This window comes from Dinoroseobacter sp. S76 (genome assembly GCF_049801095.1).
Taxonomy (GTDB): domain Bacteria; phylum Pseudomonadota; class Alphaproteobacteria; order Rhodobacterales; family Rhodobacteraceae; genus Dinoroseobacter.
In genome coordinates, this window is the sequence record NZ_JBNAGH010000017.1 from 1 (window position 1) to 45,224 (window position 45,224).

Annotated in this window: 40 protein-coding genes and 1 tRNA gene; 18 read left to right on the plus strand and 23 right to left on the minus strand. The window is 58.5% G+C overall.

Annotated elements, in window-relative coordinates; all coding sequences use genetic code 11:
- Together ACP153_RS21920 and ACP153_RS21925 are read left to right on the plus strand one after the other, a co-directional pair.
- The coding region (locus tag ACP153_RS21920) for an IS3 family transposase (RefSeq protein ID WP_424973152.1) at positions 1 to 791 on the plus strand (791 nt) is incomplete at its 5' end.
- A gap of 556 nt (positions 792 to 1,347) precedes the next feature.
- Positions 1,348 to 1,821 (plus strand): hypothetical protein, encoded by a 474-nt coding sequence (locus ACP153_RS21925; RefSeq protein WP_424973153.1) that lies wholly within the window; start codon positions 1,348 to 1,350, stop codon positions 1,819 to 1,821.
- Positions 1,822 to 2,113: 292 nt separating this feature from the next.
- On the opposite strand, the gene ACP153_RS21930 is transcribed toward ACP153_RS21925, so the two are convergent.
- Complete coding sequence (locus tag ACP153_RS21930) at positions 2,114 to 3,016, minus strand: toll/interleukin-1 receptor domain-containing protein (RefSeq protein ID WP_424973154.1); 903 nt, start codon at positions 3,014 to 3,016, stop codon at positions 2,114 to 2,116.
- Between the two features lie 166 nt (positions 3,017 to 3,182).
- Here ACP153_RS21930 and ACP153_RS21935 point away from each other — a divergent pair, with 166 nt between their 5' ends.
- Positions 3,183 to 3,815, plus strand: coding sequence for a tyrosine-type recombinase/integrase (locus ACP153_RS21935; protein ID WP_424973155.1), 633 nt, complete (start codon positions 3,183 to 3,185; stop codon positions 3,813 to 3,815).
- Positions 3,816 to 4,462: 647 nt separating this feature from the next.
- Here ACP153_RS21935 and ACP153_RS21940 read toward each other — a convergent pair.
- Positions 4,463 to 4,948 (minus strand): SRPBCC family protein, encoded by a 486-nt coding sequence (locus ACP153_RS21940; protein WP_424973156.1) that lies wholly within the window; start codon positions 4,946 to 4,948, stop codon positions 4,463 to 4,465.
- A gap of 59 nt (positions 4,949 to 5,007) precedes the next feature.
- A complete protein-coding gene (locus ACP153_RS21945; protein ID WP_424973157.1) occupies positions 5,008 to 6,036 on the minus strand; it encodes a GlxA family transcriptional regulator in 1,029 nt (342 codons plus the stop codon).
- Between the two features lie 114 nt (positions 6,037 to 6,150).
- Between ACP153_RS21945 and ACP153_RS21950 the strand changes: the two genes are divergently transcribed.
- From ACP153_RS21950 to ACP153_RS21960, 3 genes are all read left to right on the plus strand, one after another.
- A complete protein-coding gene (locus ACP153_RS21950) occupies positions 6,151 to 7,233 on the plus strand; it encodes a class I SAM-dependent methyltransferase (protein WP_424973158.1) in 1,083 nt (360 codons plus the stop codon).
- A 186-nt stretch (positions 7,234 to 7,419) separates the two neighbouring features.
- Positions 7,420 to 8,601 carry a flavin-containing monooxygenase gene (locus ACP153_RS21955; RefSeq protein WP_424973159.1) on the plus strand — a complete coding sequence of 394 codons (1,182 nt, stop codon included), beginning with the start codon at positions 7,420 to 7,422 and terminating at the stop codon, positions 8,599 to 8,601.
- A 105-nt stretch (positions 8,602 to 8,706) separates the two neighbouring features.
- On the plus strand, positions 8,707 to 9,162 hold the full coding sequence (locus ACP153_RS21960) for a DUF6653 family protein (RefSeq protein ID WP_424973160.1): 456 nt from the start codon (positions 8,707 to 8,709) through the stop codon (positions 9,160 to 9,162).
- Here the strand turns inward: ACP153_RS21960 and ACP153_RS21965 are convergent.
- Together ACP153_RS21965 and ACP153_RS21970 are read right to left on the minus strand one after the other, a co-directional pair.
- On the minus strand, positions 9,159 to 9,659 hold the full coding sequence (locus tag ACP153_RS21965) for a GNAT family N-acetyltransferase (protein ID WP_424973161.1): 501 nt from the start codon (positions 9,657 to 9,659) through the stop codon (positions 9,159 to 9,161). The two genes, ACP153_RS21960 and ACP153_RS21965, sit on opposite strands and share 4 nt — an antisense overlap.
- A gap of 89 nt (positions 9,660 to 9,748) precedes the next feature.
- Positions 9,749 to 10,915 (minus strand): oxidoreductase, encoded by a 1,167-nt coding sequence (locus ACP153_RS21970; protein WP_424973162.1) that lies wholly within the window; start codon positions 10,913 to 10,915, stop codon positions 9,749 to 9,751.
- Between the two features lie 486 nt (positions 10,916 to 11,401).
- Here ACP153_RS21970 and ACP153_RS21975 point away from each other — a divergent pair, with 486 nt between their 5' ends.
- Entirely contained in the window at positions 11,402 to 13,345 is a 1,944-nt protein-coding gene (locus ACP153_RS21975) for an ATP-dependent nuclease (protein ID WP_424973163.1), read from the plus strand.
- A gap of 57 nt (positions 13,346 to 13,402) precedes the next feature.
- Here the strand turns inward: ACP153_RS21975 and ACP153_RS21980 are convergent, their stop codons facing one another.
- From ACP153_RS21980 to ACP153_RS21990, 3 genes are all read right to left on the minus strand, one after another.
- Positions 13,403 to 13,783, minus strand: a complete 381-nt coding sequence (locus ACP153_RS21980) for a hypothetical protein (RefSeq protein ID WP_424973164.1) — start codon at positions 13,781 to 13,783, stop codon at positions 13,403 to 13,405.
- A 100-nt stretch (positions 13,784 to 13,883) separates the two neighbouring features.
- A complete protein-coding gene (locus ACP153_RS21985; protein WP_424973165.1) occupies positions 13,884 to 14,138 on the minus strand; it encodes a WGR domain-containing protein in 255 nt (84 codons plus the stop codon).
- On the minus strand, positions 14,128 to 14,946 hold the full coding sequence (locus ACP153_RS21990) for a WYL domain-containing protein (protein ID WP_424973166.1): 819 nt from the start codon (positions 14,944 to 14,946) through the stop codon (positions 14,128 to 14,130). Before ACP153_RS21990 ends, ACP153_RS21985 begins: the two co-directional genes overlap by 11 nt.
- 71 nt (positions 14,947 to 15,017) lie before the next feature.
- On the opposite strand from ACP153_RS21990, the gene ACP153_RS21995 reads away from it, so the two are divergent.
- Positions 15,018 to 16,154, plus strand: coding sequence for an exonuclease SbcCD subunit D (locus tag ACP153_RS21995; RefSeq protein ID WP_424973167.1), 1,137 nt, complete (start codon positions 15,018 to 15,020; stop codon positions 16,152 to 16,154).
- The gene (locus ACP153_RS22000) at positions 16,151 to 19,231 is read left to right on the plus strand and encodes an AAA family ATPase (protein ID WP_424973168.1); all 3,081 of its coding nucleotides are present in this window, start codon (positions 16,151 to 16,153) and stop codon (positions 19,229 to 19,231) included. Before ACP153_RS21995 ends, ACP153_RS22000 begins: the two co-directional genes overlap by 4 nt.
- Before the next feature lie 430 nt (positions 19,232 to 19,661).
- On the opposite strand, the gene ACP153_RS22005 is transcribed toward ACP153_RS22000, so the two are convergent.
- Together ACP153_RS22005 and ACP153_RS22010 are read right to left on the minus strand one after the other, a co-directional pair.
- Positions 19,662 to 21,938, minus strand: coding sequence for a restriction endonuclease (locus tag ACP153_RS22005; protein WP_424973169.1), 2,277 nt, complete (start codon positions 21,936 to 21,938; stop codon positions 19,662 to 19,664).
- 1,335 nt (positions 21,939 to 23,273) lie between these two features.
- Positions 23,274 to 23,349: transfer RNA gene (locus tag ACP153_RS22010), tRNA-Thr, on the minus strand.
- 180 nt (positions 23,350 to 23,529) lie between these two features.
- On the opposite strand from ACP153_RS22010, the gene ACP153_RS22015 reads away from it, so the two are divergent.
- On the plus strand, positions 23,530 to 24,462 hold the full coding sequence (locus tag ACP153_RS22015; protein WP_424973170.1) for a hypothetical protein: 933 nt from the start codon (positions 23,530 to 23,532) through the stop codon (positions 24,460 to 24,462).
- Between the two features lie 29 nt (positions 24,463 to 24,491).
- On the opposite strand, the gene ACP153_RS22020 is transcribed toward ACP153_RS22015, so the two are convergent.
- Positions 24,492 to 24,770, minus strand: a complete 279-nt coding sequence (locus tag ACP153_RS22020; RefSeq protein WP_424973171.1) for a DUF2312 domain-containing protein — start codon at positions 24,768 to 24,770, stop codon at positions 24,492 to 24,494.
- 147 nt (positions 24,771 to 24,917) lie between these two features.
- Between ACP153_RS22020 and ACP153_RS22025 the strand changes: the two genes are divergently transcribed.
- Positions 24,918 to 25,133: a hypothetical protein gene (locus tag ACP153_RS22025; RefSeq protein ID WP_424973172.1), complete on the plus strand. Its 216-nt coding sequence runs from the start codon at positions 24,918 to 24,920 to the stop codon at positions 25,131 to 25,133.
- Positions 25,134 to 25,139: 6 nt separating this feature from the next.
- Here the strand turns inward: ACP153_RS22025 and ACP153_RS22030 are convergent, their stop codons facing one another.
- The 7 genes from ACP153_RS22030 to ACP153_RS22060 all read right to left on the minus strand — a co-directional run bounded on the left by ACP153_RS22030 (position 25,140) and on the right by ACP153_RS22060 (position 30,934).
- Positions 25,140 to 25,664 carry an ester cyclase gene (locus ACP153_RS22030; RefSeq protein WP_424973173.1) on the minus strand — a complete coding sequence of 175 codons (525 nt, stop codon included), beginning with the start codon at positions 25,662 to 25,664 and terminating at the stop codon, positions 25,140 to 25,142.
- On the minus strand, positions 25,661 to 26,704 hold the full coding sequence (locus tag ACP153_RS22035; protein WP_424973174.1) for an ABC transporter ATP-binding protein: 1,044 nt from the start codon (positions 26,702 to 26,704) through the stop codon (positions 25,661 to 25,663). Before ACP153_RS22035 ends, ACP153_RS22030 begins: the two co-directional genes overlap by 4 nt.
- Positions 26,705 to 26,818: 114 nt before the next feature.
- The gene (locus tag ACP153_RS22040; RefSeq protein ID WP_424973175.1) at positions 26,819 to 27,703 is read right to left on the minus strand and encodes a carbohydrate ABC transporter permease; all 885 of its coding nucleotides are present in this window, start codon (positions 27,701 to 27,703) and stop codon (positions 26,819 to 26,821) included.
- 3 nt (positions 27,704 to 27,706) lie between these two features.
- The gene (locus ACP153_RS22045; protein ID WP_424973176.1) at positions 27,707 to 28,738 is read right to left on the minus strand and encodes a carbohydrate ABC transporter permease; all 1,032 of its coding nucleotides are present in this window, start codon (positions 28,736 to 28,738) and stop codon (positions 27,707 to 27,709) included.
- A gap of 63 nt (positions 28,739 to 28,801) precedes the next feature.
- The gene (locus tag ACP153_RS22050; protein WP_424973177.1) at positions 28,802 to 30,037 is read right to left on the minus strand and encodes an ABC transporter substrate-binding protein; all 1,236 of its coding nucleotides are present in this window, start codon (positions 30,035 to 30,037) and stop codon (positions 28,802 to 28,804) included.
- 301 nt (positions 30,038 to 30,338) lie between these two features.
- Positions 30,339 to 30,566 (minus strand): hypothetical protein, encoded by a 228-nt coding sequence (locus ACP153_RS22055; RefSeq protein WP_424973178.1) that lies wholly within the window; start codon positions 30,564 to 30,566, stop codon positions 30,339 to 30,341.
- 53 nt (positions 30,567 to 30,619) lie between these two features.
- Positions 30,620 to 30,934 (minus strand): TraR/DksA C4-type zinc finger protein, encoded by a 315-nt coding sequence (locus tag ACP153_RS22060; RefSeq protein ID WP_424973179.1) that lies wholly within the window; start codon positions 30,932 to 30,934, stop codon positions 30,620 to 30,622.
- A gap of 146 nt (positions 30,935 to 31,080) precedes the next feature.
- Here ACP153_RS22060 and ACP153_RS22065 point away from each other — a divergent pair, with 146 nt between their 5' ends.
- Entirely contained in the window at positions 31,081 to 31,509 is a 429-nt protein-coding gene (locus ACP153_RS22065; protein WP_424973180.1) for a TIGR01244 family sulfur transferase, read from the plus strand.
- An 82-nt stretch (positions 31,510 to 31,591) separates the two neighbouring features.
- Here ACP153_RS22065 and ACP153_RS22070 read toward each other — a convergent pair whose 3' ends face one another.
- The 5 genes from ACP153_RS22070 to ACP153_RS22090 form a co-directional block, all read right to left on the minus strand.
- Entirely contained in the window at positions 31,592 to 32,596 is a 1,005-nt protein-coding gene (locus ACP153_RS22070; RefSeq protein WP_424973181.1) for a FliM/FliN family flagellar motor switch protein, read from the minus strand.
- Between the two features lie 92 nt (positions 32,597 to 32,688).
- Positions 32,689 to 35,382 (minus strand): ATP-binding protein, encoded by a 2,694-nt coding sequence (locus tag ACP153_RS22075; protein ID WP_424973182.1) that lies wholly within the window; start codon positions 35,380 to 35,382, stop codon positions 32,689 to 32,691.
- Positions 35,382 to 35,771 (minus strand): hypothetical protein, encoded by a 390-nt coding sequence (locus ACP153_RS22080; RefSeq protein ID WP_424973183.1) that lies wholly within the window; start codon positions 35,769 to 35,771, stop codon positions 35,382 to 35,384. Before ACP153_RS22080 ends, ACP153_RS22075 begins: the two co-directional genes overlap by 1 nt.
- 1 nt (position 35,772) lies before the next feature.
- Positions 35,773 to 36,138: a response regulator transcription factor gene (locus tag ACP153_RS22085; protein ID WP_424973184.1), complete on the minus strand. Its 366-nt coding sequence runs from the start codon at positions 36,136 to 36,138 to the stop codon at positions 35,773 to 35,775.
- Between the two features lie 126 nt (positions 36,139 to 36,264).
- The gene (locus tag ACP153_RS22090) at positions 36,265 to 37,560 is read right to left on the minus strand and encodes a short-chain fatty acyl-CoA regulator family protein (protein ID WP_424973185.1); all 1,296 of its coding nucleotides are present in this window, start codon (positions 37,558 to 37,560) and stop codon (positions 36,265 to 36,267) included.
- A gap of 227 nt (positions 37,561 to 37,787) precedes the next feature.
- Between ACP153_RS22090 and ACP153_RS22095 the strand changes: the two genes are divergently transcribed.
- The 6 genes from ACP153_RS22095 to acs all read left to right on the plus strand — a co-directional run.
- Entirely contained in the window at positions 37,788 to 39,152 is a 1,365-nt protein-coding gene (locus ACP153_RS22095; protein ID WP_424973186.1) for an ABC transporter substrate-binding protein, read from the plus strand.
- 100 nt (positions 39,153 to 39,252) lie between these two features.
- Positions 39,253 to 40,284, plus strand: a complete 1,032-nt coding sequence (locus ACP153_RS22100) for a branched-chain amino acid ABC transporter permease (RefSeq protein ID WP_424973187.1) — start codon at positions 39,253 to 39,255, stop codon at positions 40,282 to 40,284.
- A 3-nt stretch (positions 40,285 to 40,287) separates the two neighbouring features.
- The gene (locus ACP153_RS22105; RefSeq protein WP_424973188.1) at positions 40,288 to 41,496 is read left to right on the plus strand and encodes a branched-chain amino acid ABC transporter permease; all 1,209 of its coding nucleotides are present in this window, start codon (positions 40,288 to 40,290) and stop codon (positions 41,494 to 41,496) included.
- Between the two features lie 12 nt (positions 41,497 to 41,508).
- Positions 41,509 to 42,264: an ABC transporter ATP-binding protein gene (locus ACP153_RS22110; protein WP_424973189.1), complete on the plus strand. Its 756-nt coding sequence runs from the start codon at positions 41,509 to 41,511 to the stop codon at positions 42,262 to 42,264.
- A gap of 12 nt (positions 42,265 to 42,276) precedes the next feature.
- Complete coding sequence (locus tag ACP153_RS22115) at positions 42,277 to 43,032, plus strand: ABC transporter ATP-binding protein (protein ID WP_424973190.1); 756 nt, start codon at positions 42,277 to 42,279, stop codon at positions 43,030 to 43,032.
- 239 nt (positions 43,033 to 43,271) lie between these two features.
- On the plus strand, positions 43,272 to 45,224 hold a 1,953-nt coding region (acs, locus tag ACP153_RS22120; RefSeq protein ID WP_424973191.1), incomplete at its 3' end, for an acetate--CoA ligase.

The window sequence follows — 45,224 nt, forward strand, 5'->3', positions numbered from 1 at the left end:
GGGTGCCCTCTGACGTGAAGCGCAAGGTTGTGGATCTTGCGCTGAAGGAAACGGAGCTATCGCCACGTGAACTGGCGGTGAAGTTTACCGATCAGGAACGCTATTTTGTCTCGGAATCTACTGTATATCGGACACTCAAAGCCCATGACCTGATCACCAGCCCGGCCTTCATCGTCCTGAAAGCCGCCGATGAATTCCAACACAAAACGACGGCAATCAACCAGCTTTGGCAGACCGACTTTACCTATCTCAAGGTGATCGGCTGGGGCTGGTTCTACCTTAGCACCGTCCTCGATGATTACAGCCGCTACATCATCTCCTGGAAGCTCTGCACCAACATGCGGGCCGAGGACGTGACAGACACACTCGACCTCGCATTGCAGGCATCCGGCTGCGATCAGGTACATGTCGTTCACAAGCCGCGTCTGCTCAGCGACAACGGCTCCAGTTACGTCTCTGGGAATCTGGCCGAGTGGTTGCAGGATAAGGGCATGAAGCACTCCCGCGGTGCGCCATACCATCCGCAGACCCAAGGCAAGATCGAACGTTGGCATCAGACCCTCAAGAACCGCATCCTGCTCGAAAACTACTTCCTGCCATGCGATCTCGAGGCGCAGATCACGGCCTTTGTCGATCACTACAATCACCAGCGCTTACACGAGAGCATCAACAACGTCACACCCGCCGACGTCTACTTCGGCCGGGACAAAGCTATTCTCAAACAACGCGAAAGGATCAAACAGAAAACACTCGAAGCGCGACGCTTGCATCACCGCAAACACGCCGCATAATCAAACCAACAAGATGAGCCAAACTCTCACTTAGTTCAGGCCGCCATTGGTTCCAAAAACCATGACGACGGACACTTGAGTGTGGCCTTGGGCACGCCGTCAGAGTCTCTGGCAGACGCTGCCTGTGCCAGCGCGGCAAAATAGCCACTGCAGAAGGGATACCTAAACAATACATGCGTCATCGCAGTACCACGGCCTGTCGCGGTTGCGGTGATCACTTCACCAAGGAAGTGACAGCCCAGAGTTGCCGTTCCCCTAACTCGTTCGCTTCTGCAGTGCAGACCGCCTAAGCGGAAATCATTGTGCAAGAGCAGGGAAGGACGGGTTTGAGCCCACAGTACTTGATGCTGCAGCTGGGGCTAACGGCAGCCATCGTGTAGAACACAAGATCTGTTGCCAGGTGCGCGAAGGTGCTTACCTATAGCAAGGAATTGGCTCAAACGCCGATCGCCTATCAGCCTAGAACCACAACTTCGGGGAACTTCATTTGTGGATTTACAATCAGTAGACATGATCCGAATTTCAGTTTCCGCAGTCCAGCTTGTAGTTGCTGCAATTGTCGGATTTGCAGCAATTAGCTTTTACCGATGGCAAAAGGAATCGAAAGAGCGAGACGGATACAAAAAACGCAATTCACAATCATCACAACATAAACCTGATTGTGATCGGCAATCAAGAGCTTCAGGATATCGAAAGCGAAAATCATTTTGTTGCGGAGGGGCTTAGTAGGAAAGAGGTTCGAAAGATGTTCTACTATTTTGAGCAACTAAACAGTATCGGAGGGACCCTAGAATATGGCGCGGATAAAGTACTGATCTCCAAGTTTGATGGCGATCTGTACTATGTTTCTTCAGTTAAGAACATTGCTAGATGTATTTTTTGGGATAGAGAGTTCATTCGAAAGCACTGTTTGCCGCGAGGGTACACAGAAGATTTTATCGATTTTATGGAGGAGCAGTGGAAAGAGGCTGAAGTAGACCTCACTAGAATGGGTTATATCGACAACGGTTCGAGACCGAAAATCCAGTAACGAGATGTTCGGGTTACCCCACGCTTCGCTGTAATTCCCTTAGAGCGGTCATTGGATTGAGTAACTACAACGGCAGCAAAGTCCGCACCTCGGCCATCCGTCACGCTAGTCAAGCTCGTTGCTCACGGCCCAAAGGAGACATCCAGCCGCCACTGGTGATGCTGCGATGCGGCCCGTCAGACCCGCCATTCGCTGCAACGCCAAAACCTCGATTGGTTCGAATTCACAGTCTGCGGGACGAAGCGGACCTTCATGAAACAGAAACGAATGGCCGTAATTCACGATACCAAAATTAGCGCGTCAGCTTGAACGCTGCCAATAAAGAGTCCGCAGTTATTCCCTCAGAGTATATCGATTGGGTTTCTCGAACATCGCCGCGTGACTTGCTCGTCCTTATGCCAATGTCGTCAAAGACTCTTCCACTTTTCTTGTCTTTTAGCAACCAAAAAGTTCCGTACTCGTAAGCCGGGATTCGATTGATCTTGCAAATTCCAAAGTACAGTCGGTCCAAAAAGTCAGATACATTCTCCGATTCATCGTATGGAATGTCGAAGTTCAGACCTTCTTCTCCGAATAGCTCCGACACATCAATTCTAAGGTAACTAGTTGCACGTGACCTGCGCATCTCTGCTCTCGTCAGTTTGGCCCCATTCCTGACTAAATCCAACACTTCTTCGAGAAGCTCTCGATCAGAGCGTTCACTACTTTCGTCCATCGATACGACGTCAACTCGCGAGATTTGTTGTTCTAAATCAGGCCACCACTTTTCGAAAAGCTTCTCAAGTCGTTCAGACGACATGCCAACGCCGCCAGCGAGGTTAAGGCTTTGCAGCAACTTCAAAGTGCCTTCTTTGTTCGCAGCAACCGACTGAAATTGAGCAAGCGGAAACCGAACATCGGTAGCAGATAAGCCGTGAAGAAACGGAATTACACGAGCAATCTTGTTGGTCTTGGCGAGACAACCTGCCTCAAAAAGTATCCAAGGTGAATTTTGGTTATCAGGGGTTAAACAAATTATACCTATGTTTGATTTCTCAAGAACATCCGAGATTTGCTCGGACCACTTAGAGCCTGCTGCGATGTCATGTTCTGACATCCAAACATCCATGCTTTGAATAACGTCAGGCAACCAATTGGTTAGAGCTTTAGCAATGGCTTTGCTCGGTTCTCCGGACCAGCTTACAAAAACTTGCATGAGTTAACCTTCTCGCGTCTCCAAAGCTGACATTGGCCGCGATGCGGAAAAAAGGCAATGAGGGCTCATACCTGACCTCGGAGGCAGAGCAGCATCCTGTGATACAATGCTTTGGTCAACGTCGGGTTGTCGTTTTGGGAGGGCATGGCGGATCGGAGGATCAGTCATGGAAACACCAAACTTACCCGCCATTCGTGCGCTTCGTCCTGCGTGGAACAAGGGGCGCATTGTCGGTCAGAAACGACCACTGAAACCAAAGCATGTCTGGGCAATCCGTGTTCGCCTTGAGCTAGCAGAAAACCATCGCGACCTCGCGCTGTTCAACATGGCTATCGACAGCAAGCTTCGAGGCTGCGACCTGGTGAAGATGAAAGTGGTCGACGTCATGGCATCTGGCCAGATCAAGGAACGGGCATCGGTCTTACAGAGCAAAACACAGAAACCGGTCCGCTTTGAGATTTCTGAAGGTACTCGAGCCTCAGTCGAGAAGTGGATGGAAGACGAGCTCATGGTCGGCTCCGAGTACCTTTGGCCTGGCCGGTTCCACGAGCGCCCGCATATCTCGACCCGGCAGTACGCAAGGATTGTCCGCGACTGGGTAACGTCGGTCGGTCTCGAGGCGAGTGCTTACGGTACCCACTCGATGCGCCGAACCAAGGTCACCCAAATCTACAAGAAGACCGGCAACCTTCGAGCTGTTCAGCTTCTTCTCGGTCACACTAAGATGGACAGCACGGTCCGGTACCTGGGCGTCGAACTCGAGGATGCGCTGGCCATCGCCGAAGCTATTGAAATCTAGGGTATTTGGGTCGCCTTGACTGGCGGCCCTATCCCGCCGTTCCGCACAGATCCAAGATGCTGCGGCTGCAGCCCGCTTTGCGGACCTTCGCGATCTAAAGCTATGCGCCCAGTGACACTTGACTCGATCCCAGCGTTTCCAATGCTTGAAATTGTACTGATTTGCCCCCATTTCGGTAACAGGTGAAAATGTCCGTTAGAAAGGAGGTCCCTCGTGACCAAACTTTTGAAATCCCGGAAACCCCGGTGCTGAGAGGGGAAACCACGTTCCTGCCGGAAATATTTCGCGACTTAAATGGAACTAGGGCGGTGTGAACCGTCTGATGAGTGGAAAGGCAAAAGGAAGGGCAAAAAAACTGCGGCGCGTACCACGGAGACACTGTGGGTCGTTGAACCCAAAACCTCATTCGCTCCGTTGCTCCCCCCTGCAATACGATCGCAACAAATGGTGCAGGGGGCCGCAGGGCTGCTGCAGTCTAAATGGTGCTTCGCAGAACGGCCCATAGCCGACCTCCGACAGCCTGCCTCAATGCTGCGGCCGCAGTCCGCAGTCCGCAGTCCGCAGTCCGCAGTCCGCAGTCCGCAGTCCGCAGTCCGCAGTCCGCAAAGCTGACATTTAAAACTACATCAGCACAAGTAGCATTTAAACTAGCTCGAACGCTCACAAACGACCTTGAGCGCTCTGTTTTCTCGGTTCAACGCCGCTTTGAACGCCAGTGTTAACAAGGATTGGATTGGCCACCAGGTTGGAACAAATCGGAGTTGCAAGGTGCTCTCGATTGATGTGCGGTTGTCTACCAAGACGTGCCTCGCCACAAAGCGCTCCTTCTCATCGATGGTGCGCCATGCCTCTACTTTGTTTGGAACCAGTTCGGTGACTTGCCAGCGCCGTTTCGGTTGTAGCGGTTGCTTAACCGAGAACTCCGTCCCTATTGACAGCTGATCGGCATCTTGAACACTCGCCGCTTGTATCGTTGGGCACCATTCAGGCCATCGATTGACGTCAATTGTGTATTGCCAGACAGTTTCCAACGGGGCCGTAATGAGGATGGAACTTTCAACAACAGACGTTGAAGGCATCCCGGCTTCCGCACTTAGTGCATGCATATCTCTTCTCCTTTGCAGGAGTGTCATGCATCAACAGGTTCCTTCCCGCTATTCGCCCATCGGACACGAAGGGTTTGGATAAGACGCTAGGTTGCGTCTCCAAGCGCATGGCTCAACTTCGCCTGCCACTTGCGTCGGTATTCGCTGGCACTCAATCCGACCCGCTTCTTGAACGCGGTGCGAAACGCAGAAGGCTCTGCATATCCAACTTCTGCAGCAATGTCGTCGATTGGGGTATCGGATGTTTCGAGTGCCTGTTTTGCCTCTTCGACCCGGACCGTTTGAACATAGTCGCTTGGAGTCTGCCCTGTGGCAGCTCGGAACCGGCGCAACAACGTACGCTCTGTCATCCCCACCATGCGCGCCATTTCCTGAACAGGGTTCGAATGCTCGTAGTTGACGGCTATCCAGCTCTGTAGGTCGCCGATGACTGCGTCTGAATGCTGGCGTCCAGCGGACAAAGACGCAAAGCCCATTTGGCCTTGGGAGTGCGGTTCGATTAGGTAGAGTTTGGCAATGCGACGCGCTTCTTCGCAACCTACCAAATGGGCAATCAGGTAAAGAACAAGATCAGCCCAAGCTGACGCGCCACCGGCGGTTACGATGCGATGTCCGTCGCCCGCAGGGATCAAGACACGTTCGCGGCGTACGCGTATTCCTTCAAATTCTTCAGCTAACCGTTCTGAGTAAGCCCAATGGGTCGTTGCATCCACTCCGTTCAGGACGCCACTCATGCCCAAGAGCAGCGCTCCTGAACAGACGGATGTCACCATCCCACCGGACTCGTGCACCTGAGCGGCCCACTCCGCGATTGGATTCATTTCCAAAGGGAGCGGCTTCCATGGGTCAAGATGCATGTCTGGTACAATCACGAGATCGGTTTGCGACGGTTCAGGTAACACGGCTTCCGGGGTGATCAGGCGGCCATTCAAATCGCGATAGGCTACACCGTCCGGCGTGCACAGACGCGCCCGGAAGGGTGATGGGAGCATCTGTTCGCCATGAAGCATCGCCCAGTCTCGCCCCACAGAAGCCAGAACATCCAGGATCGCAAAGACTGTCGATGTCCCAGCCCAAGGAAGTCCTACAACAACTGTTTCTAGTGATTTTGACATTTCAGATGTCCGATTTTAGCCGTTCTTGTCGATCCAAAAGCTAACGCGACTCGGCTTGTCAATGCAAACGATCTCCATCCGAGCGCCACGGCGCTTTCAACAATGGAGACCCAAATGAACGATCTTTCCTCACCAACTAACTTCGATGCCGAACGCGCCGAAGCCTTCGCTGGTCAGCTTGTCGGCACGATCACGAACGCCGCAACCTCGATTATGATCTCACTTGGCCACCGTGTCGGACTGTTCGACGCAATGGCCGCTCTGCCACCGAGCAGTAGTGAAGCACTCGCTTCTTCAGCAGGTCTTGCTGAGCGCTATGTACGCGAATGGCTTGCTGTCATGGTGACGTCTCGCATTGTTGAGTACCAACCGGAGAACCAGACTTACTCACTGCCTGCTGAGCATGCCGCTTTTCTGACTCGGACTGCCGCGCCAAACAACATCGCTGTAACCAGTCAATTTGTTGGGGTTGCCGCCTCAGTCGAAGAGCAAATGATTGAGCGGTTTCAAAGCGGCGATGGTCTGCACTATGACCACTTTCTCCGCTTCCATGAGGTGATGGCGGAGGACAGCTATCAGACGACGGTCATGGCGCTCATCGAAAGCATCTTGCCCATCGTGCCAGGATTGGTCGAGCGCCTGAAAGACGGCATTGATGTTGTTGACGTTGCCTGTGGTGGAGGTCGCGCGCTCCTCAAGATGGCCGAGGCTTACCCTAACAGTTCTTTCACGGGACTTGATCTATGCGAAGACGCCTTTGCTGAAGCACGTGTTCAAGCGCTCAAGGATGGCCTCGACAACCTCACGTTTAGAACGCTTGATCTAAGCACGGTCACAACGCTTGGTGCCTACGATCTCGTGACAGGTTTCGACGCCGTACATGATCAGAAAGACCCGCTTGGTCTGGTCAAGACAATCTACAATTCACTGAACGAAGGTGGCGTCTTCTTGATGCAGGACATCGGTGGATCGCGAGACCTTGTCACCAATATGGACAACCCTCTTTCACCGCTCTTGTTCACCATTTCGCTGATGCACTGCACCCCGATTTCGATCGGCCAAGGCGGTCCTGGCTTAGGAACGATGTGGGGTGTGGAAACCGCACAGGACTTTTTGGCCGAGGCTGGGTTTGACGATGTGGAAACCCATCGCCTGCCGCATGACCAAGTCAACGCCTACTTCGTCGCGCGCCGCTAAGAGCGCGTGATCTCAACCTAGGATAACACCATGTCTCTACGCATTCTTCAGCGTCTTTCTGACGCCCGTCAGCGGCGTAAAACACGCCGCATCATTACAAACCTTCCCAAGAGCGTCCAACGGGACATCGGCTTGATCGATGGTCTATCGGATGGGGTGCTCCGTCGATCACGTTAGGACCCGGCCATGCAACACCCTGACAAACACACACTTATCATTGGGGCCGGTTTGACCGGCCTCGCCACCGCACACATCCTGCGCGACCAGGGTATCCCTGTCACCGTGCTGGATGCATCTGGCCGCGTGGCTTGGAACTGGCGGCAGCGCCATCCCGCGTTGCGGTTAAACATTCATCGTAAGTTTGCAGCACTACCGGGCAAACCGGCACCACGTTCAGACGGCGCCTATCTAAAGCGCGATACCCTTATTCAGCACCTCGAAGACTACGCCAATTATCTTCGCGACTGCATCGAAGCTGGGGTCATCGTCTCCGGCATAGAACGAACCCCAAGTGGTTGGCGCGTCGTTGCCGGAAGCCGTTCGTTCGAGGCACCGAATGTCGTTGTGGCAACAGGGCGCGACCGAACCCCGAATATCCCGGCCTGGCGAGGTCTTGAGCGTTTTGAAGGGGACGTGATCCATGCAGCAAACGTCGGCGACCTATCTCAGTACGACGGCAAGAACGTTCTTGTAGTCGGCGCGGGCAACTCCGGCGGTGACGTGCTGAACCACCTCGCGCGGAACAATCCAAAGGATGTAAGGATTTCCGTACGCTACGGACCTGCAATCGTTCCGCAACGCGTGTTCGGTTTCCCGTTACACCGTGCAGCAAATCTGTTCGCAGCTATGCCGCTTTGGATGGTCGATCCGGCGTTCGCGCTAACGCAGCGCTTGTTCTTTGGCGATCTCAAAAAGTACGGTTTGACCTCCCATTCATTGGGCGGTGGAACAAGGCTCGCCACCGACGGGACGGCATTTGCCATAGACGACGGGTTTGTCGCTGCAATCAAGAGCGGGCGCTTCAAGGTCGTTGGTGAGATCACTGAGTTTTGGACCGACCGCGTCTCTTTCGATTGCTTCCGCACGTTCGAGCCGGATGTGGTGATCTGTGCGACGGGATACAAAACTGCATTGGAGCCTTTGCTCGGGGGGTTTGATGTCCTCAACCATGCGGGCATCCCAAAGCACCCGATGGGAGAGCCGACGCCAGGTCTGCCTGGTCTATGGTTCAATGGGTTTCGGCCTGAATTCCAAGGCTACTTCCACTCGGCGGCCAAGGGCGCGCATCGAATTGCGTCTGGCATCCTTAAAGACTCCAAAATGGGCAAACCGGCGCATGCTTCGCCTCATCGCAGGCTTGCTGCATAATCTAAGACGAGGTGCTTTGACGATAGCTGATTCATCATCAGAGCACTTCGCTCAGCCGAGGTAATCAACATGACCAAGAGTTCATTCTCCGAAAGCCTAATGTCCATGTCCGACGAGGTTTGGGAACGCCATGCCAATCCATGGAGCGGATGGAGCCGCATTTCGATCCCTCCCCTCTTTGTCGCGGCCATCTGGAGCCGTGAATGGATCGGGTGGTGGCCCCTCGCCCTCGTTGCGCTGGTCTGCATCTGGACTTGGTGGAACCCACGCGCATTTCGAAAACCAGACGACCTCGATAACTGGATGTCCAAGGGCGTCTTTGGTGAGCGTGTATGGATCGCCCGAAAGACGACCCCGATCCCGGCTCATCACGGTAAAATGCCCCATATTCTCGCCATTGTGAGCGGTTTAGGGCTGCTGCCATTGGCATGGGGCTTGTGGGTATTGGACCCATGGCCAGTGATCTCCGGATTGATCCTCGTGATGGGCGGCAAGCTTTGGTTCCTAGACCGCATGGTCTGGCTCATTGAGGACACGGGCGGCTTCGAGTCGAAGCGTTAGCCTTTTTGCCAATGGACGTACACAAGCGTTGGATCGTCATCGGGAGCCACGGCGTTTACATCGAGCACGCAGCCGATCCGCTCGGCCAGTCGAATTGATATGGTGTTCTCAGGGTCAATGTAGCTGACAGCGCGAGGCCAATTGAGATCACCAAGAACATGGTCGCGCAATGAAACAACAGCTTCACTGGCAAAACCCTGACCTTCGGCTTCTGGAGACCAGATCGACCACGTCAATTCCTTCTCTGGCCATCCGCTTGGATACCAGGGCCCGGCAGTTCCAATGGCGTCGCCTGTATCTTTGCGACAAACAACGAACGGTCCTGTTTGGTGCAGCGACCAATGTCCGAGGAAGATCGCAAAGACACGCCACGCAAGATCCGTTTTACCATCGCCGCCGCCTACAAACCGTGCGCGCTCAGAAGTGAAGAACGAGGTCCAACCCGCTAGGTCAGCAGGCTCAGGTCTACGAAGAGTTAGGCGGTCGGTCTCAAGCATGACGGTCCTCATCGGTTGACGGGAGTACTCTTTGCCAGCAATCGTTCAAACCAAGAAGGTTGGAACCGGACGTGACCGATGCAGATCGGTTAGTCTCTGAAATGAGCGTTCCAGATTGCAACACGCGACGTGTCTCTTGCTTCATATTCACGGATCGCATCCGAAAGGCATTCCGGGCCGGATAAGTCCCGGCCTTCAGCAATTTCCGTCATTCGCATCGTATACCAAGCCGTGACGCCACCCTCTGGTGGATTTTCGAACCGGGGAAATGATGGTGCTCTGGTATCACCAGCAAGCCAAGCATTTGGAAGCGATAGGTCAAGAACGAGCGCCCTGGCTAGCCCAACCACATCAACGCCTGCCGACAGAGCGTCGACGGCTTGCACGTATGTCTTGAAGCCGCCGGTCAGCATCAGTGGTTTCGATGTCAGTCTGCGAGCACGGCGCGCGAAGTCCAGAAAGTAAGGGCCTTCTCCACCTGTATCAGAGGCAGGCTTTGCGCCTGGAAAGTACGTGCCGCCGCTGATGTCGATGAGATCAATGCTGGTTTTTTCCAACGCGGAGATGACCTTGAGCGAATCCTCTTCGGTCAATCCGCCTTCCAACTGATCAGTGGCATTCAGTTTGATGCCGATAGGGAATTGGGGACCGACCTGATCTCTGACCTCGGCGATCACTTCCATTGTCAGCCGCATGCGGTTCTCAATCGAGCCACCGTATTGATCATCGCGCCTATTGAAGAGAGGTGACAAGAACTGACTAAGCAAAAACCCGCGTGCTGCATGTATTTGCACCCCACCAAATCCCATTTCTTTAGCCAAGCAGGCCGTGCGCGCAAATTCAGTAGGTATCTGCGTAATCTCCACCAAAGAGAGTGCACGACAGGCGATAGATCCCACCTCCAAAGCGCTTGGCCCCAGAGGAACGCTGATCGGTGGATGTGCCATGGCACCAGCATGGCCAAGCTGCAGCCACAACTGAGCGCTATTCTTGCTCCCAGCTTCAGCGTCATCACGCAATACGAGGTTTCCTGGCTTCTCTGCGGCAAACGGATCGCCCTGAACTTCACCAATGATCGACAAACCGAGTCCGCCTTCGGCCCAGATACCGTACAGATCGATCTGCTGTTGGCTGGGATTGCCTATTCCATCCCCGAGAGAGTCTGACATCGCTGGCTTTGCGATCCGGTTTTTAAGAACCGCTCCGCATGGTAGCTCAAGCGCTTGGGACAGCTCTGTACGTTCTGATGTCGTCATGGGGCCGATCAAACTGCTCATGTATTGGACATTCCCGGAAACCATAGCGATTTCCTTTTGTTCGCAAGGCTTCGATCGGAAAGTTTAGGTTTGTATCGGACAAGACTGCGCATGCGGAGCTTGTCGCAGGCGGCCCAGAGCCGACATTGGACACGGTCTTCGAATGCTGCGGGTGCAGCCCATATTCCAGTCATTCGCTGCGAGTGCAAAACCAAGGGTCATCCAAAACCACAATCGAGACACTATGCGGATGTTCATGGCATGATCGTCTCCAGGTCACCGTTACACAAGATACGCGCTAGAAAGCGAAGCCAGCTTTGCCGCGGTGCAGGCAGTGCACAGCTAGACAATTTGCGTGTGCGCTAAGCTTCTCAATTCGCGTCAAAAAAATTGAGTTTCAGCGCAGCTATACACTAGGTTGCGATTTAGGATTGAATTGGAAATCAGCATTTAACCAACGGTTGAGAATTCCTTAATGGCTACAGGATGATGAAGATGGTCGAAAAAAGATCAAAGCTAGTTCGCATGATCGTTCGAAACATCGGTTGCATTGGGCCTGACGGCATCAGTGTTGCGCTGGATGATGTTGTTTGCGTTGTAGGGCGCAATAACTCCGGGAAATCAACCCTTCTCCGGGCCTATGAGCTCGCTCAGGGTAGCGAAAAATTCGATTGGATTCGCGATCGTTGTGCGCAAGCTCCGGAAGACCAACCATCCGAAGTGATCCTCGAAGTCCATATTCCCGAGGGTATCGGCAATATTAGCGAAGAATGGAAGGAAGAACGAGAAGATCTGCGCATCCTCACCAGCCGCTGGCAATGGTGGCCAGAACAAGTTGAGGACGGCAAGGTCTCGCCGCTCCGGCAGACCCGCCTGCCCAGCCAAGCCGAAGAGGAAAACGGGGGCTATGCCTTAGATGGCAAAGCTGGTGGTGCCGACAACGTGTTCAATTCTCGCTTGCCGCAGCCAGTTCGAATTGGCTCGCGCGGAGACCCTGCCGAGGCCGAGAAGGCACTTATGAAACTGGTTCTCGAGCCAGTCGGCACAGCCCTTTCAAATGCCGCTGCAGATGCTGATTCCGCCCTCTCTCTCGCAATGTCGCAGCTCCAAAAAGGCGTCACAGGTATTGTCCAGGAACAGAAATCTCAGTTTTCAGAGGCGGTTTCGCAAGTAGAACAAGGCTTTACCGGTGTGTTCCCTGGCTTATCAGTCACCTTGGACGTGAAGGCTGCCCCACCAAGATTTGACGCAGCCAAGCTCATCGCTGACGGTTCGGGCCTACGCGTCACGGACAATGGGGCAGAAGTTCAATTGTCTCAACAGGGGGCGGGCGCACAGCGAGCACTTTTCTGGACCATGCTACAGGTTCGTAATCGCCTCGTTAGCGACAAAAAACTTCGCGAAGATGCAGTTAAGGCGCTGAAGAAAGAACTGACGAAAGCAAAGAAAGATCCAATTAGAACACAAGAGATCCAAGCTCAAATCGAAGCGATCCAAGCAGGCGGCGCTTTGCCGGACGATGCCAGCGATCCCGCATTGCCCGGATACATCTTGCTAATTGATGAGCCGGAAAACGCCCTTCACCCGCTCGCGGCTCGCGCGGCCCAGCGGCAGCTGTACGAACTTGCTGGTCAGCCTGAGTGGCAGGTGATGATGACCACTCATTCTCCGCTTTTCGTCAATCCGGCTATGGACCATACCACGATTCTTCGGCTCGAACGCGAAGGTGCTGACGACTTAGTTGGTCCCAAGACCTTTCGCACTGACGAGGCTGGTTTCACTGGCGATGAGAAGGAAACACTAAAGGCAATCCAGGAGATGGATCCAACGTTCTGCGAGGTCTTCTTCGGCACGTATCCCATCGTCGTAGAGGGCGACACCGAACATGCAGCCTTCATTGCAGCGGTGGTCGAAGCGGGGCACGAGCTCATCGATCAGGTTACAATTATAAAAGCCCGAGGAAAGCCGCAGATACGCGCTGTCATGAAAATGCTGATCCACTTCCGTAAAGACTTCGGGGTGCTGCATGATTGCGATTGGCCCCACGGCACGGCCAAAAACAAGCAAGGGACGCTCAAGAAGTCTCCCTCTTGGGCGCACAACAAAGAAATTCGCAAACTTGTTCACGAAGCTAGATCAGCCGGTATCGGCGTAGCTCATGAAGTAAGTATACCAGATTTTGAACGGCATATTGGCTTGCCGCGTGGAGCTAGCAGCAAGCCGTTCGAAGCTTATCTTGCCATCAAGCAGAGTGAAGGGCTCAAAAAGTACGTACAGGGACTATTGCAGAAACTAAAGAACCCGGAGCGATATGAGATAGGACAAGTCAAGGCAAGCGACGCCGATGCTTTTGTCACTGGCATCTTGGAGCAGCTCCGTAAAAGGTCAGCTACGCAAAATTGGGAGGACTCCTTCCGTCTTGGAGATTGAACCAGGGCTTCGAAGAGTGCTGTGTAGTACTTGGTTGTCTCGCTAACCACCAACAATTCAATGGTTTTTTAGCCAGATCATGCCGTCAAAGGCGCCAAGCTTCGCCTTGTCTTGGGTGTCGTAGAGGCGACGGGCTTGAGTTGCGACCCCAGTGCTAAGTCGGGTGATCTGTCCGCTCCATCCGCTGTTCTTCGGAAAGACCACAATGTGGAAGCCGTCGGTTTTCAAGTAGTCATTTCCGCTCTGCGAGACCTTCCATTTTCGTGTCAGCCAACGTGCGCGACGCTGGGCCAGGTTCTTGCTGTCAGATTCCCGTTTTGAAGCGGCCGCGTAGTCCTCCTCCATCTTGCCGGCGCAAACACAACCGCACTCTAGAATGTGCGGATAGTCAGGATGCTGCATCTGGTGGACATACCGGATGTCCTTGTTTTCGCACATCTCACATTGGGTGGAGGGTTCACCAAGATCCTCAAATCCGATGCAGATCCAACCTTTCTTGGGAACACCTTGTTGCGACCATTTTCCAAAAGATGGCATTTCAGAGCCCCTGGCCTTCTGACGCAGGCAGTTTGATCAGGTAGCCGCGCGCCAGCTTTTGTTTGACTAAGTCAGAAAGGGCAGTCTCAGCCTCGGTTTGTGTCCGGTACCAATCGTGGCAATGCCGGCCCCAAGTACCAAAGCGGCCCCACTGCCGGTGGACGCCGTGTTGGCCAAACAGGTCTTTGGTCAGCCCCACGGAATAGAACCGGTTCATGTTGAGGGAGGGGTCTATGCGGCGCATATCAATTTGCATCAATCTCCTCCTCGGTCATTGGAATATAGTCGATAGAGACCCGTTCTAGACGAGGCTCATTTTGCTCAAGACCCCATCGGCGTTTCGTGTAGAACTCAAGTGCTTTCCGGGTTCTTGACTCAAGCACGTCTGAAGTGAACCCAAATTCAATGCGGACCACGCGTTGCTGCGCCTCAGTCAATCTTGAATGCGGTTTGAGTTTCAGGATGGCCCAGGTGAACCAATCGTCATCTCGGGGTACCGCACCAGCCGGCTTGGTTTTTGCGAACGACTGATCAGGGTCAATGCGAACAGGATGGAAGTCACGAAAACCATTACGTTCAAAACACCAGGCTCGTACGTGAAGCCTAACGCCATCAGAAGCGAATCGAACAGGTGCAATCCAGCGAGTCATCGGTTCTGGATCTCGCATCGATTGATAAACGATCCTTGTTGCCTCTTTCGCCCTGAAGGCTCGGTAGAGCGGCCGTAAGACGCGCAGGTCCTGAGTGCGTTGCAAATCTGGCAATCTATCGAATGCTGGAGATGGAGTGCCGACTAAGAGTTGCTCCAGCTCCATCGAAGACGACTTACCAGTGAGCCGTTCAAAGCTGTGATCGGCAAGGTATTGGCGCGAAGAGGCATCATAGTGCAGTGCGTCTTTCGGCGCTTCGGAGAGGTAAGTCCGAAAATCGAGAGCGGCCTGCGCATTAGAAATACCAAAACGCTTGATCAAGGAAGCACGAGTTGCTGCACCGTCCCAGAAAAACAGTCTGTCGAGGTATTCTAGGCGCGCACGCTGGGCATGTTTGAGGTCTTCAAAGGGCATGCGACAAGGATACCTTGACTCTTCACCACTGTCCATATAGTTTTTACATGTGTAATAATTGACGGTGCGACATGAGAATACTTCATACTGCAGATCTGCACCTGGGGCGTCAGTTCATGGGGCTGAGCCTTGAGGAGGATCATGAAGTCGTCCTAGGCCAGATTCTCGAGACGCTCTTGGTCGAACGGGTCGATGTTCTTGTGATCGCTGGGGACGTTTTTGATCGTGGCTCACCGCCCAACTCATCCATCCGGCAGTTCAACCACTTCCTCAAGCGCGTGGCAGACGAGACCGAAGCCGCCGTAGTGATGATTTCGGGAAACCACGATTCCGGTGACCGGATCGAGGCAATGTCTGTCTTCTCCACCGCGTCGAGAGTGCTGGTGCGCGGAATCGCCGACGCGTTGGAGACTCCGCTTGTGCTGAGTGACGAGCATGGCGAGATCGCCTTTTCCGCGCTGCCCTTTTCCTATGAATATGCCGCGCGGGAAGTGTTCGGGGATGAGGGTATCAGCACGCCAGCAGATGTCATCGCAGCCCAAATCTCCGCAGCGAGGGCTCAGGTGCCTGAAGGAGCGCGTTGGGTCGTAGTGGCTCATGCCTTCGTTGCAGGCGGCGCGGTCGGTGAGACCGAGCGCGCCCTGACACGGGTCGGCGGGATCGAAACTGTGCCCTCTGATGTCTTCGACGGGGCGGATTATGTGGCACTGGGGCATTTGCACAAGCCGCAGGAAGTAAGCGCGAGCCATATTCGGTATTCCGGCGCACCGCTCGCCTTCGGTTTCGATGAGGCGGGAAGTGAAAAATCCATGACTGTCGTCGATCTCAAAGCTGAAGGAGTCGAGATTCGTACCGTAGCTTTCCGTCCAATCCGGCAAGTGCGTTCGCTGACCGGGGCATTCTCGGATCTTCTGGCAGGAACGCCGTCTGAAGACTTCATCCAGGCGATTCTTACAGACGAGAACCCTCTGATAGATCCGATGAAGCGGTTGCGTGCGACCTACCCCAATGCCTGTCATCTGGCCTACGACCGACAGGGTCGCGCCCCAGAGACCAAAATGCTTAGCGGTGAGCGGTTCGCCGTCACGCCGATCGAGATGGTCGGCGACTTCATGAAGATTGTACGCGGCCGGGAACCAAGTGCTGCCGAAGTCGAGATTGTCGCGAACAAGCTCCACGCCTCCGCCTCCGGGGAGGAACAGACATGAGACCCATTCGCCTATCGCTTCAGGCCTTTGGGCCGTTCGCGACAACCGAGGTGGTAGATTTCCGTTCCGCGCTGGAGACAGGGCTGTTCGGAATCTACGGCCAGACAGGGGCTGGGAAGTCGACGTTGTTCTCGGCGATGTCTTTCGCGCTTTTCGGGGCGCCAACCAAGACCGATCAGGAGCCACGTTCGCTGCGTTCGGATCACTCTGCGCCCGATCTACCCACTGAAGTCGAATTTGTTTTTGAATTGGGTGCCAAGACCTACCTGATCCGTCGTCGTCCGGCGCAAGAGCGCCCGAAAGCGCGAGGCGAAGGGACAACAGATGACGCAGCGGAAGCCTCCCTATTCGACGTAACCGGGATCCCAGTGGATACGATTGGCCCGAGCCAATCCGGTCGCGTAATTGAAGAAAAGAAGGTCTCGGTAGTTGGGAGAGAGGTCGAGGCTCTGCTTGGCTACGGAGCGGATCAGTTTCGGCAGATCGTACTCCTACCTCAAGGAAAGTTCGAAACGTTCCTTACCGCAAAAACCGATGCGCGGGTCGACATATTACGAGATCTCTTCGACGTGAAGATCTATCGTAATCTCGCCGCTCGGCTGAAGGAAGAAGCCTCGGAGGCAGAGCGAGCGTTACGCGACCAACGTGCACTCTATGTAGCGCGGCTTGAGGAGCGCGGCTTCGAGAGCGCTGAGGCACTGGAGCTAGGAATTTCTGCAGCGGAAGCCAAGGTCGAGGAAAAACAGCGAGATCAGCAGATCACAGAGGCAACGAACGAAGCCGCGCGCAAGACACTGGCCGAAGGCGAACAGATCGAGAAGGCTTTTGCTGCCGTCGACATTGCGCAGCAGGCGCTTGACGGCCTTGAAGCGAATAATGATGAGGTTGATGCTCTGGCTAGGCGGGTAGAGGCTGTCAGCAATGCCTTGAAAGCCCGTGATCTTGAGACGGCTTGGCACAATGCGGAGCAAGACGCACGAATTGCGGTGGATGCCGTTTCCAACGCTGAAGCGGAGCTCAATACCGCCAATGGGGCGAAGGAAGATGCCGCGCAAAAAATGGTCGAGGCGCAGTCTGACGGGGAGCGACGGAAGCAGGTTCAGGCCGACCTGACGAAGTTGGAGGCCATTGAGAAACAGGTCGAGCAGGCTTCAGAGTTACAGAATACATTTGATAAGGCTGTGACGGACGAAGCCTCAGCAAAGAAGGCGCTGACTGAGGCCATAGAGGCCCGCGAAAGGCTCCAGTCTCAGCGTGATGCGACCGATATGGTGCTTGAACAGGCGCGAAAAACCGGAGCGTTGCGAGGCAAGCTGAACGGTGAGATCGCCGAGGTCAACCGGGAACGGGTGAAGTCAGCGGCGTATGCAAAGGCGCAGGGAGCTGTCGCCGATGCCGCACGAAAGGTCGAAGCGGCAACGAGCGAACTGACCACTAGAGCCCATGCGGCACAGGCCGCCGAGGAGACCTTGAGCGATGCCGAGGTGCGGCTTTCGCGCACGCAGGCGATCATTCTGGCCGAAAAGTTGACTGAAGGAGCGCCCTGCCCTGTCTGCGGTTCCCACGATCATCCTGCGCCGGCTCATGGCACGCCCGAGCAATCTGGTTTGACCGAAGCGTTTCGCAAAGCACAGTCTGAAGCGAGAACTGCAGCCGAAGCCCGGGTGCGGGCGGAAACCGAACTTGGCAATTGCCGAACGTGGCTGGATGAAAAGAAGCAGACGCTGGACGAACAGGAACGACCCGAGCGCACGATGGCGGAACTCGAAGCTGAAATCGTACGGCTTGAAGGCGATGTCGCCGCGCTTGGAGAAGCAGTCGATCTAGACGCGATGGCGGAGCAGTTGGCCGAACTGAAGCGGAAAGTGACCGAGGCAGAAACTGCTGAGGCTACAGCGCGCACCGCTGCGGGCCAGGCCGGGACCGCTCTTGCCGGCGCGCGCGCGAAGCTGGATGCAGTGATCGAGGCCCTGCCGGAAGGTCTGCGCTCGCCCGGGGCGGTTGTCGCTCGACGGGAGGCATTGCAGAGAGAGCAAAAGCAACTGTCCGAGGCGCTGGAAATGGCGACGCAGCAGGACCGAGCCGCCAGTGAAGCGCTAACCCGTGCGCAAGAGCAACTTGACGCAGCGAAGCGGGCGCACGGCGCGCAGAAGCAGCGCGAAAAAAAGGCGAAAGGTGATTTTGCCGCTCGGCTTGCCGAGGTCGGGCTGGACAAAGCAGGATATGAGGCTTGCAAGGCACATTTCCTGACTCTCGACGCCGACCGCGAGAAGGTAACCGATCACCGCGATGGCTTGATCGCTGCTCGCACGACATTGCAGAACGCCACAGCCGCTTGCACAGATCGTGAACGCCCGGACCTTCGCCCGCTTCAGCTGGCGTTGGCAGAAGCCACTCAGAACTTGAACGCGGCCAACGCTGCACTCGCCACGGCTAGAACGGATGTATCGTCACTGACCGAATTCAAGAAATCGCTTGCCGCGGCCATGGCCGAAACCGAGCGGCTTGAAACTGAGACCGGTCCGCTCCGGGGGCTGGCTGATCTGGCCAACGGCAAGAACGATTTCAACATGACACTCGAGACCTTCGCGATCGGTGCAATGTTCGACCAGGTTCTCGAGGCGGCAAATATGAGGCTCGGCCCTATGACGCGTGGTCGCTACCGGCTGACGCGTGGGCTCGAGGCATCTGGCGGTCGCGGCAAGCGTGGGCTCGAAATCGAAGTCTTCGACATCAACACCGGCAAGGCGCGCGCGACAGCCACGCTGTCAGGTGGCGAGACCTTTATCGCGGCACTGGCCCTTGCGCTTGGACTAGCCGATGTGGTCGAGAGCCTTTCGGGCAAGGTCCGGATGGACACAATCTTTATCGACGAAGGCTTCGGTAGCCTCGACACCGAGAATGGGGCGGGCACGCTGGATCAAGTGATCCAAGTACTTGCTGCGCTGACAGAGGGCAGCCGGGCTGTGGGCCTGATCTCACACGTCGGGCTGGTGCAGGAGGCTATTCCGCAAGGCTTCTACGTGCGTTCGACCCCAAGCGGCAGCCGGGTCGAGGAAAGAAGGGGACTAGGGTGACGGAAAGGTGGTACTTTCGAAAAGCTCATATTCGGCGACTGTCGACGGGGCGTACGATCTCTGTCCGTGGCGGTTGGGTGCTCCGGGGCAGCCAAAGACGCAGCAAGGGCGCATCATTTAAGCGGGCTTGTCCAATCTGCGGTGCCCCGATCCTAAGCGTTGGCATGCCAAGAGGTGGGTGGGTCCACTTCGAGGGACGTAATGGGCTCACACGCGTTAAACATCCATGTCTACATCTTGGCGAAGGCTTGAGCGCGCGGCGTGATGAGAACACGCCAGATCTTTTTGGCCCGTCCTGAAAGAGCCACCAGGCTTATAGTATGTTGACGTGGTGCTCGAAATGTCAGCGCTTGGAACTCAGGTCTGTTACAACGCCAACGAGCTCGTGACCCGTCCCCTTTTGAAACTACCAGACTTTTCTAAAAAGAAACTATTTTGAAAGTGTCGAGAACAAGCTCACGAGGTCATTGTCAGAAAACTCTGAATCGGCGTGACTACTTCGTCCTCGAGAGCTTGGCCGGTAGTCATCATAGTCAGGAACCTCTATTTCGCTGATCTTCTCAAGCACCACGTTTCTCGCAGCTTCGGCGCTGCGCCCGGTGTGCTTTGCAATGAAATCCAGAAGCTCTAAGTGCTCGTTCAGCTCGCGTTCGGATGAAAGATCAGAGATTGCCTGTGAAACCTCATCAAACTCATAGTCAATCGCAGAGTTGATCGCCTGTTCGATGGGCTCGAGATCAATAGCTTCGTTTAGGTACTCATCTATGGCGTCTTTCACGGCGACCAACTCATCCATTGGAACGCCAGCTTCGATTGACCTTACGAGGGCAGTTTCAACGGACACTTGCAGGTCTTCTTTCCCGTCAACATCATCATCGACAAAGCTGGAGATTCTCCAATGGAGTTCTGGTAACTCTCTGGAATCTCGTGACGCATCCACCCAAAGGATATCGCTCTTCAATACTGAAATTGCTGCATCTAGAAAGCCACGGTCGCCAGAGTGCTCAAACAGGTCAAGTAGAAGCGAACTGCGCTCAGCGATAGAAAGATCATCGAGTTCGCTGTACCAATAATGGTATTGCTCCGACTTCACCTTTGCGAAGTTGGGGATTTGGTCCAGATTGTTCGCGAACTCGCAGAATTTTTGCGCCAGCTCTTTCAGTTTTTCGGGATCGGTCTGGAACGTTTGTTTAAGGTGACTCCACAGGCTCTGAGCCCATTCCGCTCGAACACAAAGAGGCGGGAGCAGGCCCAGAAAGTCTCCATCAGATAGATGCTCTTTTAGAAAGTCGCGGACTGATGGGTTCACAAACCGTACCTGGTTCCCGGAGATAGCAACAAAACCAGACTCCAGTGATTTTAGAGCCTCTTCGAAGTCGTCTGGCTTTGACGGCTGTGAATAGTGTTCGCAGATCTTATTGTGTATCGCGTTGAAGCTTTCCCGCAGAACCTTGATGGATTGGCGATACTGATTGCCAAAGTAGAGAGCCACAAGCAAATTCTGGCAGCGCATACTGAGACTGCGGTATGCCTTGGCCCAGATCAGCGCAGGATTTTCTAGGGTCCTAAAGGCAAATTTTGGATAGGCGGATGGTTCCAAGTCCTCAGGAAATTCCGCTGCAACATGCGCAATCAAGCGCGGATTGTAGTTTGGGTGGTCGACGATCTTCTTGAGCCAATCATCCTGAAGCAGGGCTTCTATATGTTCACGATTCAAATCTGACGCGGCAAGGTGGTTGAACAAGATACGCGCTTTGATTGAGCGAGTGTATTGGCCGACATCCAGTAAGAACTTTGAAAGCTGGAAGCGGCCCTCATCCATATGATCCGAAAGCCGTCGTGCTTCCTCAAAAATGTGTGCGCGCGTGGTAAGAATGAAACGAGAGTTTTGGGAAGCTCTAACGCGTTTCACAAATCTCGCAAGTTGCCCATCCCGTTGAACAAGCGCTTGCCGATCGAGCTCAATCTGACCGAGAAAATCGTCAAAAAAGAAGATGGTTCGTTTTTCCTCATCCAGTCTGGCAAAGCCATCGTCGAGAGATCTTATCGCGCAAAATTGCCAATCGTCATCGAGATAGTGATAGGTGAGCATTTTGGCCAACGTGGTCTTCCCCACCCCTGGCGGGCCAGACACAACGAGGACGCGATGTCGTTCGAGCTTTTCAAACGCGGCCTCAAAACTTGGGTTACGAACATAAACTCGCAACTCGTCCAAGATTTCGGCTTTGGTCGCTGCGGTGTGGGCCTCGAGGCCTGACTGCAGCACCTTCTCCAAAACTGCCGTACTGGTCATCCAGAGTTTCAGATTTGCCTTTTCGACGTCGGGGTGACGCTTCAGCGCGGCCTCAATATCTTCCGCACCCCAAATGTCTTCCGGATGTTTGAGGCGATCACCTAACACATCTGCCAGTTCGTCGCTGCGTGCACGTGTCAACGATTGAGACGTCAAGAAAATGTAACGACTTGGTTTCAGAAGATCGATCTTCGGCACTTCCTTTTTCAAAGCCGATTTCAACTGAGAAAACGTTGAATTCAGATAATGCTTGCACTGAATAATGGTCGACTTAGGACCCTTGGAATGCCTGCCATCAACACCGCCATCAGCTCCCGCGCCAAACGCAGAAAACCGCTGACCGGTTTCAGCTTGCAGGATATCACGGCACAAGTCCTCAAAGTCCGGAGGTGACAGATTGCCAAGCCTCTTCATTTAACTCTCCTGCCTACAAACTCACCAAAGATTTCACATTATCAGTCGAGCATTTGTAAGAAAAGTTGGCCGTAGTCCATTGGGCTGGTGAGCATTTCCGAACATCATTTCAACTTCTCGCGAACGTCTGCTCTAGCAAAGAATAGACCGGGATTCTGCCATCGCAGCGAATGACGGCTTTCCGCCCTGACTGAACAGCTTGTTTCTACTAACGGAACGCCAGAATACCTTCGCCATGGCGGTTACCGGAGTTGCAAGTGATTGCGCTGCTGGTCCTATCGAGCCTGACGACGCCCTGCTCCGCCTAGATGGGTCGCTTGTCAATCACAAGCGCCCCTTTTGGTGGAATTGCTTTGGAGTTCACCTACCGGGTAATTGGTCGCCCCGGTCTAGCGTCGGCAGGGCTTTCGCTTGCCGCAAAGCAAGCAAGGCGTTGCAGGAGATTGCTGCCCCCTCTCTGGAGGTTTCTTCAGAATGCACTGCCAGACAGTTTAGCTAATCTATGTAAGGCTCCGAACTGAACAGCCAAATCAAGTTCGTGTTTCTGACGATGCGGGGTAACGAAAGCGGGCCGGCGAATGCTCCATATTCTTAAGATGATTGACGAGTTCACTCGGGAATGCCTAGTAGTCGGGGGCGCACGTTGGTGAATTGCTAGCGCGTATGGGCCGTCTTGGCGGTGCTCAAGAGCAGGCGGGGCGTTCCGAAGTACACTAGATCTGATCGTAGTCCTGAATTCACAATCAGCAAAGTCCTAGAGTGGACCGCGAGGACCAGCGTCAATGCCCTGTTCGTCGAACCAGAATCACCTTGGTAGAATGGCGAAAACGACAGCATCAAAGGCCGATTCCTCATCTCTCGGAGGCATCCCTTGGATATGCCTGTTGGGCAGTGACGAGCCGCTAAACTTGGAGCTCCTAAGCGACCTTAGAAAGGCCAAAGTCCTTGTTGAGTGATGGCGGACACCGGACAAAACGGTTCCCCAGGATACGATTGTAAGCAACCAGCCACTAGCTTGAGAAACGTTTGTCCCGGCTGTTCTCGCTTCCGTTGTGCGGAAACTCTGGCCAGATCATCAGTCTTCTACCAGAGGCAAGTCGACGCCTACATAGCTCGTTTCTGCTCCATCCAAGCTTTCCTAGCTCCGCCGGCTATGCATTCCCTCTTTTTGCTCCAGCTTCGTCGACTTGGTCATCGCATTAGGCTCAAACGAACAAAACGAGTTATCTCGAAACCAGAATGCAGGTTTTCACTCATCCGCAAAGTGCCGTGCTCGCTATGTGGTCGCTGACAACCGCCCAGTCGACGGGCCTTTCACGTAACTACTTGAAAAGGTGGTGCCCCCACACGGACTCGAACCGCGGACCTACTGATTACAAATCAGTTGCTCTACCAGCTGAGCTATAGGGGCATCCGAGCGGCTGAGTATCGCCGTGGGCGCGTGATGACAAGCCCTCTCGAACCCATGAATTCGATTTTCAGCATCGAAGGGCGCGCACTGCGAACAAAGTGCATCCGCCGCCAGAACCGGTTAACACTTGGGAAACCAGAACCGGCGACACTCGGCGCAGGATCCAGTGGACGAAGACATATGCATATCGCTTACCATATCGGCGCCCATAGCACCGACGACGACCTGCTTCTGACCAGCCTTCGGGCGAATACGCCCATGCTGGAGCGCAATGGCGTGATTGTGCCAGCAGGCGAGGTCTACCGCCCGATCCTGCGCGAGACTGTGCGTCGTCTCCAGGGCGCCCATTCGGACCGGGACGCCGAGGAGGCGGTGCTGGAAGCCATTCTCGACGGCAAGGACGGGCACCGGCTGGTCATGGCGAGCGAGAACTTCATCTGCACCCAGCAGAAGATCTTCGAGGATGCCAGCTTCTATGGGAAAATGGGACAGAAGGCAGTCTGGCTCCGCAACGTCTTTCCCCATCATCCGGTCTCCTTCCATATCGGGCTGCGCAGCCCGGCGAGCTTTCTGCCTGCGATCTTTGCGCGGCGTCAGAACATCAGCTTCGACGCCTTCCTCGCGGAAATCGATTTCGACAGTTTGAGCTGGCACGATGTGATCGAGCGTCTGCGCTTTGCAGTGCCGGATGCGGAGATCACCGTCTGGTGCAACGAGGACACGCCCCTGATCTGGCCTGAGGTGATGACATCGCTCGCCGGAGTGGCCGAGAACGCGTCGCTGCACAAGCGCCATGCCCGCCTGCGGGAAGTGCTGACGCCAGACGGGTTCGAACAGTTCACCGCCTATCTCGAGAGCCACCCAACGATCACGGTCGCGCAGCGCCGCTGGGCCGCAGTGAACTTCCTCGATCGCTTCGGACAGGAGGATGAAATGGCCGAAAGCTACGACCTGCCGGACTGGACGCAGGAGCGGATCGATGGGCTGGACGCGGCCTATGAGAAGGATCTCGAAAGGATTGCGACCCTCCCGGATGTGCAGGTCCTGACCGCTGGCGGGACAATCCAGACCAATGGACCCGCGGAAGACACGGCGTCCGTCGGATTTGCCTGAGCCGAGCGCCGCGCAGGCGCCCGAGGCGCTCAGGACATCCCGAGCGCTTCCTTGTAGAGTTCCAGCACTGCTTCTTCTTCGGAAATGTCATCGGGATCGCGTTTGCGCAGAGCGATGAGCTTGCGCATGACTTTCGTGTCGTAGCCCCGGGACTTTGCCTCGGCCATCACCTCTTTCTGCTGCTCGGCGATGTCCTTCTTTTCCTGGTCCAAGCGCTCGATCCGCTCGACAAACTGCCGCAACTCGCCCGCCGTCACCCGATAGCTGTCCGGCGCTCCCGCGTTGTTTTCCGTCACCGCGTCATCCATCTCGCGCGTTCTCCCTGACTGTCATTGAGGCCCTGCGGTAGCCCGACTCCGACCGGGCATCAAGACCGTTTCGCCCATCGCCCACTTGTGCCTCTGCTGCAGGCACGCTACCCCGCCGCAACAGATCGCACCAATCGGAGACAGAGGATGGACATGCTGGTGCCCGCCGGGGCCGTGATCACCGTTCTGGGCCTGCTGGGTCTCATCTATTGCATCGTCGAAGTGGCCCGGGCCAAACGCGCCGAACTGGGCGAGGACGCCCTGCGCGCCCGCCTGCAAAAAGCGGTGGCGCTCAATCTCGGGGCGCTCGGGGTCTCGGCGCTGGGGTTGATGATCGTCGTTGTGGGCGTGTTCCTGGCCTGAGCCTGGTCACGGCGCGGGCGGGGTCTTCTCGCCGCGATCAAACGCTTCCCACCCCTCGCCGGCAAAGACGTCATGGCCGAGCTGGGCGAGGACATGGGGGAAATCGACCATGACCCAGTTGTCGACGATCTTGCCGTCAACGACCTTCCAGAAATCCATGTAGCGGATCTCGACCCGCTTGCCGGTGGCCGCGATCCCCATGAAGGGGCCGGAATGCACAGCCTCCTGCCGGCCAAAAGCCGCCGCCCATTCGCCCATATAGAGCCGCGCCTCATCGACACAGACCTTGTCGGAAAACGCCGCCTGAAAGGGCTTTTGCCAGTTTTCCTGAAACTCCCGCAGGCCGGTCTTGGTCCCACAGCCCCGATTTCCATACCAGCCGAACCCTTCGGAGAAGAACTCGCCGATATCGGCAATCCGGTGGTCATTCAGTCCATCGACCATACCCTCGATGACCGCGCGCGTCGCGTCGGTTTTGGACATGTCCGTATCACGAGTCAGGATAGCCTGTTCAGGACGGGCTCCACTCACAGATGCGCTCCGATCTCGGCATCAAAGAGATGGCAGATCTCGGCCGGTACGCTGAACTGCACCGGCGCCCCGATATCGGAGCGGTAGTCCTTGGCCGCCTTCACCGCGACCAGCGTGCCCCCGGCCTTTACGGTCACCATGGTGGCATCCCCGAGCAGCTCCATGGAGTAGACGGGGGCCGCGATATGCCCCCCCTCGCCCGTCACCGCCGCATCTTCAGCCCGGAACCCCAGCGTCACCTTGCCGGACACACCGCTGAACCCGGCGATCTCGACATTCTCCGACCGGAAAACGCCGTCAACCACCTTCCCTTCCATCAGGTTCATGGCCGGCGATCCAATGAAGCTCGCCACAAAGGTATTTGCCGGGCGGTCATAGATATCCGTCGGCGTGCCCACCTGCTGCACCACACCGGCTGACATCACCACCACGCGATCCGCGAGGGTCATCGCCTCGATCTGGTCATGGGTCACATAGATCGTCGTGACCTGCAGCTCATGGCTCAGGTTCTTGATCTGCGCCCGTGTGCTGACCCGTAGCTTGGCATCGAGGTTCGAGAGTGGCTCATCCATCAGGAAGACGTTGGGTTCCCTCACGATCGCCCGCGCCAGGGCCACTCGCTGCCGCTGCCCGCCGGACAGGGCCGCAGGCTTGCGATACAGAAAATCGTCGAGCTCCACCATCGCCGAGGCCCGCATCACCCGCGCCTCGTGCTCCGCCTCGGGCACCTTCCGGACCTTCAGGGGAAAGCGGATATTCTCATAGACATTCATGTTCGGATAAAGACCGTAGCTCTGGAACACCATCGCGACGTCCCGATCCTTGGGATCAAGCGTGTTGACCATCCGGTCCCCGATCCAAATCTCCCCATCGCTCGGATCTTCTAGCCCCGCGATCATCCGCATGGTCGTCGTCTTGCCGCAACCGGACGGCCCCAGCAGCACGAGGAATTCCTTGTCCGCAATGGTCAGGTGGAAATCATCCACCCCGATGAAGGAGCCCCAGCGCTTCTTCACATGGTTCAGCCGGATCTCAGCCATTCTGGCCTCCCCCTTCATTGTTCTGAAAATACTCACCCGCGGGCCGCAGGCCCGCGCCGGGCCCAACGCGCAAAGACCACAGGTCGTGCGGGGCGGGAGCGCGCCCTGCCCCCGTCATCCTTTCACCGCCCCTGCGGTCAGCCCGCTCACGATCTGGCGCTGGAAGAAGAGCACGAGCACGAAGAGCGGCGCCGTCGCCGACACAACCGCCGAGACCGCGAACATCACGTTGCCCTCCTGCTGCGTGGTGCCGAGGAAGCTCGCGATCTTCGGAATCATGGTCTGATTGTCCTGGCTCAGAAGCGTCGCCGTCACCGCAAAGTCGTTATACGCCAAGAGAAATGAGAAGAGCCCCGTCGTGATCACCCCCGGCCACATGACCGGAATGATCACCCGGCGGAAGGCCTGAAACCGGGTGCAGCCATCGACCATTGCGCTCTCATCCAGATCCTTCGGAATGTTCATGAAGAACGATCGCAGCATCCAGAGCGTGAAAGGCTGGTTGATCGCCACGAGCACGATGATCGTCGTCGGCAAGATCCCCCAGATATTCAGCTCAAAGAACGGCAGGAGATAGCCCGAGACCAACGTGATATGGGGCATGGCGCGAAAGATCAGCGCCGCCATCAGGATCCAGAACGTGTACTTGAAGCTCGACCGGCTGAGCGCGTAGCCCCCCAGCGTCCCGAAAGTCAGCGAGATCGCCACCACGCAGAGCGTCACGATCATCGTGTTCACCCCGGCGCGCCAGAATTCCTCCTGTACCCAGGCGCCCTCATAACCCGCTCCGGTGAAATACCCGCCCGTCTCGGCGATGGTCCGCACACCGGAGAGTGCATTGCGCCAATCCTCGCGGCTAAAGAAGTCACCCTGCACCTTGAAGGAGCCCCAGAGGGTCCAGAGGAAAGGGAACGCCGCCAGCACCAGCCAAACCAAAACGAACCCCCAGAGGAACAGGCGCAGGGGCAAGGACCGTTGTGTCGCAATATTTGTGGCCATGTCCTAGTGCCCCGTCTTCGAGAAGTCACGCCAGGTGCGGATCAGCACCGGTGTCAGCAGGATCGCCACACCCAGGATCGTCAGCATCGAGGTCGCAGCGGCAGAGCCGAACAGAGACACCTCGCTCCCCCTGAGGTCATTATAGATGATCCAACTGAGTGAGGTCGCATTCGCTTCGGCATTGAAGCCCACGATCGGCTCGAACACTCTGAAATTATCCATCAGCTGGATGAGCGCGATGAAGGTCACCAGCGGCATGAGATAAGGCAGCACCACGTAGCGGATCCGCTCCCATCGCGTGGCCCCGTCGATCATCGCGGACTCCAGCGTATCCTGCGGGACCGTCTGGAGGCCCGCATAGAACACAACAAAGGCAAAGGGTGCCGAGGACCAGACCCCATAGACCATCAGCGTGATCCAGGTCAGCGTTGGCGAGGCCTTGAGGCTGAGATCCGGGTCCTCAAAGATGAATTGCAGGGTTTTCCCGATCACCCCGCGGCTGTCGATCATCCAGAACAGGATCAGAGAGCCGACGAGCGGCGTGATGATCATCGGCAAGAGCGAGGTGAAAATTACCGGTCCCTTGAGGATCTTGGGCAGCGCGTTCACCGCCACCGCGATCAGAAATCCGAGCGCGATGATCAGGGGCGTCACGATGAAGGTATAGGCCAGCGTGAAGGTCAGCGCCTTGTAGAAGGGCAGCCCATAGACCTGCTGGATGAACGCCCCCACGCTGTCGGTGCTGCGCCAGAACTCTCCGATCTCGGCAAAGGCCAGATGGTTCCGGTTCGTGTAGGTCGCAAGCCCGTTGAACTGCCCCAAGGGCTGGGCCTCGTTCAGGGCCGCGGTGGCCTCCTCATCGACCATGACCTGGGTGGTGCTCCCGAAAGGCCCGCTCGTGGTCACCTCCGCCAGCACCTTTTCATTTTCAACAAAGAGGGATTGGACAAATACCGACGCGATGGGCAGCGCGATGAACAGAAGCATCGCAAAGGCCGACGGCAGCATGAACCAGAAGAACGTCTTGTGCTTCATCTCGGTCTCCGGGGCACGGGGTCAGCCGGGGCGCGAGACGCCCCGGTCTTGCTCAGAGGGGCCTCAGTTCAGGAAACCGGCCTCTTTGGCCGCCGCGCTATAGGAGGCCTCCACATCTGCAAGCGCCTGTGCAGCGCTTTCGCCGCCCTGCAGGAACTCGACGATCTCCGTGCCCAGAGCCGTGTGCAGCAGGCTCATGTAGGGCAGCATCGGGTAAGGCGCGGTGCCGCCCTGTGCCGTGGCCAGCACACCGGCCGCTGCTTCGCCCGGGCTGTAGCCGTCGATCAGCCAGACCGCGGCGTCCGAGTTGGCATTGGCCACATCCACCGATGCGCCATTCAGCATGGCGATGAAGCTCGCCGAGGCGTCTTCGTCGCTGATATTCGATGCAATGGTGAACCCGTCCCACCAGAGGGTCGAGGCCGGGCGATCCCCACCGCCAAGCGTCGGGGCGGCGGCGAACTTGATCGCCGCTGCAATCTCGGGCGCGGCCCCCTCATCATCGGTCACACCGCCTGCACGGGAACCCCAGAAATTGGCCAACGCCACGTTGCCGGCTTCAAACTCGGCCTGCAACGCGTTGGAATCATAGGTAAGATAGTCAGGGTTCATGTATTCGGTGAGCGCCTTCATCATTTCCAGCGCCGCTTCGCCATTGGCATTGGCAATGGCCGGAGCCGCCGAGCCGGGCTCGAAGAAGGACCCGCCCGTGCCGAGATACATGTTCACGAATTCCTGGGCCACGTTCCAGCCGGCCTTGTAGGTGCCGCCGATGGGGAACTCCATGAGGCCCGCCTCCTTGATCGCCTTGGCGGCGGCCAGAACGTCCTCATAGCTCTCAGGCACCGCGAGGCCGAGTTCCTCAAGGATATCGGCGCGGTAGTAAAGGTGCTGCGCATTGGCCTGGAAGGCGATCGCCTTGGTCTCGCCATTGATAACGATGCGCTGGTTCGGGGACACCGCGTCCCCATGGGCCGCGATGAGATCATCGAGCGAGCGCACCAGCCCATCGGTCAAAAGCGGCACGAGCGAGCTGTTGGAAACGACCGCAACCGTGTATTCCGCCGGGTTGGCGGTCAGCGCGGGCACCTGAATATTCCGGTGCTCCGTGGTCATGTTGGCCGTGACCGTGACCCCATCCGTGGCGCACTCGGCCGCTGCGCTATTGACCGCCTGCAGCGCGGGGAAATCATTGGACAAAATGCGGATAGATCCAGCCGATACGTCGCAGGCCCAAGCGCTGCCGCTGCCAAGCACCACAAGCGCGGATGTGATCAGCGCCGATTTCATGAAAGTCATCTCTGTCTCCCTGTCATGACCTGGGGTCGTGACGCCCCGTTTTGGAGGCACGCTGACAGCAGTTGAATAGGTTTGCAATAGGGTTAACGGGCTCGGATTGACCCAACAGGTGCAACAACGGCACTGCGCAGGAAACAAGCGTTCCTCTTGGCGACACCCGGGAAATTGATGCAGGTCTGGGCGGTTATTGGCTGCTGGACCGCCCTGCCCCGGCCCATGAAAAAAGACGACCCCGGCGGGTCGCCTTCATTGCTGATACGTGCACTCATGCGTGCCCCAGCACATTGCCGGGAGATGCGGATCAGACCGGCATGTTGTCGAACGCGTCTTCCTGAGCTTCATAGGCGCGCTTCTCCGCCCGCAACCGAGCGCAGAGATCTACCAATGCGCTCGGCACTTCGACATTCTTGGCCTCGAGTTCCGTGACGGCGCGCGCCAGTTCGGCTTCGCATACAAATCCACGGGCCGGATCCGCCTGCACCCGGTCGAGAAGGGTGAAGACTTTGGTCAGGGCTTGGTCAGTTGTCATCGCGTTGCTCCCTAGCGATCGTTTAAACCAAAGGGCCAATTCACAGGTTGGGCTTAGCCCTCGCCTTTGCAAGAGGCACAGAGTGTCGTGGACGGGTCCTCATCGAGCCGCTGTGCCGAGATCCGCCCACCGCATTGCATGCAGATCCCGTAGCTTCCGTCGGCGACGCGGCCGAGCGCGGCCTGCAGGCGGCGCAATTGGCGCGCTGCCCTACGCGAGGCCTGATCGTCGAGCCTGGCCTGGTCCGCCGTTGCGCAACCGCCCATCTGGCGTCGTGTCTGAGCTGCGATCTGATCCTCCCGCAGCTGATTGAGCAAGGCGCGTCGCCGCGCGCGCAGCGCCACGCGGCGCTCCATCAAATCAACCATTGTCACCCCCCGTGACGTCCTTGTCAGAACTTTAGACAGTTCCGACCGTCACGGCATTGATACAGGTCAACGGTGAAAGATTTGCGACGCGCCCCTGCGGGTTTTGTGGACTCGACGCCGGTGGGAGGCGCTCTTACATAGAGCTCATGGATATGCGCGCCCTCTCCCCCAGCTTTGCCGTCGCCCCGCAGATACTGCCCGAGGATGTTCCCGCCCTCGCGGAGGCTGGTGTCGCCGCGGTGATTTGTAACCGCCCGGACATGGAAAACCCGGTTGAGCTGCGCGCTGATGTGCTGCGCGCCGCGGTCGAGGCGGCCGGTCTGGCCTTCTATGACAACCCGGTGGTTGGAGGTGGCCTCTCGCTCGAGGATGTTCAGGCACAGGCGCAGGTCATGGCCGAGACGGATGGACCGGTTCTGGCCTATTGCGCCTCCGGGACACGCTCTGCCATTCTCTGGGCCTTTGCCATGGCCGGAGAGATGTCGACTGACGACATCCTCAAAGCGCTCTCTGGCGCGGGATATGCGCTGGAGGGGATGCGGCCGCAACTGGATGCGCTGGCAGCACAACGCTGAGACGTTGTTTCGGCGGGATCACCCCACCGCCCTAGTTTGAGCCCGGCATTCAAGGTGCTTGAGACGCCCTGCGCCGCGATCTTTAGGTCGCCGGATCAGAGGGCGCGGCCAGCCCCGGACGGTCCTCAAACCCCTGGGGGTTATGGGCCAAGGCCTCTGGCGGTGTTTCCTTGCGCGCGGTCGCTTGGGGCGCACGCTGGGAACTGATCTCGTTGAGACGCAAGGCGCGCACACCACGGGCCTGTCCCAACCGCGCAGTGGCCACGCAAGGACCGTTGCGGCGGCCGATGGTCACCGTGGAGAGCGCAGAGCTGGGGATCGGGACATGATCGCCCGGCGCCCAACGGCGCACTTCATCCAAGGTCAGCTCCAGTTTGCAAAGAACGGCCTCGAGCTCAGCCGGACTTTCGAGAACCGCAGCCCGCCAATCCTTGGCCCAGTCCTCCACAGCGCGCCCTGTATCCTGCGGCTCCGCCGCGCCTGCGGCCTGAGGCCGGGTTTGCGGAAGGGCGGCCCAGAAGGTCACGTCGCGCCCCCCGTCGAACTTCGCTTGGATCGTGTGAATGCGGTAGGGCACATCCACCACGGACATGCCCAGAACCTCCGGAGCGATCATCCGGTCCGCCGGCGCATAGCCTTCAAGCCAGCCCTCATGGGAGCTGTCTTCCATCAGCTCGCGCCAGGCCTCCAGAAACCTTTCCAGAAATCCGTGGCAGAGCAGCCGGTCAATGGTGCTGGCCGCGCGTGGCTCGCCCTCTCCTTCGGAGATCTTTCCTGTGGTCGTCTTTTCCACCAAAGCGGTCAAACCGCCGCCAGACAATGCAAGATAGCCCTCAGACTCATCCGGGGCCGGACAGGGGATCACCAGGCCCGCCTCACCCATGATATCGCCAAGCTCCAGACCGCCGGAGACCTCGGTGACGGTCACGACCTGATCGGAGACCTTCACCCCCGCCGCGATAAACCCGGCGCGCGCCATGGCCTTGACGCACCCCGTCTCGAGAGACACAGCCATGGACCCTGCCGCGGGTGCGGGCGTGGTTTCCATCTTGCGCCGCAAGAGGCTGGTCTGGTCAGGATTGGACATGGGGCGACTCGCATTCTGCAATTCGGGACGCTCCCTTGTCGCCCAGAACCCGTTAATGCCCGGTAACTGCTGGCGCCCGAAACCGCTGAAATTCAGGCCACAGCGCGAGAAATTTCAACCGGGAAGGTCACGCGGAAGGCCGCACCTTTCTGGCCGCGCAGATAGCTGATCGAGCCGCCCAGCTTGACCATCACCTCGCGACAGATCGCAAGGCCAAGCCCCGCGCCGCCGGCCTTGGATTGGTCGTCGAGACGGGCAAACTTCTCGAAAATCACGCTTTGACTGCGTGCCGGGATGCCCGAGCCATTGTCAATGAAATCAAGGGCCAGCGCCGCGCCATTGCTGTTCACGCGAATGGTCAGCTCCGGCTCGTCGGCGTCGCAATACTTGATCGTGTTCGCGATGATGTTGATGAAGACCTGCACCAGCCGGTCCGTATCCGTATGGATCAGGTGATCCTCTTGCGCGGGATCTCGCAGCACCGTGAGCGGACGGTTGCGGCCCGCCGCCGTGGCCGACAGCGCGCGATCAAGCAGGTCGCCCAGCATCTCTTCCTGCGGGTTGAGCACGACCTGGCCATTCTCCAACACACTCAAATCCAGCAGATCGTCGAGAAGGCGCGTCAGACGCAGGCTCTCATCATGGATGATGGTAGAGTAGCGGGTCTGTGCGGCACTCTCGAGCGTGCCCTCCATCAGGATTTCGGAGAAGGACCGGATCGAGGTCATGGGCGTGCGCAGCTCATGACTGATCTGGCTGAGGAAGGCGTCCTTCTGGATCGAAAGCTCGGTGAGTTTCTCATTCGCCTCGCGCAGCTTCGACGCGGTCGCCTCCAGCTCGCGGGACTTCGCCTCAAGCTGGCTCGAATACTCCATCATTTGCGCGGTCTCATCGGCCACGGCCATCAGTTCCCGTACGGAGACCGCGGCCCCGCCATTGATCTGGGCGATCATCGCATGGGCGGTGGCAGCACCGACGGAACCTGCCAACTCACGCTCAAGATCCACGAGAAATTCTGGCGTCGTATCGGGCAGATACCCGGTCTTGCCCTGCTCCGCGGCGGCCCGGACAAAGACGCTCTGGGCGTGTTGCGGGCCAAGGATCCGTTGCGCCATGATCAGCAGGTCCTCAGCCTCGGCACGGCCACCGGCCCAGCTGCGCGGGGTACTGGAATGCTCAAACACATTGACGAACTGCGCGCCCTGCAGCCGCTCCATCGGGGACGGAAAGGACAGGAGCGAGACACCGAGAAAGAGCCCCGCATTCACCACCATGGACCACAAGAGCGTGTGGACCAACGGGTCGAGCCCGGTCAGCCCAAAGAGCGCATGGGGCTTGAGAAACCCGATCCCCAGGGGACCATGCTCGACAATATCCGCAAAGAGTGATTGCGGCACGGCAAGGCTCGGGAAGTAAAGCGTGTAGGCCCAGAGCGCAAAGCCCGCCACGAGCCCCGCAACGGCGCCGCGCCGCGTGGCCCCACGCCAGAAAATGCCACCGAGCAGCGCGGGCAGCACTTGCGCCGCCCCGACGAAGGAGATCAAGCCGATCGCCGCGAGCGCCTCGCCCCCGTCAGACACCGCGTAATAGGCATAGCCAAGCCCCAGCACCGCCGCGATGGAGACCCGGCGCGACAGCAGCATCGCCCGGCGCACATCGCCGGACACGCTCGCCTTGCCACCATCCTGAAAGCTCAACCAGACCGGCATGATCAGATGGTTCGACACCATGGTCGAGAGCGCGATGGCCGCCACGATCACCATGGAGGTCGCCGACGAAAATCCGCCCAGAAAGGCCAGCGCCGCCAGGGTGTTCTGGTCCTGCGACAGCGGCAGCGTCAGCACGAAGAGGTCCGGGTTTGCCCCCTCAGGCATGATGTCGAGCCCGACCACCGCGATCGGGATCACGAAAAGGCTCATCAGCATGAGATAGGCCGGAAAGGCCCAGCTCGCGGTGCTCAGATGCGCCTCATCGGCATTCTCGACCACCATGACCTGGAACATACGCGGCAAACAGATCACCGCGGCAGCAGAGACGAAAATCAAACCGACCCAGCGGCCGCCCTCGACCTCCCATGTCGAAACTGGCGAGGCATCGATCCGCGCCACCATGTCGGCCACGCCGCCCCCGATCCCCCAGACCACGAAGACCCCCACGGCGAGCAGAGCCACAAGTTTGACCACCGCTTCGACCGCAATGGCCATGACCACACCATGGTGGCGCTCATTCACGTCGAGGTTTCGGGTCCCGAAGAGCACGGTGAAGATCGCAAGGCCAATCGCCACCCAAAGCCCGTCGGTCACACCATCCACCGGGTTCGCGAGATCGGCCATATCCTCGGCACCGAAAACCGCCAGTGAGAGAGACACCGATTGCAGCTGGAGCGCGATATAGGGCGCAGAGGCGATCACCGCGACCACAGTGACGATCACTGCCAAGCCGTTCGACTTGCCGTAGCGCGATGAGATCAGATCCGCGATGGAGGTGATGCGTTGGGCACGCCCGATCCGCACGAGCTTGCGCAAGAGCCACCACCACCCCACGAAGACCAGTGTGGGCCCCAGATAGATCGTCACGAATTCCAGCCCGGAGCGCGCGGCATAGCCGACCGCGCCGTAAAACGTCCAGGCGGTACAATAGACCGAGAGGCTGAGCGTGTAGATCATCGGCGCGCGGAGCCAGCCGATCTTGCCTTGGGACGCCCGCCGCTCGGCCACGAAGGCCACCGCAAACAGAAAGACCACATAGGCCAGCGAGATCACCACCAGCAGGTTCAGCGTCAGCATTACCCGTCTCCGTTCCGATCTGGGCTGTCGGGTGTGGCCTCGCCGCTCAGGGCGCGGCCAAGGGCGCTATTGGGCGGCGGCGCGAGCAGGTCCACATCCCCGCCCCCCGGCTGGGGCGGTGGCGCGAAGCCCGGGGCGCGGGTGGTCGCCTGCTCGGCGCGCTTGATATAGCGGGTCAGAAGCGCGCCAAAGACGATCAGCAGAATCCAGAGCAGAAAGACATAGATCATCGCCTCGGCGGTGGAGCCGGCCTGCCCCTTTGGCAAAAGCAGCATCGGCACCACAAAGAGGAACGTTCCGAAGACCGGCAAAAGCCGCGCCGCATCGATCAGCCGCCGACGTCGGTACGGCTCGGGCTGCAGGAACAGAGGTGGCCGCCCCCGGGCCATCTCAGGCGCTCAGATCCCGCACGCGATCCAGAATTTCGCGGTTCGAGAAGGGTTTGGTCATGAAATGGGACACGCCATAGCTCTCGGCGAGCTCGCGATCCTTCTTCTGGCCTTTCGCGGTGAGCATCAGGACCGGCATCTCCGCCGTCTCCGGATTGTCCCGCAGATCGCGCAGGATATCGAACCCGCTCCGGTTCGGCAGCATCACGTCGAGCATGACGAGATGCGGCGCCTCGCGCGCGATGGCGTCCAGGGCCGTGGCCCCGTCAGAATGTGTGCGCACGTGCCAACCCTCGCGCGACAGTATGAAACTGATCGCCTCGATGATATTCGGCTCGTCCTCGATAACCAGAACGGTTTTCGCCATGATCGGTCCCTCCTCCGCTCTGGCGATTCTTAGGCGCATCACAATCGCCCGCTTGACGGTCCATGTCAAAGCACTAGCGGGGGCAAATGATGTATTTTCGGGCAACACGGAAAAAGCGCCCCCGCCTCAACCCGCGAGGATCGAGGGTTCGCGCCGTGCGCTACAGGCATCGCGCGGACAGATCCGGCAGGTTGTGCCGATGGCCCGGGGCTCAGCGGCATCGCGGGCGGGCCGGTCCACCTCCATCACCAGCATCCAGGCCCGGGGGATCTGCGGCACATCAAAGGCGACGGGGGTGCTGACCTCGCTGATCGCGTAGGTGACGAAGCGGCGGCCCGGCGGGGTCGCGACATCCACCTTCAAGGGCTGGGTCGGATGGCTCAGGGATTGGTAGACCGGCCAGAGCGAACAGGCCGCCCCGAAGCGCGGGATCGGGAAACCGTCGATCCCCTTGCGGTGGAGCAGACTGCCGGAGCTGTCGGCGACGACCAGCCCCACATCCACCCCGCCAGCGCTTTGCGGCAGGCAGGCGAGCCGGTGCATGACCTGCGGCAGCGGCACCTGAAACTGCTGGGCGAGTTTTGCCGGATCCCGCTCCTTCTCAAACGCGGCTTGCAGGGGTTTCAGCGGCAGACGGTCCGCGTCGCGGATATAGGTCCGGAAATAGCTGAGCGCGAGGGCGCGGGCCTGGGGCGTGGCGAGCTGCGGCGCATGGTCGATCAGGTCCTCGGCAGCCGCGATCCCGCCGGTCTCCAGCGACGCAAGATGGTGCTCATGCTCGGCGAGCACAGACTCCAACGCTTCCTGCGCCGTGGCGAAGGTCACCTCCGAGGCCACTTGCGTGTCAAAATAGGACACCAGCGCCTGACTACCCTGAGCCAGCCGGTCGCTTTCTTCCAGCATGTTGCGATGGAAGCGGTCGCGCCATGCGGCCTCGATCTCGGGTGTCTGGGCGAGGATCGCCGCGGTGGAGCGGATCGCCGTCACGTTTGAGACCAGATCATGCATTGCCTCGGCCAGAAACGGGTCATGGGTCAGGCGGTCATTCAGCGCCTCGATCGTGCGCTCCTGATTGACCATCCGCCGCCGCTGAGCGGCGATCAGCTGGGCCCAGCCGGGGAAGCGCGCAACGAATTCCTCGATCCGGTCGAGCTCCGCAGCACTGCGCCGGGCGGAGGCCGCTGCCTCCCGCAGCCCCTCCAGCAAAGTCTCCTCCGCGCCCTGGGTCAGGGCGTTCACATCGACCCGCAGGGCCGTGGCGATATCAAGGAGGACTTTTCCGCCGATTCTGCGGCGGTTGTGTTCAATCAAGTTGAGGTAGGAGGCCGAGATCCCCACATCGCGCGCCAGATCCGCTTGCTTCATGCGCAAAGACTGACGCCTTTCGCGGATGCGGCTGCCGGTCAGTGAGCTCTTGGGCATGGATAAACCTGAGTGTTATCACGGGTTTTCTGCAACCGCGCGAGAATAACTTTACACATACTGCATGTGCATTGTCCAATCGTTTACAAATAAATCTAACAAATCGAAGCACTTGTTGCGCCGCACTGCAAATCTGTAATTTCTTTGGGCTGGGTTTGCACGCAGTGCGCCCATCGCGGGGCGGGAGTGAGGATCAGCCCCCGGACAAAAACATTGGGAGGACTTCAATGTCTAAATCTGAGATCAGTCGCCGTCGCGTACTGAAAACAGGCGCGGCCACAGGCGCGGGCCTTGCCCTGCCCACGATCTTTACCGGCGCGGTATGGTCGGATGGTCATACCGGTTTCACCAACGCCCCTCAGGGCAGCACCGTCACCCTGGGCTTCAACGTGCCCCAGTCCGGCCCCTATGCCGACGAGGGTGCCGACGAACTGCGCGCTTATGAATTGGCGGTCGAGCACCTGAATGGTGGCGGCGATGGCGGCATGATGAGCACCTTCAGCTCCAAGGCCCTGCAGGGCAACGGCATCCTGGGCAAGAAGGTCGAGTATGTCACCGGCGACACCCAGACCAAATCCGACGCCGCGCGCGCGTCCGCCCGCTCGATGATCGAGAAGGACGGCGCGGTAATGGTCACCGGCGGCTCCTCCTCCGGTGTGGCCGTGGCCGTGCAGGCGCTCTGCCAGGAGGCCGGCATCATCTTCATGGCGGGTCTGACCCACTCGAACGACACGACCGGCAAGGACCGCAAGGCCAACGGTTTCCGTCACTTCTTCAACAGCTACATGTCCGGCGCGGCCCTCGCCCCGATCCTGGCGAAGAACTATGGCACCGACCGGAAGGCCTATCACCTGACGGCGGATTACAACTGGGGCTACACCACGGAAGAAGCCGTGAAGTCCTCGACCGAGGCCATGGGCTGGGAGACGGTGAACACCGTGCTCACGCCGCTGACACAGACCGACTTCTCCGCCTATATCACGCCGGTTCTGCAGTCTGACGCTGACGTTCTGGTGCTGAACCACTATGGCGGCAACATGGTGAACTCGCTGACCAACGCGGTGCAGTTCGGCCTGCGCGATCGTCTCGTCAACGGCAAGAACTTCGAGATCGTCGTGCCGCTCTACTCCCGCCTGATGGCGAAGGGTGCGGGCGCCAACGTGAAGGGCATCTTCGGCTCGACGAACTGGCACTGGTCCCTGCAGGATGCAGGCTCGCAAGCCTTCGTCCGCTCCTTCGGCACCAAGTACGGCTTCCCGCCGTCCCAGGCCGCGCATACCTGCTACGTCCAGGCGATGCTCTATGCGGATGCGGTCGAGCGCGCAGGTTCGTTCAACCCTTGTGCCGTGGCAGAAGCCCTCGAAGGCTTCGAGTTCGACGGGATGGGCAATGGCAAGACGCTCTATCGCGCCGAAGACCACCAGTGCTTCAAGGACGTGCTCGTGGTGAAGGGGAAAGAGAACCCGACCTCCGAGTTCGACCTTCTGGAGATCGTGGAAGTCACCCCGGTCGAGCAGGTGACCTACGCCCCCGACCACCCGCAGTTCGGCGGTGCAGACGCAACGCTCGGGACCTGCAACCCGGGCGCCTGATCCGCAACGATCTGAGCCTTAGACCGGGACGGGCGTTTTCGCGCCCGTCCCTCCTCTGCGCCCCGGAACGGCGCAGTCCGCATCAGCCGAGGTGGGAGCCATGGACGCAATCATCCTTCAAATTCTCAACGGTCTGGACAAGGGATCAGCCTATGCGCTGATCGCCCTGGGTCTGACCTTGATTTTCGGCACCCTGGGTGTCGTCAATTTCGCCCATGGGGCGCTGTTCATGATGGGCGCCTTCTGCGCCGTGACCCTGAGCCGGATCCTGACCTTGAGCCATCAGGTGGTGGATGAGACCCGGACCGACTTTCTCGGCAACCCGCTGAAGGTCGATGTCCCTTACGTCTACGACATTTTCGGGCAGACCGCGGGGGATGCGATCATCGACTGGGCGGTGCCACTGGGCATCCTCTTTGCCCTGCCGATCATGGCCGCCATCGGCATCGCCATGGAGCGTGGGCTGATCAAGCACTTCTACAAGCGCCCCCATGCGGACCAGATCCTCGTGACCTTCGGTCTCGCCATCGTGCTGCAGGAAGTGATCAAGTATTTCTACGGTGCGAACCCGATCCCGACGCCCGCCCCCGAAGCCTTTATCGGCTCCTTCGACTTCGGTGCGATGCTGGGCTTTGATCCGGGCTCGATCATCTATCCCTATTGGCGCCTCGTGTACTTCGTCTTCGCGATGATCATCATCGCCGCCGTCTTTGCCTTCCTGCAATTCACCACCTTCGGGATGGTCGTGCGGGCCGGGATGGCTGACCGCGAGACCGTGGGTCTCTTGGGCATCAATATCGACAAGCGCTTCACCATCATGTTCGCCATTGCCGCCTGTGTGGCCGGTCTTGCGGGGGTGATGTACGCGCCGATCAACTCGCCAAACTACCATATGGGCATGGACTTCTTGGTCCTGAGCTTCGTGGTGGTGGTTGTCGGCGGCATGGGCTCCCTGCCCGGCGCTGTGGCGGCAGGCTTCCTTTTGGGGATCCTCGAAAGCTTTGCATCGATGTCCTGGGCCATCAACCTGGTGCCCGGCATCAACCAGATCATCATCTACCTTGTCGCAATCATCATCTTGCTGACCCGGCCCCGTGGCCTGATGGGACGCAAGGGCGTGATGGAGGACTGATCCATGTTCGGACTTGAGAAAAAAGACACCGTCCTTCTGATTATCGTGGCCTGCCTGACCATGCTGGCGCCCTTCCTCCTCAACCCCTTCCCCGAGGGCTCCGGTCTGGCGCAGTTCAACGCGGGCTACCCGGACCTGATGCAGCGCTTCGTGATCTTCGGGATCTTCGCCATCGGCTTTAACATCCTCTTCGGGCTGACGGGCTACCTCTCCTTCGGCCATGCGGCCTTCCTTGGAGTGGGCTCCTACGCGGCGATCTGGATGATGAAGCTGCTGACCATGAATGTGATCCCGGCGATCATCGGGGCGGTCATTCTGGCCGGGGCGTTCTCGCTGCTGGTGGGGTGGATCTCGCTGCGGCGCTCGGGGATCTACTTCTCGATCCTGACGCTGGCCTTCGCCCAGATGTCCTATGCGCTGGCCTATTCGGTGCTCACGCCGATCACCGGTGGGGAAACCGGTCTGCAGCCCAAGGTCAATGACCCGCGCCTGCTGGACCCGGCCCTGGCGGATGGCGCGACGCCTTCGGCGAACCTCTTTGGCCTGACTATGAAGTCGAGCTACGAGATGAATGTGGGCGGCTGGCTCTTTACCTTCAACGCGGGATACTACCTCGCGGCCGTGATCATGCTGATCAGCTTCTATGTGGCGATCCGTATCTTCCGCTCGCCCTTCGGGATGATGCTGCGCGCGGTGAAATCCAACCAGCAGCGGATGAACTATACCGGCCTGAACTCCAAGCCCTATACCCTCGCGGCCTTCGTGATCTCCGGCATGTATGCCGGTCTGGCAGGCGGGCTGATGGTGGCCATGGACACCCAGGTGGGCCCTGAGCGGATGTTCTGGACGGCCTCCGGTGAGGTTGTTCTGATGACCATCCTCGGCGGTGCGGGCACCCTGATCGGTCCGGTTCTCGGCGCAGGTATGATCAAGTACATGGAGAACATCATCTCCAAGATCAACGAAACCATCCTGCACCAGTGGTTCGCCTTCCTGCCCGACGGGATGGAGGACGCGCTCGTCGCCATGGTCTATCCCTTCATCGGCAAGGGCTGGCACCTGACGCTTGGCATCATCTTCATGCTCGTCGTGATCTTCCTGCCCGGCGGCCTCGTCGAGGGCGGCCAGCGCATCGCGCGCCTCTTTGGCCGCGGCAAGAAAGCCGACAGCGATGACGGCAAGAAATCTGCCGAAACCACCCCTGCGGAATAAGGAGAGAGACCCATGGGAATTCTCGAAGTCAAAGGGGTGGGCAAACGCTTCGGCGGCCTCCAGGCGCTCGGTGACGTGAACCTCTCCGTCAAGGAGCAGACGGTTCACGCCATCATCGGCCCCAACGGGGCGGGCAAGTCCACCCTGCTCAACTGCCTCGTGGGCAAGCTGATCCCGGATACCGGATCGGTGATGTTCGACGGCCAATCGGTGCTGGGACGCTCCCCGCACGAGATCTGCCAGATGGGGATCAGCCGGGTGTTCCAGACACCCGAGATCTTCAGCGATCTGACAGTGATGGAGAATGTGCTCATCGCGTGTTTCGCCAAGCGCGACGGGTCCTTCGAGCTCAACGCCATTGTCTCGGTCCGCAGCCAGTCGGACATGCGCGACATGGCCGAAAGCATCCTCAAGGATGTGAACATGCTCGACAAACGCAACATGCATGCGGCCTCGCTCAGCCGTGGCGACAAGCGGCGGCTCGAGATGGCCATGTGCCTCGTGCAGCAACCGCGCATGCTCTTGCTGGACGAACCCACGGCGGGCATGGCGCGGGCCGACACGAACAACACGATCGACCTGCTCAAGGAGATCAAGGACACCCGCGACATCACCATCGCGATCATCGAGCATGACATGCATGTGGTGTTCTCGCTCGCCGACCGGATCACGGTTCTGGCCCAGGGCACGCCCCTGGTCGAGGACAGCCCGGAAAACATCAAGGGCCATCCCAAGGTGCGCGAAGCGTATCTCGGCGAAGCGCACTAGGAGGGGATAGAGATGAATGTGAAGCCTGACTTCTCCAAAGGCGTGAACCACGCCGAAACCGCCCCCGCGTATCTGAGCGTTTGGGACATGCACGCCTATTATGGCGAGAGCTACATCGTGCAGGGTATCAGCTTTAACGTCCATGAGGGCGAGATCCTGGCGCTGCTCGGCCGCAACGGTGCGGGCAAGACCACGACCTTGCGGGCCATTGCGCGCCTTGCGGAGCCTCAGGTGAGTCATGGCGAGATCTGGCTCGACCACCAGCGCCTGCATGAAATGGAAAGCTATGAGGCCTCCATCGCCGGGCTGGGGCTTGTGCCCGAAGATCGCCGGATCATCCCCGGCCTGACGGTGGAGGAAAACCTCCAGCTCGCCCAGATCGTCGAGCCCAAGGGCTGGTCCATCGACCGTCTCTATGACCTCTTCCCGCGCCTCGGCGAGCGCCGCAAGCAGGAGGGCGTGACCCTGTCGGGCGGCGAGCAGCAGATGCTCTCGATTGCCCGCGCCCTGGCCCGGGACATCAAGGTGCTGCTCCTGGACGAGCCCTATGAGGGTCTCGCCCCGGTTATCGTGGATGAGATCGAAAAGACCCTGCGCATCATCAAGGAGCAAGGCATCACCACTGTGATCGTCGAGCAGAACGCCGTGCGCGCCCTGCAACTGGCGGACCGCGCCGTGATCCTCGACACCGGCTCCATTGTCTTCGACGGCACTGCCGCCGAAGTGCTCGAAAACGCAGAATTGCGGGCCGAGTACCTGGCGATCTGATCGCCATCCCCCCCGCTCGGGACGCATCCTAAGGGCGTCCCGAGCTCCCGCGCCCGAGAGGTGCGGCGCTGCCCCGTGATCCTCAGGCTCTTGATTTGACGCAAGACGCGCGGCACGCTGCGGGCGCATCTACGACCAAAGCACAAGGCGACAGGGACGAATGCGGCAACCAGCGCGCTTGAACACGCGATCCCTCGCTTGCACAGTTTTTGCAACCAATTCGAATTCGGGGGACCCCAATGCTTGACGAAAAAGACGGTGTTTACACACCCAGCGCCGACTTTGTGAAGAACGCCCATATCACGTCGGAAACCTATGACGCGATGTATGCGTTGTCGGTTTCTGATCCTGAGGGTTTTTGGGGGGAGCATGGTCGGTCTTTGGACTGGATCAAGCCCTACACCAAGGTGAAGGACACGTCCTTTGCCCATGACGATGTGCATGTGAAGTGGTTCGAGGACGGCACGCTGAACGTGGCGGCCAATTGCATCGACCGGCATCTGGCCACGCGCGGCGATCAGACGGCGATCATTTTCGAGCCCGATGATCCCGAGGAGCCGGCCCAGCACATCACCTACAAGGCGCTGCATGCCTCGGTCTGCAAGATGGCCAATGTTCTCGAGGAGATGGGCGTGCGCAAGGGCGACCGGGTCATCCTCTATCTCCCGATGATCCCCGAGGCGGCCTATGCGATGCTCGCCTGCGCGCGGATCGGCGCGATCCATTCGATCGTCTTTGCGGGCTTCTCCCCCGACGCCCTGGCCGCCCGTGTGAACGGCGCCGATGCCAAGGTCGTGGTCACCGCCGATTACGCACCGCGCGGCGGCCGTCAGACCCCGCTCAAATCCAACGCCGATGCGGCTCTGCTGCACACCAAGGACAGCGTCAAGATGCTGGTCGTGAAGCGCACCGGCGGTCAGACCACCTGGGTCGATGGGCGCGATTTCGACTATAACGAGATGGCCATGGAGGCCTCCGACCACCACATGCCCGTCGAGGTCGAGGCCGAGCATCCGCTGTTCATCCTCTACACCTCCGGCTCCACCGGGCAGCCCAAGGGCGTGGTGCACAGCTCGGGTGGCTACCTGCTCTATGCGGCGATGACCCAGAAATACGTCTTCGACGTGCATGAGGGCGATATCTACTGGTGCACCGCCGATGTGGGCTGGGTCACGGGCCACAGCTACATCGTCTATGGCCCGCTCGCCAATGGCGGCACCACGGTGATGTTCGAGGGCGTGCCGACCTATCCGGATGCGTCCCGCTTCTGGGAGGTCTGCGACAAGCACAAGGTCACCCAGTTCTACACCGCCCCCACCGCGATCCGCGCGCTGATGGCGAAGGGGCCGGAATTCGTCGAGAAATGCGATCTGAGCACCCTGAAAGTGCTGGGCACCGTGGGCGAGCCGATCAACCCCGAGGCCTGGAACTGGTATAATGACCATGTGGGCAAGGGCAAATGCCCGATCGTCGACACCTGGTGGCAGACCGAGACCGGTGGTCACCTGCTGACGCCGCTGCCCGGGGCCACGGCCCTGAAGCCCGGCTCGGCCACCACGCCTTTCTTCGGCGTGCAGCCCGTCGTGCTCGAGCCCACCACGGGCGAGGAAATCACCACGACCGAATGCGAGGGCGTGCTCTGCCTCAAGGACAGCTGGCCCGGCCAGATGCGCACGGTTTACGGCGACCATGAGCGCTTCGTGAAGACCTATTTCAGCGACTACAAGGGCTACTACTTCTCGGGCGATGGCTGCCGCCGGGACGCGGATGGCTATTACTGGATCACCGGCCGGGTCGATGACGTGATCAACGTCTCGGGCCACCGGATGGGCACCGCCGAAGTCGAAAGCGCGCTGGTCGCCCATGCCAAGGTGGCCGAGGCCGCCGTGGTCGGCTACCCGCATGAGATCAAGGGCCAGGGCATCTATTGCTACGTGACGCTGATGAACGGCGAAGAGCCCAGCGAGGAGCTCCGCAAGGAGCTGCGCACCTGGGTCCGCACCGAGATCGGCCCGATCGCCGCCCCGGACCTGATCCAATGGGCCCCGGGCCTGCCGAAAACCCGCTCCGGCAAGATCATGCGCCGCATCCTGCGCAAAATCGCCGAAGACGACTTCGGAGCCCTCGGAGACACCTCAACACTCGCAGACCCCTCCGTCGTCGATGACCTCATCGAAAACAGAATGAATAAG

Excerpts from the sequence above, each read along its gene's own strand:
- ACP153_RS21935 (WP_424973155.1), top strand. The coding sequence starts at position 3,183 with ATGGAAACACCAAACTTACCCGCCATTCGTGCGCTTCGTCCTGCGTGG.
- ACP153_RS22085 (WP_424973184.1), bottom strand. The coding sequence starts at position 36,138 with ATGGCGAAAACCGTTCTGGTTATCGAGGACGAGCCGAATATCATCGAG.
- ACP153_RS21975 (WP_424973163.1), top strand. The coding sequence starts at position 11,402 with ATGATGAAGATGGTCGAAAAAAGATCAAAGCTAGTTCGCATGATCGTT.
- ACP153_RS21965 (WP_424973161.1), bottom strand. The coding sequence starts at position 9,659 with ATGCTTGAGACCGACCGCCTAACTCTTCGTAGACCTGAGCCTGCTGAC.
- ACP153_RS21945 (WP_424973157.1), bottom strand. The coding sequence starts at position 6,036 with ATGTCAAAATCACTAGAAACAGTTGTTGTAGGACTTCCTTGGGCTGGG.
- ACP153_RS21995 (WP_424973167.1), top strand. The coding sequence starts at position 15,018 with ATGAGAATACTTCATACTGCAGATCTGCACCTGGGGCGTCAGTTCATG.
- ACP153_RS21970 (WP_424973162.1), bottom strand. The coding sequence starts at position 10,915 with ATGACGACATCAGAACGTACAGAGCTGTCCCAAGCGCTTGAGCTACCA.
- ACP153_RS22055 (WP_424973178.1), bottom strand. The coding sequence starts at position 30,566 with ATGACAACTGACCAAGCCCTGACCAAAGTCTTCACCCTTCTCGACCGG.
- ACP153_RS21930 (WP_424973154.1), bottom strand. The coding sequence starts at position 3,016 with ATGCAAGTTTTTGTAAGCTGGTCCGGAGAACCGAGCAAAGCCATTGCT.
- ACP153_RS22040 (WP_424973175.1), bottom strand. The coding sequence starts at position 27,703 with ATGGCCACAAATATTGCGACACAACGGTCCTTGCCCCTGCGCCTGTTC.
- ACP153_RS22025 (WP_424973172.1), top strand. The coding sequence starts at position 24,918 with ATGGACATGCTGGTGCCCGCCGGGGCCGTGATCACCGTTCTGGGCCTG.
- ACP153_RS22090 (WP_424973185.1), bottom strand. The coding sequence starts at position 37,560 with ATGCCCAAGAGCTCACTGACCGGCAGCCGCATCCGCGAAAGGCGTCAG.
- ACP153_RS21940 (WP_424973156.1), bottom strand. The coding sequence starts at position 4,948 with ATGACACTCCTGCAAAGGAGAAGAGATATGCATGCACTAAGTGCGGAA.
- ACP153_RS22045 (WP_424973176.1), bottom strand. The coding sequence starts at position 28,738 with ATGAAGCACAAGACGTTCTTCTGGTTCATGCTGCCGTCGGCCTTTGCG.
- ACP153_RS22015 (WP_424973170.1), top strand. The coding sequence starts at position 23,530 with ATGCATATCGCTTACCATATCGGCGCCCATAGCACCGACGACGACCTG.
- ACP153_RS21950 (WP_424973158.1), top strand. The coding sequence starts at position 6,151 with ATGAACGATCTTTCCTCACCAACTAACTTCGATGCCGAACGCGCCGAA.
- ACP153_RS22100 (WP_424973187.1), top strand. The coding sequence starts at position 39,253 with ATGGACGCAATCATCCTTCAAATTCTCAACGGTCTGGACAAGGGATCA.
- ACP153_RS22020 (WP_424973171.1), bottom strand. The coding sequence starts at position 24,770 with ATGGATGACGCGGTGACGGAAAACAACGCGGGAGCGCCGGACAGCTAT.
- ACP153_RS21980 (WP_424973164.1), bottom strand. The coding sequence starts at position 13,783 with ATGTGCGAAAACAAGGACATCCGGTATGTCCACCAGATGCAGCATCCT.
- ACP153_RS21960 (WP_424973160.1), top strand. The coding sequence starts at position 8,707 with ATGTCCGACGAGGTTTGGGAACGCCATGCCAATCCATGGAGCGGATGG.
- ACP153_RS22115 (WP_424973190.1), top strand. The coding sequence starts at position 42,277 with ATGAATGTGAAGCCTGACTTCTCCAAAGGCGTGAACCACGCCGAAACC.
- ACP153_RS22065 (WP_424973180.1), top strand. The coding sequence starts at position 31,081 with ATGGATATGCGCGCCCTCTCCCCCAGCTTTGCCGTCGCCCCGCAGATA.
- ACP153_RS21955 (WP_424973159.1), top strand. The coding sequence starts at position 7,420 with ATGCAACACCCTGACAAACACACACTTATCATTGGGGCCGGTTTGACC.
- ACP153_RS22075 (WP_424973182.1), bottom strand. The coding sequence starts at position 35,382 with ATGCTGACGCTGAACCTGCTGGTGGTGATCTCGCTGGCCTATGTGGTC.
- ACP153_RS22060 (WP_424973179.1), bottom strand. The coding sequence starts at position 30,934 with ATGGTTGATTTGATGGAGCGCCGCGTGGCGCTGCGCGCGCGGCGACGC.
- ACP153_RS21985 (WP_424973165.1), bottom strand. The coding sequence starts at position 14,138 with ATGCAAATTGATATGCGCCGCATAGACCCCTCCCTCAACATGAACCGG.
- ACP153_RS22080 (WP_424973183.1), bottom strand. The coding sequence starts at position 35,771 with ATGGCCCGGGGGCGGCCACCTCTGTTCCTGCAGCCCGAGCCGTACCGA.
- ACP153_RS21990 (WP_424973166.1), bottom strand. The coding sequence starts at position 14,946 with ATGCCCTTTGAAGACCTCAAACATGCCCAGCGTGCGCGCCTAGAATAC.
- ACP153_RS22095 (WP_424973186.1), top strand. The coding sequence starts at position 37,788 with ATGTCTAAATCTGAGATCAGTCGCCGTCGCGTACTGAAAACAGGCGCG.
- ACP153_RS22035 (WP_424973174.1), bottom strand. The coding sequence starts at position 26,704 with ATGGCTGAGATCCGGCTGAACCATGTGAAGAAGCGCTGGGGCTCCTTC.
- ACP153_RS22050 (WP_424973177.1), bottom strand. The coding sequence starts at position 30,037 with ATGACTTTCATGAAATCGGCGCTGATCACATCCGCGCTTGTGGTGCTT.
- ACP153_RS22110 (WP_424973189.1), top strand. The coding sequence starts at position 41,509 with ATGGGAATTCTCGAAGTCAAAGGGGTGGGCAAACGCTTCGGCGGCCTC.
- ACP153_RS22005 (WP_424973169.1), bottom strand. The coding sequence starts at position 21,938 with ATGAAGAGGCTTGGCAATCTGTCACCTCCGGACTTTGAGGACTTGTGC.
- ACP153_RS22105 (WP_424973188.1), top strand. The coding sequence starts at position 40,288 with ATGTTCGGACTTGAGAAAAAAGACACCGTCCTTCTGATTATCGTGGCC.
- ACP153_RS22070 (WP_424973181.1), bottom strand. The coding sequence starts at position 32,596 with ATGTCCAATCCTGACCAGACCAGCCTCTTGCGGCGCAAGATGGAAACC.
- ACP153_RS22000 (WP_424973168.1), top strand. The coding sequence starts at position 16,151 with ATGAGACCCATTCGCCTATCGCTTCAGGCCTTTGGGCCGTTCGCGACA.